At 71.5% G+C, this 57,671-nt stretch carries 49 protein-coding genes and 1 tRNA gene (2 of these 50 cut by a window edge); 33 read left to right on the forward strand and 17 right to left on the reverse strand.

The window, feature by feature from the left end; genetic code table 11:
- Together OG310_RS27970 and OG310_RS27975 are read left to right on the forward strand one after the other, a co-directional pair.
- Positions 1-1,163, forward strand: partial view of an N-acetylmuramoyl-L-alanine amidase gene (locus OG310_RS27970; RefSeq protein ID WP_329458622.1) — the 3' portion only. 784 nt of this gene lie to the left of the window's left edge; only the last 1,163 of its 1,947 coding nucleotides appear in the window; its start codon lies off the left edge, out of view; it ends in the stop codon at positions 1,161-1,163.
- A 344-nt stretch (positions 1,164-1,507) separates the two neighbouring features.
- Positions 1,508-2,008, forward strand: coding sequence for a MarR family winged helix-turn-helix transcriptional regulator (locus OG310_RS27975; protein ID WP_329458623.1), 501 nt, complete (start codon positions 1,508-1,510; stop codon positions 2,006-2,008).
- A 164-nt stretch (positions 2,009-2,172) separates the two neighbouring features.
- On the opposite strand, the gene OG310_RS27980 is transcribed toward OG310_RS27975, so the two are convergent.
- Positions 2,173-3,357, reverse strand: coding sequence for a DUF1266 domain-containing protein (locus OG310_RS27980; RefSeq protein WP_329458624.1), 1,185 nt, complete (start codon positions 3,355-3,357; stop codon positions 2,173-2,175).
- Positions 3,358-3,463: 106 nt separating this feature from the next.
- Here OG310_RS27980 and OG310_RS27985 point away from each other — a divergent pair, with 106 nt between their 5' ends.
- Positions 3,464-4,894: a CAP domain-containing protein gene (locus OG310_RS27985; RefSeq protein ID WP_329458625.1), complete on the forward strand. Its 1,431-nt coding sequence runs from the start codon at positions 3,464-3,466 to the stop codon at positions 4,892-4,894.
- Between the two features lie 180 nt (positions 4,895-5,074).
- On the opposite strand, the gene OG310_RS27990 is transcribed toward OG310_RS27985, so the two are convergent.
- Both OG310_RS27990 and OG310_RS27995 read right to left on the reverse strand, forming a co-directional pair.
- The gene (locus OG310_RS27990) at positions 5,075-5,647 is read right to left on the reverse strand and encodes a winged helix-turn-helix domain-containing protein (protein ID WP_329458626.1); all 573 of its coding nucleotides are present in this window, start codon (positions 5,645-5,647) and stop codon (positions 5,075-5,077) included.
- Positions 5,648-6,307: 660 nt separating this feature from the next.
- Positions 6,308-6,395, reverse strand: a tRNA-Leu gene (locus OG310_RS27995).
- Between the two features lie 130 nt (positions 6,396-6,525).
- On the opposite strand from OG310_RS27995, the gene OG310_RS28000 reads away from it, so the two are divergent.
- The 3 genes from OG310_RS28000 (at position 6,526) to OG310_RS28010 (ending at position 9,270) form a co-directional block, all read left to right on the forward strand.
- The gene (locus OG310_RS28000) at positions 6,526-7,851 is read left to right on the forward strand and encodes a M20/M25/M40 family metallo-hydrolase (protein WP_329460426.1); all 1,326 of its coding nucleotides are present in this window, start codon (positions 6,526-6,528) and stop codon (positions 7,849-7,851) included.
- A 199-nt stretch (positions 7,852-8,050) separates the two neighbouring features.
- Complete coding sequence (gene chpH / locus OG310_RS28005) at positions 8,051-8,284, forward strand: chaplin ChpH (protein WP_329458627.1); 234 nt, start codon at positions 8,051-8,053, stop codon at positions 8,282-8,284.
- A 134-nt stretch (positions 8,285-8,418) separates the two neighbouring features.
- Positions 8,419-9,270 carry a chaplin gene (locus OG310_RS28010; protein WP_329458628.1) on the forward strand — a complete coding sequence of 284 codons (852 nt, stop codon included), beginning with the start codon at positions 8,419-8,421 and terminating at the stop codon, positions 9,268-9,270.
- 95 nt (positions 9,271-9,365) lie between these two features.
- Here OG310_RS28010 and OG310_RS28015 read toward each other — a convergent pair whose 3' ends face one another.
- Positions 9,366-9,554 (reverse strand): DUF5703 family protein, encoded by a 189-nt coding sequence (locus OG310_RS28015; protein ID WP_329458629.1) that lies wholly within the window; start codon positions 9,552-9,554, stop codon positions 9,366-9,368.
- A gap of 47 nt (positions 9,555-9,601) precedes the next feature.
- On the opposite strand from OG310_RS28015, the gene OG310_RS28020 reads away from it, so the two are divergent.
- Positions 9,602-10,264, forward strand: a complete 663-nt coding sequence (locus tag OG310_RS28020) for a hypothetical protein (RefSeq protein ID WP_329458630.1) — start codon at positions 9,602-9,604, stop codon at positions 10,262-10,264.
- Positions 10,265-10,338: 74 nt separating this feature from the next.
- On the opposite strand, the gene OG310_RS28025 is transcribed toward OG310_RS28020, so the two are convergent.
- Both OG310_RS28025 and OG310_RS28030 read right to left on the reverse strand, forming a co-directional pair.
- Positions 10,339-12,729 (reverse strand): helix-hairpin-helix domain-containing protein, encoded by a 2,391-nt coding sequence (locus OG310_RS28025; protein WP_329460427.1) that lies wholly within the window; start codon positions 12,727-12,729, stop codon positions 10,339-10,341.
- 176 nt (positions 12,730-12,905) lie between these two features.
- Positions 12,906-13,886, reverse strand: coding sequence for an aldo/keto reductase (locus OG310_RS28030; protein WP_329458631.1), 981 nt, complete (start codon positions 13,884-13,886; stop codon positions 12,906-12,908).
- Positions 13,887-14,028: 142 nt separating this feature from the next.
- On the opposite strand from OG310_RS28030, the gene OG310_RS28035 reads away from it, so the two are divergent.
- A complete protein-coding gene (locus tag OG310_RS28035; RefSeq protein WP_329458632.1) occupies positions 14,029-15,081 on the forward strand; it encodes an LLM class F420-dependent oxidoreductase in 1,053 nt (350 codons plus the stop codon).
- A 311-nt stretch (positions 15,082-15,392) separates the two neighbouring features.
- Positions 15,393-16,187 carry a ferritin-like domain-containing protein gene (locus OG310_RS28040; protein ID WP_329458633.1) on the forward strand — a complete coding sequence of 265 codons (795 nt, stop codon included), beginning with the start codon at positions 15,393-15,395 and terminating at the stop codon, positions 16,185-16,187.
- Between the two features lie 228 nt (positions 16,188-16,415).
- Here the strand turns inward: OG310_RS28040 and corA are convergent, their stop codons facing one another.
- Positions 16,416-17,432 carry a magnesium/cobalt transporter CorA gene (gene corA, locus OG310_RS28045; protein ID WP_329458634.1) on the reverse strand — a complete coding sequence of 339 codons (1,017 nt, stop codon included), beginning with the start codon at positions 17,430-17,432 and terminating at the stop codon, positions 16,416-16,418.
- 72 nt (positions 17,433-17,504) lie between these two features.
- On the opposite strand from corA, the gene OG310_RS28050 reads away from it, so the two are divergent.
- The 4 genes from OG310_RS28050 (at position 17,505) to mshC (ending at position 21,233) form a co-directional block, all read left to right on the forward strand.
- Complete coding sequence (locus OG310_RS28050; RefSeq protein WP_329458635.1) at positions 17,505-18,191, forward strand: histidine phosphatase family protein; 687 nt, start codon at positions 17,505-17,507, stop codon at positions 18,189-18,191.
- A gap of 112 nt (positions 18,192-18,303) precedes the next feature.
- Positions 18,304-18,894 carry a DUF3090 domain-containing protein gene (locus tag OG310_RS28055; protein WP_329458636.1) on the forward strand — a complete coding sequence of 197 codons (591 nt, stop codon included), beginning with the start codon at positions 18,304-18,306 and terminating at the stop codon, positions 18,892-18,894.
- 14 nt (positions 18,895-18,908) lie between these two features.
- Positions 18,909-19,946 (forward strand): SCO1664 family protein, encoded by a 1,038-nt coding sequence (locus OG310_RS28060; protein ID WP_329458637.1) that lies wholly within the window; start codon positions 18,909-18,911, stop codon positions 19,944-19,946.
- A 57-nt stretch (positions 19,947-20,003) separates the two neighbouring features.
- The gene (gene mshC, locus OG310_RS28065) at positions 20,004-21,233 is read left to right on the forward strand and encodes a cysteine--1-D-myo-inosityl 2-amino-2-deoxy-alpha-D-glucopyranoside ligase (RefSeq protein ID WP_329458638.1); all 1,230 of its coding nucleotides are present in this window, start codon (positions 20,004-20,006) and stop codon (positions 21,231-21,233) included.
- A gap of 169 nt (positions 21,234-21,402) precedes the next feature.
- Here mshC and OG310_RS28070 read toward each other — a convergent pair whose 3' ends face one another.
- Entirely contained in the window at positions 21,403-22,566 is a 1,164-nt protein-coding gene (locus OG310_RS28070; RefSeq protein WP_329458639.1) for a PAC2 family protein, read from the reverse strand.
- A 326-nt stretch (positions 22,567-22,892) separates the two neighbouring features.
- Here OG310_RS28070 and OG310_RS28075 point away from each other — a divergent pair, with 326 nt between their 5' ends.
- From OG310_RS28075 to OG310_RS28095, 5 genes are read left to right on the forward strand one after another with little or no spacing between them, the layout of a single operon-like run.
- Entirely contained in the window at positions 22,893-24,212 is a 1,320-nt protein-coding gene (locus tag OG310_RS28075) for an enolase C-terminal domain-like protein (RefSeq protein WP_329458640.1), read from the forward strand.
- Positions 24,209-25,027, forward strand: a complete 819-nt coding sequence (locus tag OG310_RS28080) for an SDR family NAD(P)-dependent oxidoreductase (protein WP_329458641.1) — start codon at positions 24,209-24,211, stop codon at positions 25,025-25,027. The genes OG310_RS28075 and OG310_RS28080 overlap by 4 nt, the downstream gene beginning before the upstream one ends.
- Positions 25,028-25,058: 31 nt before the next feature.
- Positions 25,059-26,126, forward strand: coding sequence for a sugar ABC transporter substrate-binding protein (locus OG310_RS28085; RefSeq protein ID WP_329458642.1), 1,068 nt, complete (start codon positions 25,059-25,061; stop codon positions 26,124-26,126).
- 5 nt (positions 26,127-26,131) lie between these two features.
- Positions 26,132-27,670: a sugar ABC transporter ATP-binding protein gene (locus tag OG310_RS28090; RefSeq protein ID WP_329458643.1), complete on the forward strand. Its 1,539-nt coding sequence runs from the start codon at positions 26,132-26,134 to the stop codon at positions 27,668-27,670.
- Positions 27,667-28,692, forward strand: coding sequence for an ABC transporter permease (locus OG310_RS28095; protein ID WP_329458644.1), 1,026 nt, complete (start codon positions 27,667-27,669; stop codon positions 28,690-28,692). Before OG310_RS28090 ends, OG310_RS28095 begins: the two co-directional genes overlap by 4 nt.
- Before the next feature lie 108 nt (positions 28,693-28,800).
- On the opposite strand, the gene OG310_RS28100 is transcribed toward OG310_RS28095, so the two are convergent.
- From OG310_RS28100 to OG310_RS28120, 5 genes are all read right to left on the reverse strand, one after another.
- Complete coding sequence (locus tag OG310_RS28100; protein ID WP_329458645.1) at positions 28,801-29,472, reverse strand: FadR/GntR family transcriptional regulator; 672 nt, start codon at positions 29,470-29,472, stop codon at positions 28,801-28,803.
- A gap of 111 nt (positions 29,473-29,583) precedes the next feature.
- Positions 29,584-31,197 carry a glycerol-3-phosphate dehydrogenase/oxidase gene (locus OG310_RS28105; RefSeq protein WP_329458646.1) on the reverse strand — a complete coding sequence of 538 codons (1,614 nt, stop codon included), beginning with the start codon at positions 31,195-31,197 and terminating at the stop codon, positions 29,584-29,586.
- Between the two features lie 96 nt (positions 31,198-31,293).
- Positions 31,294-32,841: a glycerol kinase GlpK gene (gene glpK / locus OG310_RS28110; RefSeq protein ID WP_329458647.1), complete on the reverse strand. Its 1,548-nt coding sequence runs from the start codon at positions 32,839-32,841 to the stop codon at positions 31,294-31,296.
- A gap of 50 nt (positions 32,842-32,891) precedes the next feature.
- On the reverse strand, positions 32,892-33,683 hold the full coding sequence (locus OG310_RS28115) for an MIP/aquaporin family protein (protein ID WP_329458648.1): 792 nt from the start codon (positions 33,681-33,683) through the stop codon (positions 32,892-32,894).
- Between the two features lie 221 nt (positions 33,684-33,904).
- Positions 33,905-34,711: an IclR family transcriptional regulator gene (locus OG310_RS28120; RefSeq protein ID WP_329458649.1), complete on the reverse strand. Its 807-nt coding sequence runs from the start codon at positions 34,709-34,711 to the stop codon at positions 33,905-33,907.
- 195 nt (positions 34,712-34,906) lie between these two features.
- Here OG310_RS28120 and metH point away from each other — a divergent pair, with 195 nt between their 5' ends.
- From metH to OG310_RS28135, 3 genes are all read left to right on the forward strand, one after another.
- Complete coding sequence (gene metH, locus OG310_RS28125) at positions 34,907-38,419, forward strand: methionine synthase (RefSeq protein ID WP_329458650.1); 3,513 nt, start codon at positions 34,907-34,909, stop codon at positions 38,417-38,419.
- Positions 38,420-38,573: 154 nt separating this feature from the next.
- Positions 38,574-39,275, forward strand: coding sequence for an HAD family hydrolase (locus tag OG310_RS28130; protein WP_329458651.1), 702 nt, complete (start codon positions 38,574-38,576; stop codon positions 39,273-39,275).
- 405 nt (positions 39,276-39,680) lie between these two features.
- Complete coding sequence (locus OG310_RS28135) at positions 39,681-41,285, forward strand: ABC transporter substrate-binding protein (RefSeq protein ID WP_329458652.1); 1,605 nt, start codon at positions 39,681-39,683, stop codon at positions 41,283-41,285.
- A 305-nt stretch (positions 41,286-41,590) separates the two neighbouring features.
- Here the strand turns inward: OG310_RS28135 and OG310_RS28140 are convergent, their stop codons facing one another.
- Both OG310_RS28140 and OG310_RS28145 read right to left on the reverse strand, forming a co-directional pair.
- The gene (locus OG310_RS28140; protein WP_329460428.1) at positions 41,591-42,205 is read right to left on the reverse strand and encodes a response regulator transcription factor; all 615 of its coding nucleotides are present in this window, start codon (positions 42,203-42,205) and stop codon (positions 41,591-41,593) included.
- A 110-nt stretch (positions 42,206-42,315) separates the two neighbouring features.
- The gene (locus tag OG310_RS28145) at positions 42,316-43,134 is read right to left on the reverse strand and encodes a RecB family exonuclease (RefSeq protein ID WP_329458653.1); all 819 of its coding nucleotides are present in this window, start codon (positions 43,132-43,134) and stop codon (positions 42,316-42,318) included.
- Positions 43,135-43,242: 108 nt separating this feature from the next.
- Between OG310_RS28145 and OG310_RS28150 the strand changes: the two genes are divergently transcribed.
- The 3 genes from OG310_RS28150 (at position 43,243) to OG310_RS28160 (ending at position 46,457) form a co-directional block, all read left to right on the forward strand.
- Positions 43,243-44,490 carry a site-2 protease family protein gene (locus tag OG310_RS28150; RefSeq protein WP_443078746.1) on the forward strand — a complete coding sequence of 416 codons (1,248 nt, stop codon included), beginning with the start codon at positions 43,243-43,245 and terminating at the stop codon, positions 44,488-44,490.
- A 198-nt stretch (positions 44,491-44,688) separates the two neighbouring features.
- Positions 44,689-45,582 carry a tRNA (adenine-N1)-methyltransferase gene (locus tag OG310_RS28155; protein WP_329458655.1) on the forward strand — a complete coding sequence of 298 codons (894 nt, stop codon included), beginning with the start codon at positions 44,689-44,691 and terminating at the stop codon, positions 45,580-45,582.
- A gap of 275 nt (positions 45,583-45,857) precedes the next feature.
- Positions 45,858-46,457, forward strand: coding sequence for a hypothetical protein (locus OG310_RS28160; RefSeq protein WP_329458656.1), 600 nt, complete (start codon positions 45,858-45,860; stop codon positions 46,455-46,457).
- A gap of 101 nt (positions 46,458-46,558) precedes the next feature.
- Here OG310_RS28160 and OG310_RS28165 read toward each other — a convergent pair whose 3' ends face one another.
- Positions 46,559-46,876, reverse strand: coding sequence for a ferredoxin (locus tag OG310_RS28165; protein WP_329458657.1), 318 nt, complete (start codon positions 46,874-46,876; stop codon positions 46,559-46,561).
- 264 nt (positions 46,877-47,140) lie between these two features.
- On the opposite strand from OG310_RS28165, the gene arc reads away from it, so the two are divergent.
- From arc to prcA, 6 genes are all read left to right on the forward strand, one after another.
- Positions 47,141-48,907: a proteasome ATPase gene (gene arc, locus OG310_RS28170; protein ID WP_329458658.1), complete on the forward strand. Its 1,767-nt coding sequence runs from the start codon at positions 47,141-47,143 to the stop codon at positions 48,905-48,907.
- A gap of 179 nt (positions 48,908-49,086) precedes the next feature.
- Positions 49,087-50,598 (forward strand): depupylase/deamidase Dop, encoded by a 1,512-nt coding sequence (gene dop / locus OG310_RS28175; RefSeq protein ID WP_443078747.1) that lies wholly within the window; start codon positions 49,087-49,089, stop codon positions 50,596-50,598.
- 151 nt (positions 50,599-50,749) lie between these two features.
- Positions 50,750-50,968 carry a ubiquitin-like protein Pup gene (locus OG310_RS28180; protein WP_329458659.1) on the forward strand — a complete coding sequence of 73 codons (219 nt, stop codon included), beginning with the start codon at positions 50,750-50,752 and terminating at the stop codon, positions 50,966-50,968.
- Entirely contained in the window at positions 50,922-51,254 is a 333-nt protein-coding gene (locus tag OG310_RS28185; RefSeq protein WP_329458660.1) for an endonuclease domain-containing protein, read from the forward strand. Before OG310_RS28180 ends, OG310_RS28185 begins: the two co-directional genes overlap by 47 nt.
- Positions 51,206-52,051, forward strand: a complete 846-nt coding sequence (prcB, locus tag OG310_RS28190) for a proteasome subunit beta (RefSeq protein WP_329458661.1) — start codon at positions 51,206-51,208, stop codon at positions 52,049-52,051. The genes OG310_RS28185 and prcB overlap by 49 nt, the downstream gene beginning before the upstream one ends.
- Before the next feature lie 52 nt (positions 52,052-52,103).
- Positions 52,104-52,922 carry a proteasome subunit alpha gene (prcA, locus tag OG310_RS28195; RefSeq protein ID WP_329458662.1) on the forward strand — a complete coding sequence of 273 codons (819 nt, stop codon included), beginning with the start codon at positions 52,104-52,106 and terminating at the stop codon, positions 52,920-52,922.
- 122 nt (positions 52,923-53,044) lie between these two features.
- On the opposite strand, the gene OG310_RS28200 is transcribed toward prcA, so the two are convergent.
- Complete coding sequence (locus OG310_RS28200) at positions 53,045-54,058, reverse strand: LacI family DNA-binding transcriptional regulator (RefSeq protein ID WP_329458663.1); 1,014 nt, start codon at positions 54,056-54,058, stop codon at positions 53,045-53,047.
- A gap of 132 nt (positions 54,059-54,190) precedes the next feature.
- On the opposite strand from OG310_RS28200, the gene OG310_RS28205 reads away from it, so the two are divergent.
- The 3 genes from OG310_RS28205 to OG310_RS28215 form a co-directional block, all read left to right on the forward strand.
- The gene (locus OG310_RS28205; protein ID WP_329458664.1) at positions 54,191-55,453 is read left to right on the forward strand and encodes an MFS transporter; all 1,263 of its coding nucleotides are present in this window, start codon (positions 54,191-54,193) and stop codon (positions 55,451-55,453) included.
- A gap of 9 nt (positions 55,454-55,462) precedes the next feature.
- On the forward strand, positions 55,463-56,824 hold the full coding sequence (pafA, locus tag OG310_RS28210; protein ID WP_329458665.1) for a Pup--protein ligase: 1,362 nt from the start codon (positions 55,463-55,465) through the stop codon (positions 56,822-56,824).
- A gap of 144 nt (positions 56,825-56,968) precedes the next feature.
- Positions 56,969-57,671 carry the 5' portion of an FKBP-type peptidyl-prolyl cis-trans isomerase gene (locus tag OG310_RS28215; protein ID WP_329458666.1) on the forward strand. The gene runs 311 nt beyond the window's last position, so 703 of the gene's 1,014 nt are visible here — the first part of the coding sequence; the start codon lies at positions 56,969-56,971; its stop codon lies beyond the right edge, outside the window.

Below are 57,671 nucleotides of genomic sequence, written 5' to 3' on the forward strand. Positions count from 1 at the left end.
TGGCCGCGTCGCCGTCCAACGGCCAGGTCGCCGACCGGCCCGATGACGGCATGTCCGTCAAGTACCTCGTCATCCACGACACGGAGACGTCGTACGACGCCGCGGTCAGGCTGTTCCAGACGGCGGGCGGCGCCTCGGCGCACTACGTCATGAAGTCCTCGGACGGCTCCGTCACCCAGATGGTGCCCACCAAGGACCTCGCCTTCCACGCGGGCAACTACTGGTTCAACATGCACTCGATCGGTATCGAGCACGAGGGCTACGCCGCCCAGGGCGCCACCTGGTACACCGAGGCGCAGTACCAGGAGACCGCGGACCTCGTGACGTACCTCGCGGCGAAGTACGGCATCCCGCTCGACCGCGAACACATCATCGGCCACGACAACGTACCGGCGCCGACCGACGGCACGGTCGCGGGCATGCACTGGGATCCGGGACCGTACTGGGACTGGAACCGGTTCATGGCCCTGCTCGGCGTCCCGGCGCCCTCCTCCCACGGTGTGGGCGCGGTCGGCACCGCCGTGACGATCACGCCGTCCTTCGCGGCCAACGTCCAGACCGCGAAGATCTGTCCGGCCGACGACCCGTCGGGCGCCACCCCGGCGTGCACCAGCCGGCGCGCACCGTCGAACTTCCTCCCCGTGCGCACCGCGCCCGACCCGGGCGCGCCGGTCGTCGCGGACCCGTACGTCCACGCCGGCGGTGAGGGCACCACGGGCATCGCCGACTGGGGCGGCACGGTCTCCGCGGGCCAGCAGTACGTGGTCGCGGGGACCAGCGGGAACTGGACGGCGATCTGGTACGCGGGCAAGAAGGGCTGGATCCTCAACTCCGGTGGCGCGAACACCACTCCGGCCCCGGGCGCGCGCATCGTCGGGGCGAAGGGCACGGGGCCCGCGAGCGTACCGGTGTACGGCGCGGCCTACCCGGACCCGTCCGCGTACCCCGCGGGCCTCACCCCCTCCACGATGGCCCCGCTCAGCAGGTACACGATCCCCGAGGGACAGGGCTATGTGGCCACGGGGCCCGCGGCGGGGGCGGACGACTACTTCGCCTCCAGCGCCACGGTGGTCACCGGCGCGCGGAAGTTCTGGACCATCCAGTTCAACCACCGTGTCGCCCTCGTCGACATGGCGGCGGTGAACTCCTCGCTCAGCAACTGACGTGACGGGTCCCGGCGGGGGGCGGACCCCGGCGGGGACGCTGTGCGCACGGCCCGCCACGGCCGCCCGCCCTCACGGTCCCCGCCGTCATGGGCGGGCGAGGCGCTCGCGTCCCCACCACCCCGGGACCGGGCGGGCGTTGAGGGGTGTCCGCGTCGCGAGGCGGCAGCACCGGGAGCGGCCGAGGACGGACGCGGGCGGCCGGCACGCACCGTCCCCGGCCGGCGCGGGGCACCCGTGCTCGCTCCGCCCGGGCCCGACGGAGTCCCGCGCCGCAGGTCGGCCCGGCACAGCGGGATCCAAGCTTGCCGTTTCAAGCGATGCCCTGATGGAAGAATGCAGCCATGACCGACGACGTGCCGTGGCTCGACGCGGAGGAGTCCGCCGCCTGGCACGCCCTGGTGCGCGCCGTCAACGCGCTGCCCGAGGCCCTGGACCGGCAGCTCAAGCACGACTCGGGGCTGCCCCACACCGAATACCTGCTGATGGCGATGCTCTCCGAGGCCGAGGGCCGCACACTGACCATGACCCGGCTCGCGCGGCGGCTGCGCTTCTCGGCGAGCCGTCTCTCCCGCATCGTCAGCAAGCTGGAGGAACGCGGCCGGGTCAGGCGCCACCGCGACCCCACCAACGGCCGGGTCACCCTGGCCACGCTCACGGACGACGGCTTCGGGGTCCTTCAGGCCGCGGCGCCCGGCCATGTGCGCCAGGTGCGCGCGGTCCTCTTCGACCAGCTCGACCGGGACCAGGTGGGGCAGCTGCGGGCCATCTTCGAAGCGGTGCTCGCGGGGCCGCAGATGGGCCTGCACTGCCCCGGGCGTCCCGGCGGCCCGCAGGCCGGCTGACATCACCGTCCCGGCGGCCGGCCGGCTGACATCTCCGCCCCGGCGGCCCGCCGGCCGGCTACCTCACCGTCCGGGTGCCCGCCCGCCGACCGCCACCGTCCGGCCGGGCGGCGGGCCGTCCGCCCGGGTCGCCCGGGCACGGTGCGTGGCCCCGCCCGGATACCTCAGTCCCACGGCAGGGTCCGCCAGGGGCTCTCCGGGTCCCCCGTCAGCACCCGGTGCGGCTCCAGCACGTTCTCGTACCACTCGCCGAACTCCTCGGTGTCGAAGCGCAGTACCCGCCCCAGCGCGTACCCCGCCGAGAAGTCCTCCCACGACGTGTGGCGGGTGCCCGCGAGCGCGCCCGCACGCAGGATCGCGTCCCGCGCCTCCTGGCCGCCGCACAGCCGCGCGCTCAGGCCCCAGCGGGCGAAGTTGACCGCGCGCCCGTAGTCGTACGCCGCCGCGCTGCGCACATACCCCTCGGGCGGCAGCAGTCCGTCGGCCCGGAAGCGGGCCTCGTAGCGCAGGATCCGCCCGATCAGCTCCTGGATGAGCGGGCCGAGGCCGTCGGGCGCGCCGAGGTCCGCCAGGGCCGTCGCGCAGGTCGCGCGCCATACGTCGAGGGGTACACGCACCTCGTCCGCGCCGGCCAGCTGCCGTCGCACGTCCAGGACGAACTCCGGTTCGCCGGGGCTGTTGCGCGCCTGGAGCAGCGCGTCCATCTGGACCTGCCAGTGCGCGTGCGTCGTCGTGCCCCACGACTCGCGCAGCAACTGCCCGTCGAGGGCGTAGTCGTCGTACACGTCGCCGATCTCGTTCCACAGCACGCCGTTGCGCACGGCCAGCGGCGCGCCGCAGGCCAGGGCCTGCGCGAGCAGCCCGCTCCGCGGCCCGTCGTACTTCGTCAGCAGCGCCACCGGGCGGGGGCCGGCCGGGTCCTGGCCACCGACGCGCACCGCTTTGAGCCAGCGCCGCCGGTGCCGGGGCCGGGCCGGGAAGGTCATCTCCGTCGGCGTCCCCGGGTTCACGCACAGACCGAAACGCGCGTCGGGCCACAGCTCCGCCATCGAGCGCAGCGACGTCCGCTGCACCACCGTCCCCGCGCGCCGGGGCAGCCGCTCGCCCGCCGTGCGCACGGCCACACACCAGGCGCCCGCCCGGTCCCTGCAGGTGCCCCAGCGGACCGATCCGCCGGTGTCCGCCTGCTCCCTCGGCACGTACAGGAACAGGTCGCACCCGGCGAGCACCCGCAGGAAGGCGTCCGGGTCGCCGGTGCCGGCGGCGGCCCTCAGCTCCCGTTCGATCCGTGTCGCGGGCTCCCACGGCCGTGCGAACGAACGCGCCGCGGCCCTTCGTGTACTGTCCACCGGCCGACCCTACCGAGCGATCCTCCGCCGCCGTCGGCGCACCCGCCAGGAACCGTGCGCCGCCCGCCCGCGTTTGTCCTGGTGTGCCGTACAGCGAGGGGCGGAAATGGCCGAGTTGGTCCCCGGGGGAAACCAGGAACTGCCGGACGGCGCGCTGATACTGCGCGTCCCCGGCCCCTTCGACGTGTCCGCGCTGGTCACCGGCGACGACGGCCGGGTCACCGGGGACGCCGACTTCGTCTTCTTCAACCAGCCCCGCGCGCCGGGCGTCGAGGTCGGCTCCGACGGCGCCGCGAGCACGGTCCGCGTCGACCCGGGGCGGCTGCGGCCCGGCGCGAGTCGCGTCACGCTCGTGCTCAGCGCCGCCGACCCCGGCACCCCGCTCGCCACGCTGCCCGCGCCGGTGCTCAGCGTGCGCGCCCCGGGCACCGGCGCGCCCCCGGAATCCGGATCGGGCAGGGGGCCCGGCGCCGTGTCCGGCATCCTCGTCGCGACCTTCCGCCCGCCGCCCGTCACCCGGCAGAGCGTGCTGCTGCTCGCCGAGGTCTACCGTCGGGGCGCCGTCTGGAAGCTCCGGGCCCTCGGCCAGGGGTACGCGGACGGCCTCGCCGGTATCGCCCGCGACTTCGGGGTGGACGTCGAGGACGACGGGGCTTCGGGCGCGCTCCCGCCCGCACCGCCGCGCCCGTCCGCGGACGAACCGCCGCGGGCGGCGCCGCCGGCACCCCCGCCCGCGCGGGGGCCGGCCGCCGGCGTGGAGGGGTACGCCGCGCTCGTGGACGCCGAGCGCGTACGCTCGGGTGCCGCGCCCGTGGCCCTCGACGACCGGCTCTGCGCCGCCGCGACGCGGCACGCCGCCGCCATGGCGGCGCACGGGTCGCTCACCGTCGAGGCACCCGACGGCGTCACCCTCTACCAGCGCGTCGGCGAGGCCGGCTTCTCGTGCCTGGCCCTGGGCGAACACCTCGTGTCCGGCCCGCGCGACGCCGCCGGATTCGTCGCGTACTGCCTGTCCGGGCCGGGCACCCGGGCGCCGTTCCACGACGCCGCGTACACCCACGCCGGCATCGGCCGCGCCGAGGCCGGCGGGGGAGCGGGCGGGGTGTTCTGGACGGCGGTGTGGGCTTCCCCCTTCAGCGCCGAGGGCCTGGCCCGGCTCACCGCCGAGGTCGTCCGCCTGACCGGTGCCGAGCGGGCCGCCGCGGGACTCGGGCCGCTCGCCGTGGACCCGCTGCTGACGCACGCCGCCCAGGACCACAGCACGGGCATGGCCACCCGAGACTTCTACGCCCACACCGACCCGGACGGGCGCGAGCCCTGGGACCGGGCCCGCGCCGCCGGGGCCCGGCACCGGGGCATCGGGGAGAACATCGCCTGCGGCCAGCGTTCGGCCGCCGAGGTGGTGGAGGGCTGGATGAACAGCCCCGGGCACCGCGCCAACATCCTGCGCCCCGACTTCACGCACATCGGCGTCGGCTACGCCACCGGGGGCCGGTCGGGCACGTACTGGACGCAGTTGTTCGGCATGGCGCACTGACGGGGCGCAGGACGGCGCGCAGAACGGCGCCGGGGGGACCCGGGCGGCCCCTCCGGGCCGACCGACGGCTCCGGGCGCCCGGTTCGCAGCGCCGACGGCCGCCGGCGTGCGGGCGAGTGCGATGCCCCGCCGTCCGGACACCACGCGGGGCGACCGGCCCGGACGGCGGGGGGCCGTGCCTCACGCGAGAGCGGGCCGCGCGGGCACGTACTTGTACCCGGCGCGGCGCACGGTGTGGATCGCCGTCCGGTGTGCCGGGCCGAGCTTCCTGCGCAGCCGGGCGATGTGCACGTCGACGGTCCTTCCGTCGCCCGCGTAGTGGTAACCCCAGATGAGTTCGAGCAACTGTGTACGCGAATGCACCAGATGGGGATGGGCGACGAAGTGGGCGAGCACCTCGAACTCCAGGTACGTCAGGTCCAGCGGCCGCCCGTCGACCTGGGCGGTGCGCTGTTCGAGGTCGACCCGGATGGCGGACCCCGGGCGGTCCGGGGAGCGCTCCGCCGGCCGGCCCCCGGCCGGGGCGAGGCGCGCCCGCCCGGAGTCGGCGACCGGTGGGTTCCCGAGAGCCTGCGGGTGGACGACGACCTGCGGTGAGAACAGGTCCTCGGGCGCGAGATGCGTCGGCGCGAGGACCACGTACGTGACGAGATGCTGGGCGGGTTCGCCCGTGGTCACCACCCGCAGGCGCCGCGGGGTGGCGGGCTGCGCGTCGCTGGTGTCCTCGGTGAGGATCTCGATGGGCTGCTGCACGGTGGGGCTCCTTCGTGAGGAGATGCGTGACAGGCGCGGCGGAGAACGTGCTCGACGGTCACGGAAGGCGAGATCCGGGGACGCGGCCGGTGGGCCGGGGCCCGCGGGAGAGACCCCGGCCGAGTCGCGCGCGACGGCGCGGGCGAGGACGGACCGGGCGATCGGGGCGGGGGAGTTCAGCCGGCCTTCGGGGCGGTGGCGCGCACGAGCCGACGGCTCAGCGGGCGGGGCACCGCGGGAAGGGACTCAGCGGCCGTCGGCACAGATCGCGCTGGCATTACGTCGCAGATCGACGTCCAAACGCGATACGAGAAACTCAGCCTGGCTCACAGGCAGCAGGCTCCCACCCCCGGCGCTGGGCCGTCAACGCCGGTCGGCTGACGTCTCACCATGCGGCGCTCCGGACCCTTACCCGCAACGAGCCTGCTCCCGGCTCCGGGCTTTCGTACCGGCCGGCCGGCCGGGGCGGGTGCGGCACCGCGATCCGCCGCGCCCGCAGGTCCCCGCGGCGCCGCGCCTGGGCGCGCGATGCCGGATCCGCGAGCGCCCGGACAGGGACGCTCGCGGATCGGTTCCTGACCGGAAAACCTCACCGGGGAAGGCGCGGCGGGAAAACCCGACGGGAAAAAGCAGAAGACCCCAGATACCTGGGGTCTTCACTGGTGTCCGAGGGGGGACTTGAACCCCCACGCCCGATAAAGGGCACTAGCACCTCAAGCTAGCGCGTCTGCCATTCCGCCACCCGGACAAGGTGTCTGCCGGAGGCCTCCGGCCGTTCCGACGTGGAAAACCATAGCAAACTTCGGGGGGCCTTCGATCACGCCGGTGCTCGGGGCACCATGGGGGGATCACCAGCAACGATCGTGGGAGTGAGCAGCGTGAGCGAGCCGAGCGCGGAGCGGGCCCTGGCGGGCGAGGACGAGGTCGTCGACCTGTGCCGCGACCTGATCAGGATCGACACCAGCAACTACGGCGACCACTCCGGGCCGGGGGAGCGCGCGGCGGCGGAGTACGTGGCGGAGAAACTCGCCGAGGTCGGTCTCGAACCGCAGATCTTCGAGTCCCACAAGGGCCGGGCCTCCACGGTGGCCCGGATCGAGGGTGAGGACCCGTCCCGGCCCGCCCTGCTGATCCACGGCCACACGGACGTGGTCCCGGCGAACGCCGACGACTGGACGCACGATCCGTTCGCCGGGGAGATCGCCGACGGCTGCCTGTGGGGCCGCGGGGCGATCGACATGAAGGACATGGACGCGATGACGCTCGCCGTCGTGCGCGACCGGATGCGCAGCGGCCGCAAGCCCCCGCGCGACATCGTGCTGGCCTTCCTCGCCGACGAGGAGGCGGGCGGCACGTACGGCGCCCGCCACCTGGTGGACAACCACCCGGGCCTGTTCGAGGGCGTCACGGAGGCCATCAGCGAGGTCGGCGGCTTCTCCTTCGACGCGCGCGAGGATCTGCGCCTGTACCTCGTCCAGACGGCCGAGAAGGGCATGCACTGGATGAAGCTGACCGTGGACGGCACGGCCGGCCACGGGTCCATGACCAACACGGACAACGCGATCACCGAGCTCTGCGAGGCCGTGGCCCGCCTCGGCAGGCACCAGTGGCCGGTGCGCGTGACCAAGACCGTGCGGTCCTTCCTGGACGAGTTGTCCGACGCGCTCGGCACCCCCCTCGACCCGGAGAACATGGAGGCCACGCTCGCCAAGCTCGGCGGCATCGCCAAGATGGTCGGGACGACGCTGCGCAACTCGGCGGCGCCGACCATGCTCGGCGCGGGCTACAAGGTCAACGTGATCCCCGGGCAGGCCACCGCGCACGTGGATGGACGCTTCCTGCCGGGCTTCGAGGACGAGTTCCTCACCGACCTCGACCGCGTCCTCGGCCCGCGCGTGCGGCGCGAGGACGTGCACGCGGACAAGGCGGTGGAGACGACGTTCGACGGCAACCTGGTCGACGCCATGCAGATCGCGCTCAGCGCGGAGGACCCGATCGCGCGCGCCGTTCCGTACATGCTCTCCGGCGGTACGGACGCGAAGTCCTTCGACGACCTCGGCATCCGCGGCTTCGGTTTCGCGCCGCTCCGGCTGCCGCCCGAGCTGGACTTCGCCGGGATGTTCCACAGCGTGGACGAGCGGGTCCCGGTCGACGGCCTCAAGTTCGGCACCCGCGTGCTCGACCGCTTCATCGACCACTGCTGAGCGGCCCCGCCCCGGGTCGCGCCGACGGCCGCCGCCACCGGCCGTCGGCGCCGCGTCCCTGACGCGTGATTCGTTCGTGTGTCCGGCACCCTCACGGGGACGAGTGAATCCGACCATAAGCTCGTAGCCCCATTAGTCCCTCCTCGTTACAGGTGTGCGGTCCGCAGCTGGGGCCGCGCTTTGCCAACGAGGAGGAACAATGATCAAGAAGGTCGTCGCTGCTGCGGCTGTCACCGGTGGTCTGGTGCTCGCGGGCGCCGGTATGGCCTCCGCCGACGCGGGTGCCCAGGGCGCCGCTGTGCAGTCCCCGGGTGTTCTCTCCGGCAACGTCATCCAGGTGCCGGTGCACATCCCGGTGAACGTGTGCGGCAACACGGTCTCTGTGATCGGGCTGCTGAACCCCGCCTTCGGCAACACCTGCGTCAACGCGTGACGTTGTAGGTCGGCCCGCACAGGGCCCGAATCCGGGTGGCCCCGGAGTGCGCGCCATGCACTCCGGGGCCACTGGGTATCCCGTCCCCGGCGTGGACCGGGGGAATTCCGCATGGCAGAAGGCAGGAACTTCAGATGAGACAGGGCACGCGCAAGGGCCTGATCACTTTCGCGGCCGCGGGCGGCGTCATCGCCCTCGGTGGCGGAGTGGCACACGCCGACTCGGGAGCCGAGGGCAGCGCCGTCGGTTCGCCGGGCGTGCTGTCCGGCAACAACGTGCAGGTGCCGGTGCACATCCCGGTCAACGTGTGCGGCAACACCGTGAACGTCGTCGGACTGCTCAACCCGGCGATGGGCAACAACTGCGTCAACGCCTCCGGCAACGGTGGCGCGCACGGCGGCTCCCAGTACGGCGGCGGCCACCAGGGCGGAGGGTCCCACCAGGGCGGCGGGTCCCAGCACGGTGGTGGCTCGCAGGGCGGTACGCACAGCGGCGGTCACCAGGGCGGAGGGTCCCACCAGGGTGGCGGCTCGCACGCGGGTGGCGGTCACCAGGGCGGCGGCTCGCACGCGGGCGGCGGCTCGACGGCCGGCGGCGACACGTCCCACTCCCCGGGCGTCGGTTCGGGCAACAGTGTGGGCATCCCGATCGACATCCCCGTGAACGTCTGCGGCCTCGGTGTCGACGTCGTCGGCCTGCTCAACCCGCTGACCGGCCAGTCGTGCGAAAACGTGGACACACCGCCGGCACCCCCGGCGCCGCACCACCCCGGGACGCCGGTGACCCCGCCCGCCCCGCACACGGCGACCCACCGCAACATCCCGCCGGTGCCGAACGCCCCGGAGCCCCGGACGGTGCCCAGGACCGTGCCGGTCGCGCAGCTCGCGCACACGGGTTCGCAAGGCCTCGGGATCGCGGTCCCGGCGGCGGCGGGCATGCTGCTCGCAGGCACCATCCTCTACCGCCGTTCCCGCGCCGCCGCGTAACGTCACTCGGCGCGTGGGCACACACGGAGACCGGGACGGGCCCCGCACCTCTCACACGGGCGGGGCTCGTTCCGCTGTCGCGGGCGGGATGGCGCTCACCAGGTGGCGCGTACCTGTCGGATGATGCGCCGGCGCAGCCGCACCCTGCGGCTGCCGTCCCGGTGCAGACTCAGGCGGTCCAGTTCCCAGTGCCCGTACTCGGCATGGTCCGTCAGCAGACGGGCGGCGTCCGTGCGGGATACCCCGCGGGGCACGTACACGTCGACAAATTCGTATTCCGGCATCGCATCTATTGTGCGACCAGACCCCGGATACGGATAGCGTCTGCTCTATGTCTGATGCTGCGCAGCCCACCGCTGCCGACGTACGCGCCGCCGCCGAGGCGGTCAAGGCCGCCCTCGACCGGCACTTGGCGGCAGTCGAGAACCGCACGGGTGAGGACGACCAGGCCGTTTCCGAGGCGTTCAACGCGCTGGCGGCGGCGGCCGAGGTCTACGACGAACGGCTCTACAACCGGTACGACGAGGTGACCCCCTTCGAGATCCCGGAACCGGATGACTCCCTTCCGCCCTACGCGGGGCCCGAGGAGCCACACGCCCTCAGCGTGCTGATCCGCCGCGACTACGCGGTGGTCGAACCGGAGCGGCTCGTCGCACAGGCACAGCGCATCGCCGACGCGGACGACGACGTCGTCACGGCGGCGGGTGCGGCAGCGGTCGTCGCCGGCAGTGTGCACGCGGCACTCGGCGTGCTGTTCGGCGAGTACGAACCGGACGAGATCGCCTCACGGCACAAGGAATTCGGCCTTGAGGAGGGCGACTCGACGCTCTGGGTCTCCGCGGTGGAGGACCTCCCGGAACCCGGTGAGTGGCTGTCGTCCCCGTTCGAGCAGGCGGACCCGCAGCAGGTCGTCTGCCGTTTCGATGTGAGCGCGGTCTTCGACGAGGACGACCTGGACGCCGACGTGGACGACCTGGAGGAACAGGAGGCGTAGCCCTCCCGCAGGATCACAAGCGCCCGGAGCCGCCCACCGTGAGGTGGGCGGCTCCGCGGCGCTCGCGGCACTGTCTAGGGCGCCGGCTCCGGGTCCGGGGCCAGCAGGCCCTCCAGCAGCGCCCGCAGCCGGGTACAGCGCCCGGCCGAGGGGCGCTCGCCCTCCGCGACCGCCTTCGGCAACGCCTGGTCCACCCCGTGCACCACCGACAGGTGCCGCTCACCCCGCCCGAACGCGGTGTACACCCAGGTCCGCGTCAGTGCCCCGGCCGCGTCCCCCGGCAGCACCACCACTGCGGCGGGCCAGCGCATCCCGGCGGCCTGGTGCGCGGTGAGCGCCCAGCCGTGCCGCAGCTCGATGTCGACCCGCTCCCTCGCCACCGTCACCGTGACGCCTCCCGCGCCGCCGCCGGTGCTCTCGCCGCTGCCGGAGGTGCCGGAGCGGTCGGAGGTGCCGGAGCCGTCCAGGCGTACCCGCAGGCCGTCCTCCTCCGCCGAGACCACCACGCCCTGCACCGTCCGCCCGGGCGAGGGCACGTACGCGACCCGGTCGCCGGGATCGAACCCGCCGAACCTGCCGGGCCCCGGCGCCAGCCGCTGCTTGAGCGCGGTGTTCAGCGCGCGGGTCCCCGCGGCACCGCCGTGGCCGACCGTGACGACCTGCGTCTGCCCGGCCGCGAGCCCGAACGCCCGCGGCACGGATTCCGCCACCAGCTGGACCGTGCGGTGCACCGCCTCGCCGGCGTCCCGCACCGGGACGATCACGATCTCCTTGTCGGGCGCGGGCACCTGGTTCAGCTCGCCGACGCCGATCCCGGAGACGAGCTCGCCGATCGGCCCCGCGTCCGGCGTCCTCGACGCGATCTGCGGGCAGATCCGCGCGGCCAGCAGATCGCCGAAGACCCGGCCCGCGCCCGCCGACCCCAGTACGCCGGGGTCGCCGCCGAGCACCAGCCTGCCGCCGTCCGCGAGCGACTCGACCAGCATGGCCGCCGTCTCCACGTCCAGCTGCGGGGCGTCGAGGACCACCAGGAGATCGAGCGCGAACATGCCGTCGGCGTCCCGCCCCGGGCCCTCGGCACCCGCGAGCAGCCCGGCCACGGTGACGACGTCCGCCCCCCGCGACCCGTCCGCCGCGCCGGGCGCACCCAGCCGGTCCCGGCCGTTCTCGCTGTGCACGGCGAGAGCCGTACGCAGCCCCAGCGCCCGCGCCGCCGCCGCGAGCGCGACGGGCTCGGCGCGCGCGGCTTCGCCGCCGGTGTGCAGCACGAGACCGTGCTCCGCGACGGCCCGCAGCAGTTCGGCGGCGGACGGCGAGGGGGCCGCCCGCTCCGCCTCGGTCCAGGGCCCCCGAGGCAGCTCCGCGACGGTCTTCACCACACGCGCGAGCCCGTCCGCGAGGCTCTCCTCGGCGAGTGCGAAACGATCCAGCCCCAGCAGTACGGGCGCGTCCGCGGCGGTGTCCCGCTCGTCGGGTGCCGTCCCGTCCTCCGCGTCCGGCTCGGCCCCGGCCCCCGGCTCTTCGTCCTCGCCGTCCTCGCCGTACTCGCCCGCGCCTTCCTCCTCTTCGCGGAAGACGAGCACGGCGCCCTCGGCCACGGCGTGGCGCACGGCCCCGTCCGGGTCGGGTACGCCCTGCCCCGCCAGCCCGGCGCGTACGGCGGAGGCTTCGAGTGCCGTGTGGCCCTGGACGGCGGCCCGCTCCAGCAGCCACACGACCAGGGCGACGGCCCGCCGCTCGTCGCCCGGGCCGCACTCGGCGCCGAGCAGCGCCCTGGCGAACCCGTCCGCCTGCTCCGGCCGTACGCCCGGCACGGCCAGGAGCTGCCACGGGTCCTGGCGCAGGACCTCGCCCGCGTGCTCCCCGAGAGCGCCGGCGACCGGCCCCGCCAGGGACTCGGGGGCGCCGCCCTCACCGAGGACCCCGCGAACCGCCGCGAGCGCTTCCGGGGGCGGTGCTCCGCCGGACAGGGGCGCGGGCCGGGGGGCGGCGCCGGCGGGGGACTGCGCGGGAACGGGAGCCGGCGCGGCCCGCAGGACGACAGGATCGGGCGTACCGCCGCTCTCGACCGCGCGGACGGCCGCCAGCAGGTCGGCCGCGTGGCCGCTGAGTTTGGCGCCTGCCGCGACCGGCCCCGCCTTGTCCGCCTTGCGCTGGTCGATGCGCCGGCGCAGCTCGCGCTGGGCAGCGAGTTCGGCCTGCGCCTCGCTCAGCTCGGCGGCCTTCTCGGCCGCGTCCCCCGTGCCGGAGGCCTCGCCCGCCGCAGCCGCCTCGTCGCCCTCGGCCTTGCCGGACGCGTCCCCCGCCTCGGCCGTCCCGCCGGCGGCAGGCGTCTTCGGGGACGCACTGTCAGGCGTCTGCCCGGACGTCTCCCCGGGGGTCTGCCCGGACGTCTCCCCGGGGGTCTGCCCGGAGGCCTCCCCGGGCTCGCCCGTCCCGGCCGTTTCGACCGCTTCGTCCGCCATCTCGGGGCTCCCGCCGTCCCCTTCGGCTCGATCGGCTCCTGCGGGCTCCTCCGCCGTCCGCGCTTGTCCGCCCGGCTCCCGTGTCCCGGCGCCATGCCCGGTGCCCGCCCGCGCCTCATCCGGCGCGTCCGCGCCCGCCTCCTCGACGGTCGCCTCGTCCGCGTCGCGGTCCGTCGTCACAGCGTGCTCCAGTCCTGGTCGGGATAGTGGTGCACCGGGGCCGACACGTCGTCCAGCGCCCGGCAGATCTCGTCAGGAAGACTAAGGCCCTCCACCGACAACGCCTCGATGAGCTGCCTCGCGTTGCGCGCGCCCACGATCGGCGCGACCACGCCCGGCCGGTCGCGCACCCACGCGAGCGCGACCGCGAGCGGGCTCGTCGCCAGGCCGTCGGCCGCCGTGGCGACCGCGTCCACGATCCTGCTCGCCGCGCCGTCGAGGTAGGGCTCCACGAACATGGCCATGTCCGTCGCGCCCCGCGAGTCCGGGGGAGTCGTGTGACGGTACTTGCCCGTCAGTACGCCCCGTCCGAGCGGCGAGGACGGCAGCAGTCCGACCCCCAGGTCGAGCGCGGCGGGCAGCACCTCGCGCTCCACGCCCCGCTGGAGCAGCGAGTACTCCATCTGCGTGCTGGCGAGGCGCGTCCGTATGCCCGGTGCCGCGAGCTGCCAGGTCGCGGCCTTCGCCAGCTGCCAGCCGCAGAAGTTCGATACGCCCGCGTACCGGGCCCGTCCGCTGGTGACCGCGATGTCCAGCGCGTGCAGGGTCTCCTCAAGCGGGGTCTCGGGGTCGAAGGCGTGGATCTGCCAGAGGTCCACGTAATCCGTGCCGAGACGGTCGAGCGAGGCGTCGAGTGCCTCCAGCAGGTGGCCGCGCGAGCCGTCGAAGCGACGGTCGGGGTCCGGCACGCTGCCCGCCTTCGTGGCGATCACCAGGTCACGGCGCGGCACCAGCCGCTCGACGAGTTGCCCGAGCAGGTATTCCGCGTCTCCGCCGCCGTACACGTCCGCCGTGTCGACCAGCGTGCCCCCGGCGTCCCAGAAGGCCTTCAACTGGTCCGCCGCATCGTGCTCGCCGGTGTCCCTGCCCCAGGTCAGGGTGCCGAGCCCGATGCGGGACACGCGCAGTCCCGTACTGCCGAGATGCCTCTGCTCCATGGGGGCTGAGATTACTGGCCGGGACGCCACGCCGAGTAAGGGCTGGGGACAACGCACCCATGACGGCCCCGCACCGCGCGCGCTACAGTCCCAGGCACAGGACATTACTGGTGAGTAGGGCGACTAGGGAGCGGGTGCGGGAATGCGGCTCGGCATCAACCTCGGGTACTGGGGTGCGGGGATGGACGGCGACAACCTCGCCGTCGCACAGGAGGCCGACCGCCTCGGCTACGACGTGTGCTGGGCGGCCGAGGCGTACGGCTCCGACGCCCCGACCGTGCTGTCGTGGGTCGCGGCCAGGACGGAGAGCATCGACGTCGGTTCGGCGATCATGCAGATCCCGGCGCGGCAGCCCACCATGACGGCCATGACGGCCGCGACGCTCGACTCGCTCTCCGGCGGCCGGTTCCGCCTCGGCCTCGGCGTCTCGGGGCCCCAGGTGTCCGAGGGCTGGTACGGCGTGCGGTTCGACAAGCCGCTGGCCAGGACCCGGGAGTACGTGGAGATCGTGCGCGGCGCGATGTCGCGCGAGCGGCTGTCGTACGAGGGTGAGCACTGGACGCTGCCGCTGCCAGACGGTCCCGGCAAGCCGCTCAAGCTGACCGTGCACCCGCAGCGCGAGCACATCCCGCTCTACATCGCCGCGATCGGGCCGAAGAACCTGGAGCAGACGGGCGAGATCGCGGACGGCGCCCTGCTGATCTTCCCGGCGGCCGAGCACCTGGAGGAGACGGCGCTGACGCACCTGCGGGCCGGCCGGGAGAAGGCGGGCCTGACGATGGACGGCTTCGACGTCTGCCCGACCGTGCCGCTCGCGACCGGCGACGACGTGTCCGCGCTCGCGGACCAGTTCCGCCCGTACACCGCGCTGTACGTGGGCGGCATGGGCAGCAGGAAGCAGAACTTCTACAACCGTCTCGCGGGCCGCATGGGGTACGAGAAGGAGGCGGCGGAGATCCAGGACAAGTACCTCGCAGGCGACAAGAGCGGCGCGGCGGCCGCCGTCCCGCACGACCTGATCGACTCGACGGCGCTGCTCGGCTCGACGGCGCGGATCGCGGATCGCATGCAGGCGTACGCGTCGGTCGGTGTCACGACCCTGACCCTGGCCCCAGCGGGCCTGACGCTGGAGCAGCGGGTCGCGGCGCTGCGCGTGGGCGTGGACGCCCTGGAGCGCGCAGGCCTCGCCGAGTAACCCCCCCGCACCCAACCCCCGCCCGTACCCCAGCCCCCGCAACCCCGTACCCCAACCCCGCCCGTACCCCAGCCCCTGTGCCTTCCCCCACCCCGCCCCCGGCGGGCACGCTGAGCCGTGCGGCTGTGGTGGGGGCTCGGGGGTCTCCCCGCCACAGCCGCGTCACTCAGGACAACGCACCGGGCCGCGCGCGGTTACGCGGGCGGCTGTCCTTCTTTTGGCGCAGTCGAGGGCCCCACCTGTTGCCTCCGTCGTCCCGTCCGCTTTGACTCGTTTTTTGCGGACATCTGTCCAGATGGAGGTAGTCAGAGATGCTCTCGGCCCAGAGTCTGTTCCAGGAAATGGTCGGTGACGACCGTGCGTTCCAGCTGTTCTGCTCCATCGCCGCGTCGGGCGAGGCCCAGGGCGGCTGGGAGAACGGCAGGATCGCGGCCCTCGTGCCCCGCAGCATGGGCGAACTCGCGCCCAAGATCACCCGGCACGGCGCCGACGAGGAGAAGCACGGCCGGATCTTCAACGCGCTCCTCAAGAAGCGTGGTCTCGACCCGGTCGAGGTGCCGCTGGAGACCGACTACACCCTCCTGCTCGAACACCGCGGCATCGGGCTCGCCCACGAGAAGCTGCGCCGTGAGGAGCCCCTCACCGAGCAGGACATCGTCGTGTACCTGGCCCACAGCAGGGTCACGGAGCAGCGCGCCAGCGACCAGATGGAGATGCTCAAGAAGTACTTCGCGGACGACCCGGAGGTGGGCAGGGCCGTCAAGATGATCAGCAACGACGAGGACAATCACCTCGCCTACTGCCACGAGGAGTTGCTGCGCCTCGCCCGGCAGGGCTACGGGCGGTTCATCCTCGACTCGCTCGTCTCGTGCGCCCGCGTCGAGATGGCGGTCTACCGCCAGGTCAGCCTGGCGGTCATGGACCACATGGGCAGCATCCTCGGCTGGTCCGCGCCCAAGGCCGCGGCTCTCGCCGCCGGGATCAACGGCATGTACGCGTACGAGCGACTCGGCGGCTGGCGGCGGATGACCCGTCTCGCGCCGCCGGAGCGCCGCGACGCACTCGGCGGCCCGGCTCCCGAGGCCGCCCCGGTCCCGGCGGTCTGACCCGGCAGGACATTGTGCGGGGCGATCCCCGGCTCCGGTACGACGGTGTGCGGCCCCCCCGCCGACGCGTGTCGCGCACCGTCCCGTCCGTCCGGCCGCGCATCGTCGTACCGGCCGCGCGCCGCACGTCCGGTCGCTTCCGTGGTCCGGCCGGCCGGCCCGGTACGGCTTCCGGGGGCGCGGGACTCCCCGGCCCCGCCGCAGTGTCCACGTGTGGCCGCGGGCGGCTCAGAGCCAGCCGCGCCGTTTGAACGTCCGGTGCAGACCGGTCACGACCACCAGCATGAACGCGATCACGGCCGGATAGCCCCAGGTCCAGCGCAGTTCTGGCATGTGCTGGAAGTTCATGCCGTAGATGCCGGCCACCAGGGTCGGGACCGCCGCCATGGCCGCCCAGGCGGAGATCTTCCGCATGTCGTCGTTCTGCCGCACCCCCATCTGCGCGAGATGCGCGGACAGCACGTCGGTCAGGAGCCGGTCGAGGCCCTCCACCATTTCGTTCGCGTGCGCGAGGTGGTCGTTGACATCGCGGAAGAACGGCTGCGACCCCGCGTCGACGAACGGCACGGCCGCCCCCGAAAGCTTCTGCATGGGTGTCGAGAGCGGCCCGGTCGCCCGCCGGAACTCAAGGACCTGACGCTTGAAGTTGTAGATGCGGGCGGCCGTGGTCTGCGCCGTCGCCGACCGCTCGCTCGCGCGGGTGTCCGACGTCGGGGCGAAGACCTCGGCCTCCACCTCCTCCAGGTCGCTCTGCAGCTCGGCGGCCACGTCGATGTAGTGGTCCACCACCGCGTCGCTCACCGCGTACAGCACCGCCGTCGGCCCGTGCTTCATCACCTCGGGCTCGCTCTCGAGCCGGCTGCGGACGACGGACAGCGAGGCCGCCTCACCGTGGCGGACCGTCACCACGAACGAATCCCCTATGAAGACCATCAGCTCACCGGTGGTGACCGTGTCGCTCTCGGGCTCGTACGTCGCCGGTTTGAGCACCATGAACAGCGAGTCGTCGTAGACCTCCAGCTTCGGCCGCTGGTGTGCGGTCAGGGCGTCCTCGACGGCGAGTGGGTGGAGCCCGAACTCGCTCGTGACAAGGGAGAACTCCTTCTCCGACGGCTCATGCAGCCCGATCCACAAGAACGCGTCGCCGGTGGCGCGCGCCTCGTCCAGGGCGTCCGAGAAATCCTCGGGCCCGTCCGTACGGCTGCCGTTGCGGTAGATGGCACAGTCCACGATCACGCCGGGCATTCTTCCCGGTCGCGCTCCCCCCACGCCACAGCGGCACCAGGCGTCTTCCCCGAGGTGGTTAGGCTTGCCGTCATGGCCACGCTGATCCTCGTACGTCACGGACGCTCCACCGCGAACACCTCCGGCCTGCTGGCGGGCTGGACTCCCGGTGTGGCACTCGACGAGCGGGGCGCCGCGCAGGCGGCGGCACTGCCCGCCCGCCTCGACGGCATCCCGTTCGCCGCCGTCGTCTCCAGCCCCCTCCAGCGGTGCGGCGAGACCCTCCAGCCCCTGCTGGACGCGCGTCCCGGCACGGAGGTGGTCACGGACGACCGGATCGGCGAGTGCGACTACGGCGAGTGGACCGGCCGCAAGCTCGCCGAGCTGAACGAGGAGCCGCTGATGCAGGTCGTGCAGCAGCACCCGGCCGCCGCCTCGTTCCCCGGTGGCGAGTCGATGTCCGCCATGCAGGCGCGGGCGGTCGCCTGCGTACGGGAGTGGAACGAGCGCGTCGAGGCGGAGCACGGCGAGAACGCCGTCTTCCTGATGTGTTCGCACGGCGACATCATCAAGGCGATCGTCGCGGACGCGCTCGGTATGCACCTCGACCTGTTCCAGCGGCTGAACGTCGACCCGTGCTCCGTCACCGCCATCGCCTACACCCGGCTGCGGCCGTACCTCCTCAGGCTCGGTGACACCGAGGATCTCGGGGCCCTGGTGCCCCGCGAGGCGGAGAGCGAGGGTCCTGGGGCCGTGGGCGGCGGCGCGGGCGCGCCGTGATCGCCGGGCGCAGTAGGGTGGACGCGCCGTGCACGCGTCACCGGCCGCCGGCGGCGGCCGGTGTGAGCGTCGCAGCGGCGCCCATTCCTTCACTTCCCAAGGGAGACAGGACGTGTCCCGTCAGGTGTTCCTCTACGACCCGCCGGACCGCTTCGTGGCCGGCACGGTCGGGCTGCCTGGACGTCGTACGTTCTTCCTCCAGGCGTCCGCCGCGGGGCGCGTGACCAGCGTCGCCCTGGAGAAGACCCAGGTCGCCGCGCTCGCCGAGCGGATCGACGAACTGCTCGACGAGGTCGTGCGGCGCAGCGGGGGGAACGCCCCCGTGCCCGCGGTCGCCCCCTCCGACGTCTCGGACTCCGCGCCGCTCGACGTGCCGATCGAGGAGGAGTTCCGCGTCGGCACCATGGCTCTGGCCTGGGACGGCGACGAGCAGCGCATGATCGTCGAGGCCCAGGCCCTCGTGGAGCTGGACGCCGATACCGACGAGGACCTGGCCGAGGCCGAGGAGCGGCTGCTCCAGGACGAGGAGAACGGTCCGCCGATGCTCCGCATCCGCATGAGCGGCTCCCAGGCCAGGGCCTTCGCCAAGCGCGCCCTGCACGTCGTGAACGCGGGCCGTCCGCCGTGCCCGCTGTGCAGCCTGCCACTGGACCCGGAGGGGCACGTGTGCCCCCGCCAGAACGGATACCGGCGGGGCGCGTGAGCGGGGAGAGCGAAATGAGCACGGTGGCGGGCGGGACCGGGGCACAGGTGTCTGTGGCGGACCTGCTTCGCGAGGGCGAACTGACGGTGCGCGGCCGGATACGCGAGGCGTCGAACGGTGTGCTGTACTGCACCGTCTCCCACCGGGGCGTCGAGGCTGCGTGCGTCTACAAGCCGGTGGCGGGGGAGCGCCCGCTGTGGGACTTCCCCGACGGTACCCTCGCGCAGCGGGAGGTCGCCGCGTACGAGGTGTCCGAGGCGACCGGCTGGGGTCTCGTACCGCCGACGGTGCTGCGGGAGGGCCCCTACGGCGAGGGCATGATCCAGCTCTGGATCGAAGGGCAGCCGCTCGACGAGGTCGAGGCCGAGGACGAGGACGACTACACGGACGGGCTCCCGGACGTGGACGAGGCCGGGGACCTGCGGGACCCGGTCGCGGACGGGGCCACGGGCCCACGCGATGCGGACGGGGCCACGGGCCCACGCGATGCCGACGGGGACGCCGAGGCGGCGGCCCCGGACGGGGACGCCCCGCCGGGCGCCGAGGCGGACGCGGTCCTCACCCTGCTCACGCCGCAGCTCGCGCTGGTGGCCGGTGAGGAGACCGTCGACGGCTGGAAGGCGATCGGGCTTGCCGAGGTCGGCGAGGGGCTCACCGCGCTCCTCGTGCACGCCGACGACGAGCGGCTGCGCCGCCTCGCCGTGCTGGACGCGGTGATCAACAACGGCGACCGCAAGGGCGGGCACCTGCTGACGTCGCCCGAGGGGCGTCTGTACGCCATCGACCACGGCGTCACGTTCAACGCCGACGACAAGCTCCGCACCCTGCTGTGGGGATGGGCGGGCGAACCGCTGCCCGAGGAGGCGCTCACGGTCCTCGCCCGGCTCGCGGAGGAGCTCGCGGAGGGCGCGCCGCTCGCCACCCGGCTGGCGGCGCTCATCACGCCCGCCGAGACGGAGGCGCTGCGGGCCCGCGTACGTGAACTGCGCCACACCGGGCGGCATCCCGAGCCGTCCGGACAGTGGCCCGCGATCCCCTGGCCGCCGGTCTGACGATCAGGCCCGCCGTCCGGGTCGTATCCGGATACGACGTCCGGTTACGCTCATGACATGCATGCCTGGCCAGCTTCCGATGTCCCCGCCCTGCCCGGTAAGGGCCGCGACCTCCGGATCCACGACACCTCGACGGACGACAGGGTCACCCTCACCCCGGGACCCGTCGCACGGATATATGTCTGCGGCATCACGCCGTACGACGCGACCCACATGGGGCACGCGGCGACGTACAACGCGTTCGACCTCGTGCAGCGGGTGTGGTTGGACAGCGGTCGGCAGGTCCACTACGTGCAGAACGTGACGGACGTGGACGACCCCCTGCTGGAGCGCGCGCAGCGCGACGGCGAGGACTGGACGGCGCTCGCCGAGCGCGAGACCACCCTGTTCCGCGAGGACATGACGGCGCTGCGGATGCTGCCGCCGAAGCACTACATCGGCGCGGTCGAGGCCATACCCGGCATCGTTCCCCTGGTGGAGCGGCTGCGTGAGGCCGGCGCCGCGTACGAGTTGGAGGGCGACACGTACTTCTCCGTCGCCGCCGACCCGCACTTCGGCGAGGTGTCCCGTCTCGACGCCGCCGCCATGCGGGTGCTGTCCGCGGAGCGCGGCGGCGACCCGGAGCGGCCGGGCAAGAAGAACCCCCTCGACCCGATGCTGTGGATGGCGGCCCGTCCCGGCGAGCCCAGTTGGGACGGCGGCAGCCTCGGCGCCGGCCGGCCCGGCTGGCACATCGAATGCGTGGCCATCGCGCTCGACCACCTGGGCATGGCCTTCGACGTCCAGGGCGGCGGCAGCGACCTGGCCTTCCCGCACCACGAGATGGGCGCCTCGCACGCCCAGGCGCTGACCGGCGAGCACCCCTTCGCCACGTCGTACGTGCACGCGGGCATGGTCGGCCTGGACGGCGAGAAGATGTCGAAGTCCAAGGGCAACCTGGTCTTCGTCTCCACGCTCCGCGAGCAGGGTGTCGACCCCGCCGCCATCAGGCTGGCGCTGCACGCCCACCACTACCGCTCGGACTGGATGTGGACCGACCAGGTCCTCGCCGACGCGAGCGATCGGCTGGCGCGCTGGCGCGCCGCCGTCTCCCGGCCGGAAGGCGCGTCCGCGGACGCACTGGTGGAGGAGGTCCGCGCGGCGCTCGTCGACGACCTGGACGCGCCCGCCGCGCTGGCGGCCGTGGACCGCTGGGTCGCGGTGCAGGAGAGCGAGGGCGGCACGGACGAGGGTGCGCCCGGCCTGGTCACGCGCACGGTCGACGCGCTGCTGGGTGTGGCGCTGTAGGGACGGCCGGTGCGCCTGTCGGCGCGCGGAAGCATGCAGGAGGGGCGCTGTTCCCCGCCACCCGATCCGGTGGCGGGGAACAGCGCCCCTCCTTTTGACTGCGGCCGGCGGCAGCGCGGTCCGCACCCGGGCCGGTGCGCCGTACGCGATCCGTCCCGCGCCGCGGAGGTCAGTCCTGCGACGCGTCGCCCTCATGGCCGGAGTCCGGGCCCGTGTCCGGCTCCGGCCCCGCGCCGTGGTCCTTCCGGCCGTCGCCGCTGCCGTCCGGGCTCTCCGCGCCGCCGGTACCCTCCGGGCCGTGGCCTTCCCCGTCGTCCTCCGCGGGCGGTTCAGGGCCCCGGTCCTGCCCGGGGGAGCGGTCGGAATCCCTGGCGGGCGCCGGCTCCTGGTCGTGGCTGCCGCGCGACGGCTTGGGCCACGTACGGCCCGCGCCTCCCGTGCCCGTGTCCGTCGCCCGGCCGGCGGTCCCGGCCCCGGTGCCGCGGCCCGGTTCGCCGTCGCGCCGTCGGAGATACCGCTCGAACTCGCGGGCGATCGCCTCGCCCGACGCCTCCGGCAGCTCCGCGGTGTCCCGCGCCTCCTCCAGCGACTGCACGTACTCCGCGACCTCGCTGTCCTCCGACGCGAGTTGGTCCACTCCGAGCTGCCAGGCGCGGGCGTCCTCGCTCAGCTCGCCCAGCGGGATACGGACCCCGATCAGGTCCTCCAGCCGGTTGAGCAGCGCGAGCGTCGCCTTCGGGTTCGGCGGCTGCGACACGTAGTGCGGCACCGCCGCCCACAGGCTGACCGCGGGCACACCCGCGTGCGTGCACGCCTCCTGGAGGATGCCGACGATGCCGGTCGGTCCCTCGTAGCGCGTCTCCTCCAGGTCCATCGTCCGGGCCAGCGTCGCGTCGGATGTGACCCCGCTGACCGGCACGGGCCTGGTGTGCGGGGTGTCGCCGAGCAGCGCCCCCAGGATGACCACGAGCTCCACGCCCAGTTCGTGGGCGAAGCCCAGGATCTCGTTGCAGAAGGAACGCCACCGCATCGACGGTTCGATGCCGCGTACCAGCACCAGGTCCCGCGGGGTGTCACCGGCCACCCGCACCACGGACAGCCGTGTCGTGGGCCACGTCACCTTGCGCGCGCCGTCCTCCATGAAGACGGTGGGCCGGTTGACCTGGAAGTCGTAGTAGTCCTCGGCGTCGAGCGCCGCGAACACCTCGCCCTTCCACTCCCGGTCCAAGTGGGCGACCGCCGTGGACGCCGCGTCTCCGGCGTCGTTCCAGCCCTCGAACGCGGCCACCATGACCGGGTCGATCAGCTCGGGAACTCCCTCGAGCTCGATCACCCAGGCCTCCTTCCGAAGTTCTCTGTCGTACGGACCAACCTTACGGCTTCACAGCTGCCCGTCCGCAGTCCCGCGTACGCCCGGAGCAGGCCGGAACGGCTGTCCGGGCCCGCTGCGGGCGCGGGCCCGTCCGGCGTGGCGGGTGGAGCGCGTCCGCACGGCTCATGTCCCCCCTTGTGGGGCCGATCGGCTCCCTCAGTGCGTCAGTCATCCGATCTGTGACCTCAATTTGCGTCCGACCTCTGGACGCTTCGGCGTGGGCGGCGCTATACATCGGATGACCAAAGAGATCCGATGTTCTTCTCTTCCCCTGAGGGAGCGCGTGCATGAGTCAGACCGTCACAGGGTTCGAGGTTCACGACATCCGCTTTCCCACCTCGGAACAGCTCGACGGCTCGGACGCCATGAACCCGGACCCCGACTACTCCGCCGCCTACGTTGTCCTGCGTACCACGGACGGCGTGGAAGGGCACGGCTTCTGCTTCACCATCGGCCGCGGCAACGATGTGACGGCGGCGGCGATCGAGGCGCTGCGCGGCTACGTCGTCGGCCGGCCCGCACCGCGCACGGCGGCCCACCTCACCTCGCTCTACACGGATCTGACGCACGACTCCCAACTGCGGTGGCTCGGGCCGGAGAAGGGCGTGATGCACATGGCGGCGGGCGCCGTCGTGAACGCGGCCTGGGATCTGGCGGCACGTCAGGCGGGCAAGCCGGTCTGGGAGTTCCTCTCCGCTATGACGCCGGAGGAGATCGTCTCGCTGGTGGACTTCCGCTACCTGACTGACGTGCTCACCCCGGAAGAGGCGTTGGAGATCCTGCGTTCCGCGCAGGCCGGCCGCGCCGATCGCGTCGCCGCGCTGCATGCCGAGGGCTACCCGGCGTACACCACGTCGCCTGGCTGGATCGGTTACTCGGACAGCAAACTGGTGATGCTCGCCAAGCAGGCCGTGGCCGACGGCTTCGGGCAGATCAAACTGAAGGTCGGCGGCGACCTGGCGGACGACGTGCGCCGGATGCGCCTGGCCCGTGCGGCGGTCGGTCCCGACATCCGGATCGCGGTCGACGCCAACCAGCGCTGGGACGTGGCCGACGCGGTGCGCTGGATGTCCGCGCTCGCGCCGTACGAGCCGCACTGGATCGAGGAGCCGACCAGCCCCGACGACGTACTGGGCCACGCCGCCATCAGGTCCGGCCAGCCCGTGAAGGTGGCCACCGGTGAGCACGTGGCGAACCGCGTCGTGTTCAAACAGCTGCTCCAGGCCGAAGCCGTGGACTTCGTGCAGATCGACGCGGCGCGGGTGGCCGGTGTGAACGAGAACGTGGCGATCCTGCTGCTCGCCGCGAAGTACGGCCTGCCGGTGTGCCCGCACGCCGGCGGTGTGGGCCTGTGCGAACTGGTGCAGCACCTCGCGATGTTCGACTACGTCGCGGTCTCGGGCAGCAAGGAGGGGCGCGTCATCGAGTACGTCGACCACCTCCACGAGCACTTCGCCGACCCGGTGGTGATCGTCTCGGGGAACTACACGGCCCCTACCGCGCCGGGCTTCTCCGCGCGCATGCTGCCGGAGTCGATCGCCGCGTACAGCTTTCCCGAGGGGCCCGTGTGGCGGGCCCGCCGTGCCGAGAAGGAGGCAGCCTCGTGACCCGACCGACCGAGGGGAACGTACCGGCCGTGCCCGCGCACCCGGTGGCGCGGGACTTCGAGGGGCTGGGCGCGCTCGTGACCGGGGGCGCGTCGGGGATCGGCGCGGCCGTCGCGGCGCTGCTGCTCGCGCGCGGCGCCCGGGTCGCCGTACTGGACCGCTCGACGGCGGGCGCGCCCGCCGGGACGCTCGCCCTCGCGGCGGACGTCACGGACGACGAGGCCGTGCGCAGGGCGGTGGACGCGGCGGCCGCCGAGTTCGGCGCGCTGCACACGGTGGTGTCGAACGCCGGTACCGGCGCCGTCGGCACCGTCCTGGACAACGCGGACGACGAGTGGCGCAGGGTGCTGGACGTCAATGTCATGGGCATGGTGCGGACGGCCCGTCATGCCGTCCCGCACCTGCGCCGGGCGGCGGCAGGGGCGCCCGGCTGCGTCTCGATCACCCAGACCTGCTCGATCGCCGCCACCGCCGGACTGCCCGAGCGGGCCCTGTACAGCGCGAGCAAGGGCGCGGTGCTCTCCCTCACGCTCGCCATGGCGGCCGACCACGTCCGGGAGGGGATACGCGTCAACTGCGTGAACCCCGGAACCGCCGACACCCCCTGGGTGGGGCGCCTGCTCGACCAGGCGCCCGACCCGGAGGCCGAGCGCGCGGCGCTGAACGCGCGCCAGCCCACCGGACGCCTGGTGACCGCCGATGAGGTCGCGGCCGCCGTCGTCCATCTCGCCAGCCCCGCCGCGTCCGCCGTCACGGGGACGGCGCTCGCGGTCGACGGCGGAATGCAGGGTCTTCGCCTGCGCCCCGCCACCTGAGCCGACATACATATCTAAGGACGGGACAACCATGCTCCGAGACACCATGGGGCGAGCCCCACTCGGCCGGCTGCGGATGACGGGTGCCGCGGCCTGCGCCGTGCTGCTGTCGGTGACGGCCCTCGCCGGCTGCAACCGGGGGGGCGACAGCGCCTCGGGCGGCGGCAAGATCGGCGTCGACCTGCCGCGCAGCGACACCGACTTCTGGAACTCGTACCAGCAGTACATCCAGAAGGACATCAAGGGCGGCGCCGTGAGCGCGCTGCCGCTGACCAACTCGCAGAACGACATCGGCAAGCTGGCGTCCAACGTGCAGGCGCTGACCGACCAGGGCGCGAAGGCCGTCGTGATGGCCCCGCAGGACACCGGCGCGGTCGCCCAGACCCTGCAGACGCTGAGCGACAAGAAGATACCCGTGGTCAGCGTCGACACCCGGCCCGACAAGGGCAAGGTGTACATGGTGGTACGCGCCGACAACGTCGCCTACGGCACCAAGGCGTGCATGTTCCTCGGCCAGCAGCTGAAGGGGAAGGGCAAGGTCGCGGAGTTCGAGGGCGACCTGTCCTCCATCAACGGCCGCGACCGCTCGCAGGCGTTCAAGTCCTGCATGGACAAGAACTTCCCCGCCATCAAGGTCATCGAGCTGGCCACCAACTGGGAGGGCAACGTCGCGTCGTCGAAGCTGCAGTCCACGCTGGCCGCCAACCCGGACCTGAACGGCCTCTACATGCAGGCCGGCGGTGTCTTCCTGGCCCCCACCCTGGCGCTGCTCCAGCAGAAGCACCTGCTCAAGCCCGCCGGCACCAAGGGCCACATCACCATCATCTCCAACGACGGCATCCCGCAGGAGTTCGACGCGATCCGCAAGGGCCAGATCGACGCCACGATCTCCCAGCCCGCGGACCTGTACGCCAAGTACGCGCTGCAGTACGCGAAGGAAGCCGTCGCGGGCAAGAAGCAGAAGGTCGGCCCCACGGACCACGACTCCACGATCGTCAAGATCCCCAACGGGTACGAGGACCAGCTCCCCGCGCCGCTGGTGACCAAGAAGAACGTGGATGACCCGAGCCTGTGGGCCAACCAGCTGGACAAGAAGTAGCAGCCATGGAACTGGCAACACCGAAAGCACCCGCAGCGGTGCACGCGGAAGGCATCGTCAAGCGCTTCGGCTCGACCCTCGCGCTGGACGGCGTCCGGCTGACCGTGCGGCCCGGCGAGTCGCACGCGCTCGTCGGCCGCAACGGCGCGGGGAAGTCCACGCTCGTGAGCGTCCTCACCGGCCTGCACCGGCCGGACGAGGGGCGGGTGAGCTTCGGCGGCGAGGCCGCCCCCGCCTACGGGGACACAGCGGCCTGGCAGTCCAAGGTCGCCTGCGTCTACCAGAAGTCCATGGTGGTTCCCGACCTGACGGTCGCCGAGAACCTCTTCCTCAACAACTTCGCGGCACAGAACGCGGGTTCGGGCCGGGTCATCGGCTGGGGTGCCCTGCGCAGGCGCGCCGCGGAGCTCCTCGGCGGATACGGCGTGGACGTCGACCCCACCGTGCGCGCCAAGGACCTGACCGTGGAACAGCGGCAGTTCGTGGAGATCGCGCGGGCGCTGTCCTTCGGCGCCCGCCTGATCATCCTGGACGAGCCGACCGCGCAGCTCGACGCGCGCGGCATCCAGCGCCTGTTCACCAAACTGCGCGAACTCCAGGCGCAGGGCGTCGCGTTCCTCTTCATCTCGCACCACCTCCAGGAGGTGTACGAACTGTGCACCGCGGTCACCGTCTACCGCGACGCGCGGCACGTCCTGAGCGCGCAGGTCGCCGACCTGCCGAAGAACGACCTGGTGGCGGCGATGACCGGGGACGCGGCGCGCTCCGCCGGCGCCTGGCACGCCGGGGAGAACTCCTCGGCCCTCGCCCGTGCCGAACCCGTCCTGCGCACCGAACAGCTCACCCTGGACGGTGTGTTCGAGCCGCTCGACCTGGAGGTTCGCCCCGGTGAGGTGCTGGGGGTCGCGGGCGCTGCCGCCAGCGGCACCGTGGCGCTCGGCGAGATCCTCGTCGGCATGCGCTCGCCGACCTCCGGCAGCGTCGCGATGAACGGCCGGCCGGTGCGGCCGGGCAGTGTGCCCGACGCGCTGAAGGCGGGCATCGGGTACATCCCCGAGGACCGCCACCTCCAGGGCCTGGTCGCGACCCGCAGCGTCGCGGAGAACGCGACGCTCACCGTCGCCGACCAGCTGGGGCCCTGGGGGACCGTACTGCCCTCCCGTACCCGGGCGTTCGCCCGGTCGATGATCGACGCGCTCGACATCAAGACCACGGGACCCGAGCAGCCGGTGGCCGGTCTGTCCGGGGGCAACCAGCAGAAGGTCGTGGTGGCACGCGCCCTCGCGCGCGATCCCAAGGCGCTCGTGGCCGTGCGGCCCACGGCCGGTGTCGACATCAAATCGAAGGACTCGCTGCTCGGCGTGGTGCGCCGGGTGGCCGACGAGGGCAGCGCGGCCGTGATCATCTCGGACGAGCTGGACGATCTGCGGGTGTGCGACCGCGTACTGGCCCTGTTCCACGGGCGCGTGGTGGCCACGTTCGGGAGCGGGTGGAGCGACCGGGAACTGGTCGCCGCCATGGAAGGTGTGGGGGAGCGGGAATGACCGAGACGATGCGTCCGCCGGTGGCGGACCGTACCGAGAGCCTGAGCCCGCGCGGCAGGCTCCGGCTGATCAGGTGGAGCGACTTCTCGCTCGTGCCCGTGATCGTCGTGCTGATGGTGATCGGGTTCATCGTCTCGCCGGCGTTCCTGACCGCCAACAACCTGACCGGCGTGCTCCAGTCCGCGTCCGAACTGAGCCTGCTGGTGCTCGGCGAGGCGCTGGTGCTGATCGCGGGCCGCATGGACCTGTCGCTGGAGTCGACGATCGGCGTCGCGCCGGCGATCGCGATGTGGCTGGTGCTGCCCACCCACGGCGGCCGGTTCAACGGCCTGGGGCTGCCGACCTGGACGGCGATCCCGTTCGACCTGCTGGTCGGCCTCGCCATCGGCGCGTTCAACGCTTTCTTGATCCTGAAGCTCCGCGTCAACGGTTTCATCGCCACCCTCGGCATGCTGACCATGCTGCGCGGGCTCCAGATCGGCATCACCGGCGGCAAGTCCATCTCCGACGTGCCGGATTCCTTCCGCTACCTCGGCAGGACCCAGTGGATCGGGCTGCCGGCCGCGGTGTGGCTGTGTCTGATCCTCTTCGCGCTCGGCGGGGCGGCGCTGGCCTGGTTCCGGCACGGCAGGTCGCTGTACGCGATCGGCGGCAATCCGGAGGCGGCGCGCGCCGCCGGTATCCGGGTCGACCGGGTCACCTGGATCGTGCTCGGCATCGCGAGCCTGCTCGCGGCGTTCGCCGGCATCCTCTACACGGGCCACTACGGTTCGGTCGCCGCCGACCAGGGCAACGGCTGGATCTTCAACGTGTTCGCCGCCGCCGTCATCGGCGGGGTCAGCCTCAAGGGCGGACGCGGCACCATCTTCGGCGCGCTGACCGGTGTCCTCACCCTCCAGCTGGTGGTCAACGTGATGACACTGGCGGGCGTACCGCCGGAGTGGGACCAGTTCCTCAACGGCGCGATCATCATCGTCGCACTGATCGTCTCCCGCTTCGCGAGCGGCGAGAAACAGGACTGAGAGCGAAAGGGCCCGTTCCGCGACCCCCTCGGGCATCGCGGAACGGGCCCTTCACGCTGCCCCGGACCGGACGGCGCCGGTACGCCGCCCGCTCCTTCGCTCACGTCCTCACAGCGTCGAGCGCAACCACATCTCCACGCTCGCGATGTGCACCGTCGCCCATGACCTGGCCGCCTCCGCGTCCCGGTCCCGCAGCGCCGCGAGGATCGCCCGGTGCTCGTGCAGGGTGCGGCTGACCGCGTCCTGCTGCGTCAGACCGCGCCATATTCGCGCCCGCGTCGTCGGCCCGGACAGCCCGTCGAGGAGCGAGACCAGTACCGAGTTGCCGGAGCACCGCACGATGCCCCGGTGGAACTCCAGGTCGGAGGCGACGAGTTCCTCCACGGACGGCTCGGCGCCCAGGGCGTCCAGCTGCCCGTCCAGGGCCGTCAGCTCGTCCGCGGTGATCCGCGCGCTCGCCATCGCCGTCGCGGCGGGCTCCAGGATGCGGCGCACCGCGAGGAACTCCAGCACGGTGTCGTCGCGGTGGAAGTCCACCACGAAACTGAGTGCTTCCAGGAGCAGTTGCGGATCGAGACTCGTGACGTACGTTCCATCGCCCTGCCGCACGTCGAGAATGCGCATCAGGGCCAGCGCGCGGACCGCCTCCCGCAGGGAGTTCCTGGACAGGCCGAGATCGGCCGCCAGTTCACTCTCCTTGGGGAGGCGGTCACCCGGGCGGAGCGTGCCGGAGACGATCATTCCTTTGATCTTCTCTATCGCCTCGTCGGTGACAGCCACGGGTGACCTCCATACATCCGATGTATCTGCCCCCCATTATGCGTCGGGCTCAGTGCCCTGGGGGACAGATACACGGGTGTCTTCGCAGCGCTCCCGTCGCTCTCGCCGCCGTCAGCCGCGCCGGGCGAGCAGTTCCTCCACCTTCGTCTTGATCTCGTCCGTGTCCAGGCCCCGGATGGTGAGCGTGGTGCGGCGGCGCAGTACGTCCTCGGCGGTCCGTGCCCACTCGTGGTCGCGGGCGTAGACGACCTGCGCCCAGATCTCCGGCGCGTCCGGATGGATGCGCTCGCGCAGCTCCGGCTTCTCGTACGTCAGCCGCGCGATGTCGTACGCGAGCGTGCCGTAGTGCGTCGCCAGGTGCTTGGCGGTGTCCGGCGCGATCCCGCCGTCCGAGACGCCCTCGTCGATCATGAGCCGGTGCGCGACGGCGCCCGGGTTGGCGATACCGGGCAGCGGCATCTTCTTCGGCAGTTCCGACACGGGCTCCGCGCCCTGGCCCAGCGGATGTCCGGGCAGCGTCTCCAGCTTGTTCAGCACCGTGCGGCCGATGTGCCGGAACGTGGTCCACTTGCCGCCCGCGACGGACAGCATGCCGCCCCTGCCCTCGGTCACCACGGTCTCCCGCTTCGCCGTGGACGTGTCGCCCGGACCGCCGGGCAGCACCCGCAGGCCCGCGTACGAGTAGGCGATCTGGTCCCGCGAGAGCTGCTGGTCGGTGACGGACAGCGAGGCCTCGTCGAGGATCTGCCGGATGTCCTTCTCGTTGACGGCGACGTCCGCGGGATCGCCCTCGTACCCCTCGTCCGTCGTGCCGAGGACGAGCATGTCCTCCCACGGCAGCGCGAAGGTGATGCGGTACTTGTCGATGGGCGTGGCGAGGGCCGCGCGCCACGGCGCGGTCCTGCGCATCACGAGGTGCGCGCCCTTGGAGAGCCGGATGGAGGGGGCCGCGCCCGCGTCCTCCATGGCCCGCAGGTGGTCGACCCAGGGACCTGTCGCGTTGAGCACGAGCCGCGCGTTCACGCCGAACTCGCTGCCGTCCGTCTGGTCCTTGAGGTCGGCGCCCGTCACCCGGCCGCCGGTGAAGCGCAGCCCGGTCACCTGGGCGTAGTTGAGCACGGCGGCGCCGGAGTCGACGGCGGCGCGGACCGTCATCAGCGCCATCCGCGAGTCGTTCATCTGGTCGTCCCCGTACACGGCGACGGCCCGCAGGTTCTCCGTGCGCAGCTCCGGTACGGCGCGCTTCGCCTTCTCCGGGCTGATCAGGTGCCCGACGCCGTCGCCGAAGGCGGACAGCGCGGAGTAGGCGAAGACGCCGGCGCCGAGCTTGGCCGCGCCGTGCGGGCCGCCCCGGTAGACCGGCAGGTAGAAGGTGAGCGGATTGGCCAGGTGCGGAGCGACCTGGTGGGCCACGGCCCGGCGCTCGAAGTGGTTCTCCGCCACCAGCCTTACCGCGCCGGTCTGGAGGTAGCGCAGCCCGCCGTGCAGCAGCTTCGACGAGGCCGATGAGGTGGCCCCGGCGAAGTCGCCGCTGTCCACCAGGGCCACCCTGAGCCCCGACTGCGAGGCATGCCAGGCGGTGGAGATGCCCAGGATGCCGCCGCCGATCACCAGGAGGTCGAAGGCCGCGTGGTCCATCTGGTCACGGATCTCGGCGCGGCTCGGCAGTGAGCCGCCGGCCAGGTGCGTCCCGAGTGCCGGGGCGCCGCGCAGGGGGGTGTTCATACGTACTCCTCGTCAGCCGTTGTCCAGCTGTCGCTCTGTGGCTGTGTCGCCGGGTCGGCCGCCGGGGTGCCGGCGGCCGCTGTGCGGCGCTCCGGTTCAGACGTCGCTGTCCTCGAGCCAGCCCTTGGTCCGTTCCACGGCCTTGAGCCAGTTCTTGTACTCGCGATCGCGGATCCCCGACTCCATGTGGGGGGTCCACTCGGCGGCGCGGCGCCAGTTCGCGCGCAGCGCGTCGGTGTCGGGCCAGAAGCCCACCGCGAGGCCCGCCGCGTACGCCGCGCCGAGTGCCGTGGTCTCCGCGACCAGCGGGCGTACGACCGGGGCGTCGAGGACGTCGGCGAGCGTCTGCATCAGCAGGTTGTTGGCGGTCATGCCGCCGTCGACCTTGAGCGTGGTCAGTTCGACACCCGAGTCCTTCGTCATGGCGTCGCTGATCTCGCGGGTCTGCCAGGCCGTCGCCTCCAGGACGGCGCGGGCGATGTGCGCCTTGGTGACGTAGCCGGTGAGTCCGGCGATCACCCCGCGCGCGTCGGGGGCCCAGTGGGGCGCGAACAGCCCGGAGAACGCCGGTACGAAGTACGCGCCGCCGTTGTCCTCCACGGAGGAGGCCAGCGTCTCGATCTCGGGCGCCGTCTTGATCAGGCCCATCTGGTCGCGCATCCACTGCACGAGCGCGCCGGTGACCGCGATGGAGCCCTCCAGCGCGTACACCGCCGGCTCGTCCCCGATGCGGTAGCCGACCGTGGTGAGCAGGCCGTTGTACGAGTTGACCGGCTTGGTGGACGTGTTCATCAGCATGAACGTGCCCGTGCCGTAGGTGGACTTGGCGTCGCCCTCGGTGAAGCAGCACTGGCCGAACAGCGCGGCCTGCTGGTCGCCGAGCGCGGAGGCGACCGGCACGCCGTCGAGCGCGCCGCCCTTGGCCGTCCCGTACACCTCCGAGGAGGACTTGATCTTCGGCAGGATCCCGTACGGCACGCCCATGGACTCGCAGATCCGCTGGTCCCACTCCATGTTGTGGAGGTTCATCAGCATCGTGCGGGAGGCGTTGGTGACGTCGGTGACGTGGGCGCCGCCGTTCGTCCCGCCGGTGAGGTTCCAGATGACCCAGGTGTCCATCGTGCCGAACAGGATGTCGCCGCGCTCCGCGCGCTCGCGCAGGCCCTCGACGTTGTCCAGCAGCCAGCGCGCCTTGGGGCCCGCGAAGTACGTCGACAGCGGCAGGCCGGTCTCCCGGCGCCAGCGGTCCGCGCCCACGTTGCGCCCCAGTTCACGGGTGAGGCCGTCGGTACGGGTGTCCTGCCAGACGATCGCGTTGTGCACCGGCTCACCGGTGTTCTTGTCCCACAGCAGCGTCGTCTCGCGCTGGTTGGTGATGCCGATCGCCTTGACGTCGTCCTTGGTGATGCCGGCCTTGCTGATGGCTCCGGCGACGACTTCCTGGACGTTGGTCCAGATCTCGGCCGCGTTGTGCTCCACCCAGCCGGGCTTGGGGAATATCTGCTCGTGCTCCTTCTGGTCCACGGCCACGATGCGGCCGTCCCGGTCGAAGACGATGCAGCGGCTCGATGTCGTGCCCTGGTCGATGGCGGCGATGAACGGGCCCGTCCCGTGGGACGAGGTCCCTGTGGTGTTGTCACTCACGGTGTCAGCTCCTGCTCCGTCGGAGGGGTGGGAAGAGGGAGACGCGGGCGTCACGCGAACGCGAGTTCGTAGAATCCGGCCGCGAGAGCCGCGCCCGCGAAGGGTCCGATCACCGGGACCCAGGAGTACGCCCAGTCCGAGCCGCCCTTGTTCCGCAGCGGCAGGAGGGCGTGGACGATACGGGGCCCGAGGTCGCGGGCCGGGTTGATGGCATATCCGGTCGGCCCACCGAGGGAGAGGCCGATGGACACCACGACGAACGCCGTGATCAGGATGCCGATGGCCCCCAGACCGTTGCCCTTCTGGTTGAGGCCCTGCGTAAGGATCGCGATGACCAGCACGAACGTGCCGATGATCTCCGTCAGGAGGTTCTGCACGAAGTGCCGGATCTCCGGGCCGGTGGAGAAGATGCCGAGTACGGGACCGGCCTTCGGCGCGGTCTTCTGGTCGACCAGCCCTTCCTCCGCGGGCTGCGCCGCGAGTACGTCCGGATCGCTCAGGAACGCCTTGAACTGGCCCAGGTAGGCGACCCACACCAGGAAGGCGCCGATCATGGCACCCAGCAGTTCCGATCCCATGTAGAGGGGCACATCGCCCCATTTGATGCCGCCCTGAATGGCCAGGGCGAGTGTCAGCGCGGGGTTCAGTGAGGCCGCCGACTTCGGCGCGGACAGATAGGCGCCGGCCATGACGGCGAAGCCCCAGCCGAAGCTGATGGCCACCCATCCGGCACCGAACGCCTTCGACCGCTTGAGTACCACGCCGGCCACCACGCCACCACCGAGCAGGATCAGCATGGCCGTGCCGGACGTTTCACCCACGAATATGTCGAGATTGGACACCCGAGACTCCTTCGTCCAGGGAAAGCGGATCGCCGGGGCTGCCCGGCGGTCCGCGCCCTTCTTTAGGCACTTGCTCCCAGTCGTCGTCGCCCGTCACCGCTGTTCTTGCGGCAACCGTTCGACAATGTCGACCGCTGTACGGCAGTCTCGTCCTGAGATCAAGGGCCGTCAAGAGTTCCGCAAACGGAACCTCGCGCACTTCCGATCATGCGCTATTCGGGTCAAAACCGCCCGTTGCCGATATCCCGGGACACGGAGCGGGCGCAGTCGCGGACCGCGGCCGCCAGATCGGCCCGTACCGCGGGGGCCGCCGCGCCCGGACGCGGAGCGGATTCGCCGGCTCCGCCGCCCGCGAGGAGCCGCTCGCTCGCGCCGGTGAGCGCGATCGCCCCGACCGCCATCCCGTGCCGGTCGCGGATCGGCGCCGCCACCGCGCTCACGCCCTCCCACGTCTCCTCGACGTCCGAGGCCCAGCCCCGCTCCCGCACGGCCGACAGTTCCTCCTCGAAGGGGCCGGGCAGGGTGACGGTCCGGGGCGTGAAGGCCCGGCGCTCGCCCTCCAGCGCGTCGTTGTGCGCCACCGGGTCGAACGCGCACAGCACCTTGCCGAGCGCCGTGGAGTGCAGCGGCTGCATGGCCCCCACCTCCAGCACCTGGCGGCTGTCGTCGGGTCTGAAGACGTGGTGCACGATCAGCACGCCCCCCAGGTGCAGGACGCCCAGGTGGACGCTCTCGCCGCTCGACCGGGCCAGATCGTCCGTCCAGACGAGGGCGCGCGAGCGCAGTTCGTGCACGTCCAGGTAGCTGTTGCCGAGCCGCAGCAGCTCCGCGCCCAGCTGGTAGCGCCCCGACGCGGCCTCCTGCTCGACGAACCCCTCCGCCTGGAGGGTCCGCAGGATTCCGTGCGCCGTGCCCTTGGCCAGGCCCAGCGAGGAGGCGATGTCGGACAGGCCCAGCCGGCGCTCGCCGCCTGCCAGCAGGCGCAGCACGGCCGCAGCCCGCTCAAGCGACTGAATGTTCTTCGCCATCGGCGGACTCCGTTCACTATTCGACAATGCTGAACACTATCGGCCCATGCCGAATCCGTCTGCCGAAGACAGACCCGGGGGACCACGCCGTGGACGCCCGAGCCGTACTGGCGTACTCCCCGGCTACCCTGGCCGGGTGCCCCTCGCACCGCTCGGGGCAAAGCCGACAGCCGTCGCATCTACGGGAGTGAATTCATGGCCTCGTCGCCGACCCCCTCCACCGACAGCCGTACCCGCGTCAACGCCCTGCGTGAGGCCCTCGCCACCCGCGTGGTGGTCGCCGACGGCGCCATGGGCACCATGCTCCAGGCCCAGGACCCGACCCTCGCCGACTTCCAGGACCTCGAAGGCTGCAACGAGATCCTGAACGTGACCCGCCCGGACATCGTCCGTTCCGTGCACCAGGAGTACTTCGCCGTCGGCGTCGACTGCGTCGAGACGAACACCTTCGGCGCCAACTTCGCCGCGCTGGGCGAGTACGACATCCCCGAGCGCGTCTTCGAGCTCTCCGAGGCCGGCGCGGCCATCGCCCGCGAGGTCGCCGACGAGTTCACCGCCTCGACCGGGCAGCAGCGCTGGGTGCTCGGCTCCATGGGCCCCGGCACCAAGCTGCCGACCCTCGGCCACGCCCCGTACGTCAAGCTCCGCGACGCCTACCAGCGCAACGCGGAAGGCATGATCGCGGGCGGGGCCGACGCGCTCCTCGTCGAGACCACCCAGGACCTGCTGCAGACCAAGGCCGCCGTCCTCGGCGCGCGCCGCGCCCTGGACGCCACCGGCACGAACCTGCCGGTCATCTGCTCGGTCACCGTCGAGACCACCGGCACCATGCTGCTCGGCTCCGAGATCGGCGCCGCGCTCACCGCGCTGGAACCCCTCGGCATCGACATGATCGGCCTCAACTGCGCGACCGGCCCGTCCGAGATGAGCGAGCACCTGCGCTATCTCGCCAAGCACTCCCGGATCCCGCTGTCCTGCATGCCCAACGCCGGCCTGCCCGTCCTCGGCAAGAACGGCGCGCACTACCCGCTGCAGCCCGGCGAGCTCGCCGACGCGCAGGAGAACTTCGTCGCGGAGTACGGCATCTCCCTGGTCGGGGGCTGCTGCGGCACGACCCCCGAGCACCTGCGCCAGGTCGTCGAGCGCGTGCGCGGCGCCGAGCGCCGCGAGCGCGCGCCCCGCCCCGAGCCCGGCGCCGCCTCGCTCTACCAGACCGTCCCGTTCCGGCAGGACACCTCGTACCTCGCCATCGGCGAGCGGACGAACGCCAACGGGTCCAAGAAGTTCCGCGACGCCATGCTGGACGGCCGCTGGGACGACTGCGTCGAGATGGCCCGCGGGCAGATCCGCGAGGGCGCCCACATGCTCGACCTGTGCGTCGACTACGTCGGCCGCGACGGCGTGGCCGACATGGAGGAACTCGCGGGGCGCTTCGCCACCGCGTCCACCCTGCCGATCGTGCTCGACTCCACCGAACTGGACGTGCTCCGCGCCGGCCTGGAGAAGCTGGGCGGCCGGGCCGTCATCAACTCGGTCAACTACGAGGACGGCGACGGACCCGAGTCCCGCTTCCACAAGGTCACCGAGCTGGCCGCCGAGCACGGCGCCGCGCTGATCGCGCTGACCATCGACGAGCAGGGCCAGGCCCGTACCGTCGAGCACAAGGTGGCCATCGCGGAGCGCCTGATCGAGGACCTGACCGGCAACTGGGGCATCCACGAGTCGGACATCCTGGTCGACTGCCTGACCTTCACCATCTGTACCGGGCAGGAGGAGTCGCGGGGCGACGGCGTCGCGACCATCGAGGCGATCCGCGAACTCAAGCGCCGCCACCCCGACGTGCAGACCACGCTCGGCCTGTCCAACATCTCCTTCGGTCTCAACCCGGCCGCCCGGGTCGTCCTGAACTCCGTCTTCCTGGACGAGTGCGTCAAGGCCGGCCTGGACTCGGCGATCGTGCACGCCTCCAAGATCCTGCCCATCGCGCGGCTCGACGAGGAACAGGTCACGACCGCCCTCGACCTGATCCACGACCGCCGCTCCGAGGGCTACGACCCGCTCCAGAAGCTGATGGAGCTGTTCGAGGGCGTCAACACCAAGTCGATGAAGGACAGCAGGGCCGAGGAACTGCTCGCCCTGCCGCTGAACGAGCGCCTGGAGCGCCGCATCATCGACGGCGAGAAGAACGGCCTGGAGGCCGACCTCGACGCGGCGCTCGCCGAGCGCCCCGCCCTGGAGATCGTCAACGAGACGCTGCTGAACGGCATGAAGGTCGTCGGCGAGCTGTTCGGCTCCGGCAAGATGCAGCTGCCGTTCGTGCTCCAGTCCGCCGAGGTCATGAAGACCGCGGTGGCGCACCTGGAGCCGCACATGGAGAAGTCCGACGACGAGGGCAAGGGCACCATCGTGCTCGCCACCGTCCGCGGCGACGTCCACGACATCGGCAAGAACCTCGTCGACATCATCCTGTCCAACAACGGCTACAACGTCGTGAACCTGGGCATCAAGCAGCCCGTCTCCGCGATCCTGGACGCCGCCGAGGAGCACAGGGCGGACGTCATCGGGATGTCCGGACTCCTCGTCAAGTCCACCGTGATCATGAAGGAGAACCTCCAGGAGCTGAACCAGCGCCGGATGGCCGCCGACTACCCGGTCATCCTCGGCGGCGCAGCGCTCACCCGCGCGTACGTGGAACAGGACCTCCACGAGATCTACGAGGGCGAGGTGCGCTACGCGCGTGACGCCTTCGAAGGCCTGCGGCTGATGGACGCCCTCATCGCCGTCAAGCGCGGCGTGCCCGGCGCCGTCCTGCCGGAGCTCAAGCAGCGCCGCGTCAAGACCGCGGCGACCACGGCGGTGCTGGAGCGGCCGGGAGAGGTCGTCACCCGCTCCGACGTAGCCACCGACAACCCGGTCCCCACCCCGCCGTTCTGGGGCAGCCGCGTCGTCAAGGGCATCCAGATCGCGGAGTACGCGTCCTGGCTCGACGAGGGCGCCCTCTTCAAGGGCCAGTGGGGCCTCAAGGAGGCCAGGGCCGGCGAGGGACCCTCGTACGAGGAGCTCGTGGAGAGCGAGGGCCGCCCGCACCTGCGCGGCTGGCTGGAGCAGATGCACACGCAGAACCTCCTGGAGGCGGCCGTCGTCTACGGCTACTTCCCCTGCGTGTCCAAGGGCGACGACCTGATCCTGCTGGGCGAGGACGGCTCGGAGCGCACCCGCTTCACCTTCCCCCGCCAGCGCCGCGGCCGTCACCTGTGCCTCGCGGACTTCTTCCGCCCCGAGGAGTCCGGCGAGACGGACGTCGTCGGCCTCCAGGTCGTCACCGTGGGCTCCAGGATCGGCGGGCGCACCGCCGAGCTGTTCGAGGCCAACTCCTACCGCGACTACCTGGAGTTGCACGGGCTCTCCGTGCAACTCGCCGAGGCCCTCGCGGAGTACTGGCACGCGCGGGTCCGCTCCGAGCTCGGCTTCGCCGGCGAGGACCCCGCGGACGTCGAGGACATGTTCTCGCTGAAGTACCGGGGGGCCCGCTTCTCCCTCGGCTACGGCGCCTGCCCCGACCTGGAGGACCGGGCGAAGATCGCCGCCCTGCTGGAGCCCGAGCGCATCGGCGTGCAGCTCTCTGAGGAGTTCCAGCTCCACCCGGAGCAGTCCACCGACGCGATCGTCATCCACCACCCCGAGGCGAAGTACTTCAACGCACGATGACCGGATCGTCACCCGCGGCGCGCCGCCACGCCGGGCGTCGCGCGCCGCGGGGACGTACACTGGTCGGTCCAGCGCAGGCCGGCCGCCCGCCCTGGCGGGGGAAACCCGTACGGGCAGGCGGCCGGCCTTCTCGTCCCTCATGGAGGTGTGCCGGATGACCAGTACGGTCCCCGCGTCCTTGCCCCGAACGGCCGAGGGTTCCGCCCTCCAGGCCGTGCTGCTCGACATGGACGGCACACTCGTGGACAGCGAGGGCATCTGGTGGGACGCGGAGGTCGAGGTCTTCAAGGAGCTCGGCCACGTCCTGGACGAGGGCTGGCGGGAGATCGTCGTCGGCGGGCCGATGACGCGCAGCGCCGGCTTCCTCATCGAGGCGACGGGCGCCGAGGTCACGCTCGACGCCCTCGTGCTGCTGCTCAACGCGGCCTTCGAGAACCGCATCGGACAGGGCGTGCCCCTGATGCCGGGGGCCGCCCGGCTGCTCGCCGAACTGACGGCCCACCAGGTCCCCACCGCCCTGGTGTCCGCCTCGCACCGCAGCATCATCGACAAGGTCCTGCTCTCCCTCGGCCCCGAGCACTTCGCACTCACCGTCGCGGGCGACGAGGTGGCCCGTACGAAGCCGCACCCCGACCCCTACCTGATCGCCGCCCGCGGCCTCGGCGCGCAGCCCGACCGCTGCGCGGTGGTCGAGGACACGGCCACCGGGGTGGCCGCGGCGGAGGCGGCCGGCTGCCGTGTCGTGGCCGTACCGTCCATCGCCCCGATCGAGCCGGCCCCCGGCCGCCACGTCGTGGCCTCGCTCGAAGAGGTCGATCTCGCGCTGCTGCGCGCCCTGCCCGCGAACGAGCGCTGACCGCCGGGGGCAGTGCGACGCCCGGCACGGTTCCACGCGCTGCCCCGGCGGGCGCGGCCCTCGGGTCAGGTCCGCCACTGCGGGAATACCGGGTGACATTCATCACTCTGCGTGGTGCGCGCATCGCCAATTCGTCCCGCTCGCGCCCCTTCGGGCGCCGGTTCGCCATGCCCATGTGTCCCGGTTGGTGAAGCCGTGTACGAAACATACGACACCCCTGCATCCACAGGCCGTTAATGGCCATCACTAAGCGATAACCCTCTCTGGGAGGCCCGTTCAGGGCTTTGGCCGCGCGGCGGCTAATGTCGTGCCGGGTCGCCGGCGCCGCAACTCGCGTCGCGCGTAGGGCGCCCCGGCGCCTTTCGGACCGCCGCGTCCAGGTTTCCCACAAGGAGTTAGCCCACGATGAAGCGCAAAACCCTGGTGCTGTCGGCAGCCATAGGCCTGCTCGCCCCCGTCATGGCCGGCTGCGGCGGCAGCGGTGACAGTTCCGACTCCGGCAGTGCCATCGTCGTGGGCACCACGGACCAATTCAGTGCGACGAAGGCGGCCCCCGCCCCCTTCGACCCGGCCTACACCTACGACACGGCCGCCTGGAACGTCCTGAGGCAGACCATCCAGACCCTCACACACGTGCCGCGCGGCGGCGGCGAGCCGGTGCCGGAAGCGGCGAGCCGCTGCCTGTTCACCGACCACGAGAGCAAGACGTACCGCTGCACCCTGCGCTCGGGCCTGAAGTTCGCCAACGGCGACCCGGTCACCGCGGCCGACGTCAAGTACTCGATCGAACGGGTCGTCAACATCCACGACCCCAACAGCGCCTACGGTCTGCTCACCAACATCGGCACGATCGTCACCGACGGCCTCAACGTGGACTTCCACCTGAAGTCGTCCGACGCGACCTTCCCGTACAAGCTCGCGACACCCGCGGCGGGCATCGTGGACCCCAAGCAGTACGCGGCGAAGAAGCTGCGCGACGGCTTCGAGGTCGACGGCTCGGGTCCGTACACCTTCAAGGCGGAGGTGAAGGACAACACAGTCGTGAAGGCGACCTTCACCAAGAACCCCACTTATAAAGGGGACTTGAAGATTCAGAACAGCAAGGTCGAGATGCGGATGTACTCGGACGCCAAGGCCATGGAGACGGCGTTCGACAAGGACGATATCGGCGTGATGCTGCGCATGTCGCCGGACCAGATCAAGTCCCTGACCGACCACCCGAAGAAAGACGTCAACCTCACCGAGATGCCGGGTCTCGAAATCCGCTATATCGGTTTCGACACGTCGGCACCGGTCGTCAAGAGCAAGGCCGTCCGTCAGGCGATGGCCTACCTGGTCGACCGCGACTCGCTCGTCTCCAAGGTCTACGGCACCACGGCGTCGCCGCTCTACTCGCTCATCCCCGCCGGCATCACGGGCCACACCAACTCGTTCTTCAACCAGTACGGTGCGCAGCCCTCGGCGCAGAAGGCCGCGCAGACCCTGCAGAAGGCCGGCATCCACACGCCGGTGAAGCTGACCCTGAACTACACGACGGACCACTACGGCGCCGCCACCGCCAAGGAGTTCCAGGTCCTCCAGGGCCAGCTCAACGACAGCAAGCTCTTCGACGTCACCATCAAGGGCACGCCCTGGGACACCTTCCGGCCCGACCAGACCAAGGGCGACTACTCCGTCTACGGCATGGGCTGGTTCCCGGACTTCCCCGACCCGGACAACTTCACGGCGCCCTTCCTCGACAAGGACAACTTCCTCGGCAGCCCGTACGACAACCCGCAGATCCGCAACGAGCTGATCCCGGAGTCGCGCCGCCAGGCCGACCGGGGATCCGCGGCGGGCGTCTTCGGGCAGATCCAGGACGCGGTGGCGGGCGACGTGCCGATCCTGCCGCTGTGGCAGGGCAAGCAGTACGTGGCAGCGCACACCGATGTCACGGGTGTGGAGTGGGCGGTCGACTCGTCGACCAACTACTACCTGTGGGAGCTAGGCGAGGGCACCACGTCCGACTGACGCACCTCCCGCCGCCAGGCACGGGGCCGCCCCGCCCCGCCGCTGTCAGGCCCCGGACCCGCACCGCCGGTCCGGGGCCCCGGCATGTCCGCCCGGCCCGGCGCGCGGGGCGTGCCCGGCCGCGCTGGGCGCGGTGCCGGTCCTGCGGTCGTCCTCGGGCCCTTCGCGGGCGCCATCGCCGGCCGGCCCAGGGCCCAGGAGCGTCCGCCCGGCCCGGAATCCGCGCGGTCCGGCGCGCACGGCCCGGGGAGCGGACGGCCCCGGGCAGCCGGGCGCGCGGGCGCCGCGCTCCCCGAAGGGCGCTCCTACTGGGCGCCCGGGCGCACCAGCCCGCTCTCGTACGCGTACACCGCCGCCTGCACCCGGTCCCGCAGGCTCAGCTTCGTCAGCACATGGCCCACATGGGTCTTGACCGTCGTCTCGCTGACGAACAGATCCGCCGCGATCTCCGCGTTCGACAGGCCGCGTGCCACCAGCTTCAGCACCTCGACCTCGCGCTCCGTCAGCGTGTTCAGCGCGTTCGGCACGGCCTCCTCGCCCGAGGGCAGGTGGTCCGCGTACTTGTCCAGCAGCCGCCGCGTGATGCTCGGGGCCAGCATCGCCTCGCCCGCCGCGACCACCCGGATCGCCTGCACCAGTTCGACGGCCGGAGCGTCCTTCAGGAGAAAGCCGCTCGCGCCCGCGCGCAGCGCCTCGACCACGTACTCGTCGAGGTCGAACGTGGTCAGTACGAGTACCTTGGCCGGGCCGTCCCTGCCGGGGCCGGTGATCTGCCGCGTCGCCTCGACGCCGTCCATCCGCGGCATGCGGATGTCCATCAGGACCACGTCGGGCTGGAGCGCCCGCACCTGCTCGATGGCCTGGAGGCCGTCGCCGGCCTCACCGACCACCGCGATGTCCTGCTCGGCCTCCAGGATCATCCGGAAACCGGTGCGCAGCAGCGGCTGGTCGTCGACAAGCAGGACGCGGACAGTGCCCACACTCACGGGAGCCCCTTTCACTGGACCACGCCCATTCTGCCCTGCCCGCCCTAGGGGGCCGTCGGCAGCGGATAGACCGGGGGAGTGCCCCCGAATTCGGGACAGAACGCCTGGTGGTCGCACCATCCGCACAGCTTCGTCGGCCGCGGCGGGAAATCGCCCGTCTCCGTCGCCCGGCGGATCGCGTCCCACAGCGCGAGCAGTTTGCGCTCGACCCGCTCCAGGTCCTCAAGGACCGGGTCGTAGGTCAGCACGTCCCCGCTGCCGAGATACACGAGCTGGAGACGGCGCGGCACGACGCCCTTCAGTCGCCACACCACCAGCGCGTAGAAGGCCATCTGGAAGTGCGCGCTCTCGGCGTACTGGGGCCGGGGCGCCTTGCCGGTCTTGTAGTCGACGATCCGCACCTCGCCCGTCGGCGCCACGTCCACGCGGTCGATCACCCCGCGCAGCCGCAGCCCCGAGTCGAGCTCGGTCTCCACGAACATCTCGCGCTCCGCGGGTTCGAGCCGCGTCGGGTCCTCCAGCGCGAACCACCGCTCGACCAGTGCCTCGGCCTGGGCGAGCCAGAGCGCCAGCCGCTCGCCCGCCTCGTCGTCGGCGAACAGCTCCGCGAGCTCAGGACGTGCCGCGCGCAGCCTGTCCCACTGGTGCGGCACCATCTCCTTGGCCCGGGGCGCCGTGCGCTCATCGGCCGGATGGTCGAAAAGGCGCTCCAGCACGGCGTGCACCAGCGTCCCGCGGGTAGCCGCCTCGCTCGGCTTCTGGGGCAGTTTGTCGATGACCCGGAAGCGGTAGAGCAGAGGGCACTGCATGAAGTCGTTCGCCCGCGACGGCGACAGGGAGGTGGGGGGCGCGCTCGTACTCATGCCGCAGACCCTACGACCCGCCACTGACAGCGATCCGCATACCATCGACTACGAGGCCTTTCGCACTGCATGATCAAGCAGACGGCAGGCGGACGACGGAAGGAACCCGTGAAAGAGGACGATTCGGGCGAACGCGACACGGGCGAAGCGCGGGACAAGAGCGGCGCGCCTGAGCCCGGCGCGAAGCCCGTGCGCCCGGCCGACCCCGGAGGCGGCATCCTGGTGGGCCGTCCCTTCGGTGTGCCCGTCTACGTGGGGCCCAGCTGGTTCCTGGTCGCCGCGCTCATCACCTGGATCTTCGGCGGCCAGCTCGGCGGCATCCTGCCGGACATCGGCAACGCGCGCTACCTCGTGGCGCTCTTCTTCGCGGTGGCCTTCTACGCCTCCGTGTTCGTGCACGAACTCGCGCACACCGTGGCCGCGCTCCGCTTCAATCTGCCGGTGCGCCGCATCCAGCTGCAGTTCTTCGGCGGTGTCTCCGAGATCGAGAAGGAATCCGATACGCCGGGGCGCGAGTTCGTGCTCGCGTTCGTCGGCCCGCTCCTGTCGCTGATCCTCTCCGGGATCTTCTACGGCGCGATGTACCTGGTCGACGCGGGTTCCGTGCCCGGTGTGCTGCTCGCGGGTCTCATGGTCTCGAACCTGATCGTCGCGATCTTCAACTTCCTGCCGGGCCTCCCGCTCGACGGCGGCCGTATGCTGCGCGCCGTCGTGTGGAAGATCACCGGCAAGCCCATGAGCGGCACGGTCGCCGCGGTCTGGGTCGGCCGGGCGCTCGCCGTCGCCGTCCTCGTCGTCCTCATCGGCCTCCCGCTGTTCGGGGGCGGCGGACTGCGCGGCGACGGCGGTATCGACGGCGTCGAGACGGTCACGGACGCCCTGATCGCCGCGATTCTCGCCGCGATCATCTGGACCGGCGCGGGCAACAGCCTGCGCATGGCCAGGCTGCGCGAGCACCTTCCGCAGCTCCAGGCGCGCACGCTGACCCGGCGGGCCGTGCCCGTGGAGCCGCACACGCCCCTGTCCGAGGCGCTGCGCAGGGCCAACGAGGCCGGTGCGCGGGCCCTCGTCGTCGTGGACGGCCAGGGTGAGCCCACCGGCATCGTGCGCGAGGCGTCCCTCGTGGGCGTACCCCAGCACCGGCGCCCCTGGGTCGCGGTCAGCACCCTGACCCAGGACCTCACGGACGGCATGACGGTCCCGGCCGATCTGGGCGGGGAGATCCTGCTCGACCGGCTGCGGGCCAACCCCGCCACCGAGTACCTGGTGGTCGAAAAGAGCGGGTCGATCTACGGCGTGCTGTCCACGACGGACGTCGAGCGGGCCTTCGTCGCGGCGATGGCCCGGCCCCAGTGAGGGCCGCGGCCCGCTGACGCGTCGCCCCGGGCAGGACGGCCCGGCCCCCGGTGGCCGTCCGGGCGCCCCGGTCGTCCCCCCGTCGGTGCCTGTCGGTGCCCCCGGATCGCGACGCCCCGCCCGGCCCGCGCGGCCCACCGGTCGCGCCCGGGGCACCGGGCGGACAGAGGCACCACGGGAAGCGGATAGGCTGGGCACATGTCCGAACCGACCGGTGCCGCCCGCCGTCGTGGGCCCTTCAAGGTCGGGGACCAGGTCCAGCTCACCGACCCCAAGGGACGCCACTACACCTTCACGCTCGAAGCCGGGAAGAACTTCCACACCCACAAGGGGTCCTTCCCGCACGACGAGCTGATCGGTGCTCCCGAGGGCAGTGTTGTCCGAACCACGGGAAACGTCGCCTACCTCGCGTTGCGCCCCCTGCTCCCCGACTACGTCCTGTCCATGCCCCGCGGCGCAGCCGTGGTCTACCCGAAGGACGCGGGCCAGATCCTGGCGTTCGGCGACATCTTCCCCGGCGCGCGGGTCGTCGAGGCGGGGGTGGGCTCCGGCTCCCTCAGCAGCTTCCTGCTGCGGGTCATCGGCGATGACGGGATGCTGCACTCCTACGAGCGCCGGCAGGACTTCGCGGACATCGCCCGGGGCAACGTCGAGCGCTACTTCGGCGGCCCCCACCCCGCGTGGGAGCTGACCGTCGGCGACCTCCAGGACAACCTCTCCGACACCGAGGTCGACCGCGTCATCCTGGACATGCTCGCGCCCTGGGAGTGCCTGGACGCGGTCTCCAAGGCCCTCGTGCCCGGCGGGATCCTCATCGCGTACGTCGCGACCACCACGCAGCTCTCCCGCACCGTGGAGACCATCCGCGAGTTCGGCACGTTCAACGAGCCGGCCGCGTGGGAGTCCATGATCCGCAACTGGCACGTCGAGGGCCTCGCCGTACGCCCCGACCACCGCATGATCGGCCACACCGGCTTCCTCGTCACCGCACGGCGCCTCGCCGACGGTGTCGAGCCCCCACTGCGCCGCAGGCGCCCCGCGAAGGGCGCGTACGGCGAGGACTACGACGGTCCCGGCAGCGGATCGCGCTGACCTGGTTCCGTCACGCGACGGCCCCGGCGGCGCATCCCGCCGATCCCGGCCCCGCGCGGTCAACGCCCTGCCGCCGCCGCCCCGTTCCCGCCCACCGCGCGGAACGGGGCGGCGGCGGTTCCGGGTTGGCGCGCCGTGGCACTCGCAGGCGTCGCACCCCGGGCCCGGGGAACCGGCCGCCCCCCACCGTTTCGCGTGTGTGTGACGTGTGGCACGATGCTGTCTCCCGCCCACAGTTGGTTTCTCCAGCACCACCGCAACAGGAGACAGTCGGCGTGCAGCTCTCCGAGCTTCCGGACCTCGCGCACACCAGGCCCACCCCGATGCACTGGCTCGCCACGGCCACCGCGATGGCGGGCGTCGTCGCGGTGGCGGGGCTCTTCCACCAGCAGGGCGCCACCGCTTCCGCGGCGGCCCCGCGGCAGGGCCCGCCGATCAGCGGCTCCGCCGCGCCGAGAGCCGCACACCTGCCGGCACCCGACGCGGGCACGTTCCACTTCCCGCTGGAGTGCGGATCCGTCGGCTTCGTCGTGACCGCCAGGGCGAGCGGCGACCTGGACGGGGACGGCAACCCGGAGACGGTCGCGGCCGTCCGCTGCGACTCGGGCTCCGGCACACCGCCGAACGCGGTCTACGTCCTCAACAGGGACCGCGAGGGCACACCGCGGGTGGTCGCCACCCTTTTGGGTGTCGCGTCGAAGGAGACCGTCGGCAAGGGGTTCAGCGTCGCCGGCCGCGCCGTCTACGCGACGCTCCTCGGCTATTCGAGCGAGAACGTGCCGAGCTGCTGCCCGGACGTCACGGAGAAGGTCTCCTGGGTGTGGCGCAACGGCGTGTTCGTCCGCAGCGAACAGGCCAACGACAAGAGCGTCTGAAAAGCACACCCGGCCCGCGCGAGCACGCTCCGGGCGGGGCCGGCGGCCTCGGGGCCGGGCCGGTCGAGGTCACATTTCGGCGACTGACCCGTCGCCCGCCGTCACTGTGCGTCGGGGCCGACGACCTCGGCGCCGTCCGAGACCCGGCGCACGTGGATGCACTCGCCGGGGCACTCCTTCGCCGAATCGACCACCTCGCGCAGCAGCGGCAAGGGGACGCGGGTGCTCGCGCCCGGGTTCTGGAGCAGCTCGTCGTCGGCGCTCTTGACGTAGGCGAGGCCGTCGATGTCCAGCTCGAACACCTCGCGCGCGTACTGCGCACAGATGCCGTCACCCGTGCACAGATCCTGATCGATCCATACCTCCAGCGGTCCCTGGGCCGCGAGGTCATCGGTCGGGGCGTCCTGCTGCACGGTCATATCTCCTGCCGTTTTCTGCGTCGGGCCCATCCGTCGTGCAACCCTGGGTGACAAGTCGCGCCAGCCATGACGGGTGTTGAACAAGTCGACGATACAACCGGCCGCTTTCCGATGTTGTCGGGTGGGTATTTGCCTGGCGTGAGGGAGAGCGCAAGGGTGAAGATCGGACAGACCCCTTACGTGTTTGTGATCTAGGGGTTTCAATCATCACCCACCCAGGTAGGGTCAGGAAGCGTCCAGCTCCCCTTGGAGGAGGTGAGGACCGTGGCAGCCCACGACGACGACATCAACCGCGGCATCCGGCCCGGGCGGGGGTCCGAGGACCCCGCAGGCCAGGTTGCCTATCTTGAGCAGGAAATCGCCGTCCTGCGCCGCAAGCTCGCCGACTCTCCGCGGCACACGAGAATTCTCGAAGAGCGGATCGTCGAGCTCCAGACGAACCTGGCGGGCGTGTCCGCTCAGAATGAGCGGCTCGCCAATACGCTGCGTGAGGCCCGCGACCAGATCGTGGCCCTCAAGGAAGAGGTCGACCGGTTGGCCCAGCCGCCTGCCGGCTTCGGCGTCTTCCTGCAGGCGAACGAGGACGAAACGGCGGACATCTTCACCGGTGGCCGCAAGCTCCGGGTGAACGTCAGCCCCAGCGTCGAGCTCGACGAGCTCCGGCGCGGCCAGGAAGTGATGCTCAACGAGGCGCTCAACGTGGTCGAGGCCATGCAGTTCGAGCGCGCCGGCGACATCGTCACCCTCAAGGAGATCCTGGAGGACGGCGAGCGCGCGCTGGTCGTCGGGCACACCGACGAAGAGCGCGTGGTACGGCTCGCCGAGCCCCTCATGGACCTCACCATCAGGCCCGGCGACGCCCTGCTGCTCGAACCCCGCTCCGGGTACGTCTACGAAGTCGTGCCCAAGAGCGAGGTCGAGGAGCTCGTCCTCGAAGAGGTCCCCGACGTCGACTACACGAAGATCGGCGGCCTCGGCGGGCAGATCGAACTGATCCGCGACGCCGTCGAGCTTCCCTACCTCTACCCGGACCTGTTCAAGGAGCACGAGCTCCGGCCTCCGAAGGGCATCCTGCTCTACGGTCCTCCCGGATGCGGCAAGACGCTCATCGCCAAGGCAGTCGCCAATTCGCTCGCCAAGAAGGTCGGCGAAGTGACGGGGCGGCCCGCGGGCAAGAGCTACTTCCTGAACATCAAGGGTCCGGAGCTGCTGAACAAGTACGTCGGTGAGACCGAGCGGCACATCCGCCTGGTCTTCCAGCGCGCCAGGGAGAAGGCGAGCGAGGGCACGCCCGTCATCGTCTTCTTCGACGAGATGGAATCCCTCTTCCGCACCCGCGGTTCCGGTGTCAGCTCGGACGTGGAGAACACCATCGTCCCCCAGCTGCTCGCCGAGATCGACGGTGTGGAGGGCCTGGAGAACGTCATCGTCATCGGCGCCTCCAACCGTGAGGACATGATCGACCCGGCGATCCTGCGCCCGGGCCGGCTCGACGTGAAGATCAAGATCGAGCGTCCCGACGCGGACTCCGCCAAGGACATCTTCGCCAAGTACCTCACGGCCTCCCTGCCGCTGCACGCGGACGACCTCTCGGAACACCGCGAGTCGCCCGACCAGGCGGTCCACGCCATGATCCAGACCGTCGTGGAGCAGATGTACGCCGAATCCGAGGAGAACCGCTTCCTTGAGGTGACGTACGCCAACGGCGACAAGGAAGTCCTGTACTTCAAGGACTTCAACTCGGGCGCGATGATCGAGAACATCGTCGGCCGGGCCAAGAAAATGGCCATCAAGGACTTCCTCGACCACAATCAGAAGGGCATCCGCGTCTCCCACCTCCTCCAGGCGTGTGTGGACGAGTTCAAGGAGAACGAGGACCTGCCGAACACCACGAACCCGGACGACTGGGCCCGTATCTCCGGCAAGAAGGGCGAGCGGATCGTCTACATCCGTACGCTCGTCACCGGAAAGCAGGGCGCCGACACCGGGCGTTCCATCGACACGGTGGCGAACACCGGTCAGTACCTGTAAGTAACGGACCGGCTGCGGATGCCCCCGGCGGGGTATCCGCAGCCGGTTGCTTTACCCGGACGTACCATCACACCAGGCCGACGTGTCGAATGATCTCCCCGCGGACGCCACGGCGTTCTAGGCTCGATAACTGAGCGCCGCGTCCCCAGGGGGCGCCGCCGCCGGGCAAGGAGGGCCGCATGACCGTACGGCGAGTAATGGGCATCGAGACGGAGTACGGGATCTCCGTGCCCGGTCACCCGAACGCCAATGCCATGCTCACCTCGTCCCAGATCGTCAACGCGTACGCCGCGGCGATGCACAGGGCGCGGCGCGCGCGCTGGGACTTCGAGGAGGAGAACCCGCTGCGGGACGCCCGCGGCTTCGATCTCGCCCGGGAGACCGCCGACTCGACGCAGCTCACGGACGAGGACATCGGCCTGGCCAATGTCATCCTGACCAACGGCGCGCGTCTCTACGTCGACCACGCCCACCCCGAGTACAGCTCGCCGGAGATCACCAATCCGCGCGACGCGGTCCTGTGGGACAAGGCCGGCGAGCGGATCATGGCGGAGGCCGCGGAGCGGGCGGCCCAGCTGCCCGGTGCGCAGCCCATCCACCTGTACAAGAACAACACCGACAACAAGGGCGCCTCCTACGGCACCCATGAGAACTACCTGATGCGGCGCGCGACCGCCTTCTCGGACATCGTGCGCCACCTGACGCCGTTCTTCGTCTCCCGCCAGGTCGTCACCGGCGCCGGGCGCGTCGGCATCGGGCAGGACGGGCGCGACCACGGCTTCCAGCTGAGTCAGCGTGCCGACTACTTCGAGGTCGAGGTCGGTCTGGAGACGACGCTCAAGCGGCCGATCATCAACACGCGCGACGAGCCGCACTCCGACGCGGAGAAGTACCGCCGCCTGCACGTGATCATCGGCGACGCGAACCTCTCCGAGATCTCGACGTACCTCAAGCTCGGAACGACGTCCCTGGTCCTCGCCATGATCGAGGACGGTTTCATCAACGTCGACCTGGCGGTGGACCAGCCTGTACGTACTCTGCACGAGGTTTCCCACGACCCCTCGCTCAAGCATCTGGTCACGCTCCGCAGCGGCCGCAAGCTGACCGCGGTGCAGCTCCAGATGGAGTACTTCGAACTCTCGAGGAAGTACGTCGAGGAGAAGTACGGCGCGGACGTGGACGAACAGACCAGGGACGTGCTCGGCCGCTGGGAGGACACACTCAACCGGCTGGAGCGGGACCCGATGTCTCTCGCGGGTGAGCTGGACTGGGTGGCCAAGCGGGAGCTCCTGGAGGGCTACCGGCGCAGGGACGGGCTGGACTGGGACGCGGCGCGGCTGCATCTCGTCGATCTCCAGTACGCCGACGTGCGGCCGGACAAGGGCCTCTACAACCGTCTGGCGGCGCGCGGCAGGATGAAGCGGCTGCTGGACGAGAAGGACGTCGAGGCGGCCAGGACGCACCCCCCGGAGGACACCAGGGCGTACTTCCGCGGCCGGTGTCTCGACCAGTACGCGGAGGATGTCGCGGCGGCCTCCTGGGACTCGGTCATCTTCGACCTGCCGGGCCGGGACTCGCTCCAGCGGGTGCCCACCCTGGAACCGTTGCGCGGTACACGTGAACACGTGAAGGAACTCCTGGACCGCTGCCGTACGGCGGAGGACCTGGTGCGGGTGTTGTCAGGCCACTGAAAAGGCTGAAAAGGCCCACCGGAGGGAATCATCGAGGTGGGTCCCCGGCGTTGCACATCAACGGGGCCTTTGTCGGACCCTGCGGCTAGGGTCTGATCTTGAGGGCAACGAAAGTCACATCGAGCGGGGCGAACCGAGCGGGGTGAGGGTTATGGCGACCAAGGACAGCGGCGGCGGCCAGCAGAAGGCGGCACGGTCCACGGAGGAGGCCGAGGAGCAGGCGCAGGAAGCGGAGGGCTCCGAAGACCTCAAGGAGCGTCAGGAGAAGCTCTCGGACGACGTGGACTCCGTCCTGGACGAGATCGACGACGTACTCGAAGAGAATGCCGAAGACTTTGTGCGGAGCTTCGTCCAAAAGGGCGGGCAGTAGTCACACATGTGAACGGGGTGGAGAAGGGGTGCTTCCGCGTGCGGAAGCACCCCTTGCTTCCCCGGCTTCCCCGGTTCGGGGGAGCGGCCCGTGCTTCCCCGAACCGCAGGTGGATCATCCCCGCCGGGCGGGTAGGGTCCCTGGCGTACTGTGCTTCAACTGCAATTCGGCCATCGGCACGTTGGGAATGAATCCCGACACCTGGCGTCGTGCCGTCGCATATCTGGAGGGAAACGCGTGGAAGCCAACACTCGTGAGACCGGGCGTCTGCCGGCTGCCTTCCTGACGCCCGGATCTTCTTCCTTCATGGACTTCCTCTCGGCGCAGTCGCCGGACATGCTGCCGGGCAAGCGTTCGCTGCCGCCGCTGCAGGGGGCCGTCGAGGCTCCGCACGGCACGACGATCGTGGGCGTCACGTTCCCCGGCGGCGTCGTGCTGGCCGGTGACCGGCGGGCGACGATGGGCAACATGATCGCCCAGCGGGACATCGAGAAGGTCTTTCCCGCCGACGAGTACTCGGCGGTGGGCATCGCCGGAACGGCGGGCCTGGCCGTGGAGATGGTGAAGCTCTTCCAGCTGGAGCTGGAGCACTTCGAGAAGGTCGAGGGCGCGCAGCTCTCGCTGGAGGGCAAGGCCAACCGGCTCTCCACGATGATCAGGTCGAACCTCGCCATGGCGATGCAGGGGCTGGCCGTCGTGCCGATCTTCGCCGGGTACGACGTGGACCGCGGCAAGGGCCGCATCTTCTCCTACGACGTCACGGGCGGCCGCTCGGAGGAGACCGGGTTCTCCTCGACCGGCTCCGGTTCCGTCTTCGCGCGGGGCGCCATGAAGAAGCTCTACCGCGACGACCTGACGGAGGACCAGGCCACCACGCTGGTCGTGCAGGCGCTGTACGACGCCGCCGACGACGACTCGGCGACCGGCGGCCCGGACGTGGCCCGCAGGATCTACCCGATCGTCACGGTGATCACGGAGAACGGCTTCCGCCGCCTCACCGACGACGAGTCGGCCGACATCGCCCGTTCCATCATCGAGCGCCGGCTCGTACAGCCCGACGGTCCGCGCGCCGCCCTTCTGTGACGGCACCGCGGTGAGAGTGAATCAGCCACTGACAGAAAGGGACGGATAGCCGGTGTCGACGCCGTTCTATGTCTCACCCCAGCAGGCCATGGCCGACCGGGCCGAGTACGCCCGCAAGGGCATCGCCCGCGGCCGCAGCCTGGTCGTGCTCCAGTACGCCGACGGCATCGTCTTCGTCGGCGAGAACCCGTCCCGCGCCCTGCACAAGTTCAGCGAGATCTACGACCGGATCGGCTTCGCCGCCGCCGGCAAGTACAACGAGTACGAGAACCTGCGGATCGGCGGTGTGCGCTACGCCGACCTGCGCGGATACACCTACGACCGTGACGATGTGACGGCCCGTGGGCTCGCCAACGTCTACGCCCAGACGCTCGGCACGATCTTCTCCAGCGCCGGCGAGAAGCCGTACGAGGTCGAGCTGGTGGTCGCCGAGGTCGGGGCCACGCCGGACGGCGACCAGATCTACCGGCTGCCGCACGACGGTTCCATCGTGGACGAGCACGGCTCGGTCGCGGTCGGCGGCAGCTCCGAGCAGATCAGCACCTACCTCGACCAGCGACACCGCGAGGGCATGACGCTCGCGGAGGCGCTCAGGCTCGCGGTCCAGGCGCTCTCCCGGGACACCAACGGCGGTGAGCGGGAGATCCCCGCCGAACGTCTGGAGGTGGCGGTCCTCGACCGGACGCGCCCGCAGCAGCGCAAGTTCCGCCGGATCGTGGGCGCGCAGCTCTCGCGTCTGCTGGAGGCGGGCGGCGCCGCGGCGGAGCCGGCCGACGACTCAGGGGACTCAGGCGACTCGGGCGACTCCGAGGACACCGGTTCCGGGGGCAAGGCCACGGGGAGCGACGACAGCGCGGGAGGCGACGCCTGACGGCCCGCCCGTAGCGTTCGTACGTCTGTGCCCCGGCCGCCCTGTGCGGCCGGGGCACAGACGTGTCCGGGCCCTCGCGAGGCCGCGGGCGCGTCGGAGGCCGGGTGGCCCGCGCGGCGGCCTCAGCGGGGCGGCGGCGCCGTCGAGCCGCGCACCACCAGTCGTACCGGCAGGTCCCGCGGCGCGGGCTCGCGTCCCTCCAGCACGGCGAGGAGCGCGCCCATGCCCCGCTCGCCGACGTGTTCGGCGGGCAGGTGAACGGTGGTGAGTTCGGGCTCGACGGCCGTGGCGAGGGCCAGATCGTCGAAGCCGGTCACGGAGACGTCCTCCGGCACCCGCAATCCGAGGCGGCGCAGGGCCTTGCAGGCTCCCGCGGCGAGGATGTCGTCGTCGCACACGATGGCGGTGGGGCGGGGGCCGCTGCCGGCCAGCGCGGCGACGACGGCCTCCCGCCCCGCGCTCACGGCGAGTTCCGAGCGCACCGTGACGAGGCCCGCGCCGGGGACCTCCGAGACGGCTCGGGCCAGCGCGCCGGCCCGTACGTCGAACGTCCACGAGGCCACGGCCGAGGCGAGGTGCAGGACCGCGCGGTGTCCGAGGCCCAGCACATGGGCGGCGACCTGGCGCATGCCGTCGGCGATGTCGAGATTGACGCACGCCGCCGAGCCGGGCGCGGCCGGGTCGCTGTCGAGCATGACGAGTGGCAGGTGGCTCCCGTGGATGGCGGCCGGCGCCTCCACGGCCATGGAGGAGGCGATGACGCCGTCGAGCGCCGTGCGGGCCGCGTCGAAGGGGCTGGGCGCGGGTCCCACACCGGCGGGGGAGGGGTAGAGCACGACGCCGAAGCCGTGCTCCGCGGCCACGGTGGCGGCTCCGGCGTAGACGCGGGCGAAGAACTCGTTGGTGAGCGCGGGGACGACCAGCAGGGCCGTCCTGGTCGAGCCGAGGCGGAGGTTCCTGGCGGCGAGGTTGGGGCGGTAGCCGAGGCTCCTGGCGGCTTCCCGCACCTGCCCGGCGGTGCGCTCGGACACCCGGCCGCGCCACTTCTCACCTAGCACGAGGGAGACCGTGGCCTGCGAGACACCGGCGGTGCGCGCGACGTCCCTGCTGGTGGGACGCGTGACCGGCGTGGTCATGGGACCTCCCTCGTGCGGTGCTCCGGTGGACCCGGCGCTCGCGCTCATGGTACGTATGGGTCGCGTAGTTATACGTAACACGTCACAGGGGACGCCGATCGAGGGACACCGATCAGGGGAGGGGCCGAGGCTGTGGGAGCCACCGGATATCTGGAGCTGCTGAGGGCACCGCACGCCACGCGGTTGCTCGCGGGCACGCTCGTGGGCAGGCTGCCGAACGCGACCGCGCCGATCGCCGTCGTGCTGTTCGCCCGGGCCGACGGCGCGAGCTACAGCCTCGCCGGGGCGCTCGCGGCCGTGTACGGGTTCGCGAACGCGGTCGGCCAGCCGCTGCTCGGGCGGGCCGTGGACCTGCGGGGCCAGCCGCGCGTGCAGTTCCCCGCGGCCGTGGTCTCGGCGCTCGGGATGGCCCTGTTCGTCCTGTCCGGCACCGCGGCGCCCGTGGCCGCGTTCGCCGCCGTGGCCCTCGCCGGGCTGTGCACCCCGCCGCTGGAAGGCGGACTGCGGGCGCTGTGGCCGAGCGTGCTGGGCCGCCAGGACCGGGTGCACCGGGCCTACGCGCTCGACGCCGTCGCCCAGGAGGTCATGTTCACCGTCGGCCCGCTGCTCGTCACCGCGCTCGTCGCGCTCCGCTCACCGGCCACCGCGCTGCTCGTGATCAACGCCCTCGGTGTGCTGGGGGCGCTCTCGGTCGTGGTCTCCAAGCCGTCCAGGGCCTGGCGCTCGGGAGAGCGGGAGGCCCACTGGCTGGGCGCGCTGCGTTCGCCCGGCCTGCTCGCGCTGCTCGGCGCGTTCCTGTTCGTCGGGGCCGCGCTCGGCTCGATCACCGTCGCGGGCGTCGCGTACGCCGACGGGAGCGGCCGCGGTGCCGTGTACGGCTGGCTGATGGCCGCCCTCGGTCTCGGCGCCCTGCTGGGCGGCGCCGTGTACGGGGCGCGGAGCTGGACGGGCGCACCGGAGCGCAGGCTGCTGGTGATCGTGGCACTGCTCGCGGTGTGCTACCTGCCACTCGCCCTCACGCCGGGAGTGGTGGCGATGACACTGCTGTCCGTGCTCTCCGGTGTGTTCCTGGCGCCGGCGCTCGCGTGCGCCTTCATCGTGGTGGACCGGCAGGCGCCGGCCGGCACCGTCACGGAGGCGTTCTCCTGGCTCGTGACGACGTTCGGGGTCGGCTCGGCGCTCGGCACCGCCGTGGCGGGACCGGTGGCCCAGCACGCGGGAACGTCCGCCGGGTTCGTCGTCGCCGGGGTCTGCGGCCTCGTCGCCCTGCTCGTCCTCGCGGTGACGGGACGGGCCCTCGCCCTCCCCGGCGGGGGCGTGAATACGGCGGCCGAAGACGAAAATGATCCAAGTGACGCGCCCGCACACGGTTTCAGCTCAGGCCATCAGGCGTAATGTTCAGACATGGACCGCCGCATTTTCGGGCTGGAGAACGAGTACGGCGTCACGTGCACGTTCAGGGGACAGCGCCGACTGTCACCTGACGAAGTGGCGCGCTACCTCTTCCGCCGTGTCGTGTCATGGGGCCGTAGCAGCAATGTCTTCCTGCGCAACGGCGCCCGCCTCTACCTCGACGTGGGTTCGCATCCGGAATACGCCACCCCGGAATGCGACAACGTGACCGAACTGGTCACGCACGACAAGGCCGGTGAGCGGATTCTGGAGGGCCTGCTCGTCGACGCGGAACGCCGCCTGCACGAGGAGGGAATCGCGGGCGACGTCTATCTGTTCAAGAACAACACGGATTCGGCGGGAAACTCCTACGGCTGCCACGAGAACTATCTGGTGGCACGCCACGGTGAGTTCTCCCGCCTCGCGGACATCCTCATTCCGTTCCTCGTCACGCGCCAGTTGCTGTGCGGGGCGGGCAAGGTGCTCCAGACGCCGCGCGGCGCCGTCTTCTGCGTGAGTCAGCGTGCCGAGCACATCTGGGAAGGGGTCAGCTCCGCGACGACCCGTTCCCGGCCCATCATCAACACCCGGGACGAGCCGCACGCGGACGCGGAGCGCTACCGCAGGCTGCACGTCATCGTCGGTGACTCCAACATGTCGGAGACGACCACGCTGCTCAAGGTCGGCGCCACCGACCTGGTGCTGCGCATGATCGAGGCCGGCACCGTGATGCGCGATCTGACCCTGGAGAACCCGATCAGGGCGATCCGCGAGGTGAGCCACGACATCACGGGCCAGCGCAAGGTGCGCCTCGCCAGCGGACGCGAGGCGTCCGCCCTGGAGGTCCAGCGCGAGTACTACGAGAAGGCCGTCGACTTCGTCGAGCGCCGTGACATCCGTACGGGCACGGTGGCGCAGGTCCTGGAACTCTGGGGCCGCACGCTCGACGCGATCGAGACCGAGGACCTGGACAAGATCGCCACCGAGATCGACTGGGTCATGAAGTACAAGCTCATCGAGCGGTACCGGGCCAAGCACGACATGACCATGTCCCACCCCCGGGTCGCGCAGATAGACCTCGCCTACCACGACATCCACCGGCGTCGTGGGCTCTACTACCTGCTGGAGAAGAAGGGCCAGGCCGCGCGCGTCGCGAACGACCTGAAGATCTTCGAAGGCAAGTCCGTGCCGCCGCAGACCACCCGGGCGCGGCTGCGCGGCGACTTCATCCGCCGGGCCCAGGAGCAGCGACGGGACTTCACCGTCGACTGGGTGCATCTGAAGCTGAACGACCAGGCGCAGCGCACGGTGCTGTGCAAGGACCCGTTCCGCTCGGTGGACGACCGGGTGGAGAAGCTCATCGCCGGGATGTGACGGCGGGCGCGACCGCGCCACCTCGCCTGTGGGCCCCGTACGAGTGCGTACGGGGCCCACTCGTCTGCGACCGAGGGTGACGCGTGGGGCGAGGGCCGTAGAGTGGCGGCCACTGACTTAACGCCTACCCCACGAGGACCCACTGTGCGACGCAGTCTTGCAGCCTTGCTCATCGTGCCGGCCTTGGTGCTGACCGCTGCCTGCGGCGGTGACAACAACAAGAAGTCCGACGCGGCGTCATCCGCTGCACCGAGTCCGAGCCCGAGCGCGTCAGCCCCCAAGGCTCCGACGCCGGTCGCGTCCGCGGATCCCATGCCGACCGTTACGGGCGCGGTGGGCAAGAAGGCCACCATCACCGTTCCCAAGGGGAAGCCGAGCGACAAGTTCGTCGTGCACCCCCTGTCGCAGGGCAGTGGCCCCGCGATCAAGAAGGACCAGCTGGTCGTCGCCGGCTTCACGGCGAAGGTCTGGGGCGGCAAGGATCTCGGCAGCTCGTACGACAAGGGCGCGTCGCCCCAGGTCATCCCGGCCGGTTCGCCGCAGATCATCCCCGCGTTCTCGCAGGCGGTCGTGGGCCAGAAGGTCGGCAGCCGCGTCCTCGTCGTCGCCCCGCCGTCCGCGGGCTTCGGCAGTCAGGGCAACAGCCAGCTCGGGGTGAAGGCCGGGGACACACTGATCTTCGTCCTGGACATCCAGAAGACGCTGCCGAAGCAGGTCACGGGCACCCAGTCGGCCATCCCGAAGGACCTCCCGCAGGTCAAGGCGGACGCGGCGGCCCCGGCCACCATCGACGTGCCGAAGACCGACCCGCCGAAGGACCTCGTCAAGAAGGTCCTGATCCCGGGCA

This window comes from Streptomyces sp. NBC_01497 (assembly GCF_036250695.1).
Classification (GTDB): domain Bacteria; phylum Actinomycetota; class Actinomycetes; order Streptomycetales; family Streptomycetaceae; genus Streptomyces.

Excerpts from the sequence above, each read along its gene's own strand:
- pafA (WP_329458665.1), top strand. The coding sequence starts at position 55,463 with ATGGACCGCCGCATTTTCGGGCTGGAGAACGAGTACGGCGTCACGTGC.
- OG310_RS28030 (WP_329458631.1), bottom strand. The coding sequence starts at position 13,886 with ATGGAGCAGAGGCATCTCGGCAGTACGGGACTGCGCGTGTCCCGCATC.
- OG310_RS28015 (WP_329458629.1), bottom strand. The coding sequence starts at position 9,554 with ATGCCGGAATACGAATTTGTCGACGTGTACGTGCCCCGCGGGGTATCC.
- OG310_RS27985 (WP_329458625.1), top strand. The coding sequence starts at position 3,464 with ATGGCCGAGTTGGTCCCCGGGGGAAACCAGGAACTGCCGGACGGCGCG.
- OG310_RS28135 (WP_329458652.1), top strand. The coding sequence starts at position 39,681 with ATGAAGCGCAAAACCCTGGTGCTGTCGGCAGCCATAGGCCTGCTCGCC.
- OG310_RS28120 (WP_329458649.1), bottom strand. The coding sequence starts at position 34,711 with ATGGCGAAGAACATTCAGTCGCTTGAGCGGGCTGCGGCCGTGCTGCGC.
- OG310_RS28200 (WP_329458663.1), bottom strand. The coding sequence starts at position 54,058 with ATGACCACGCCGGTCACGCGTCCCACCAGCAGGGACGTCGCGCGCACC.
- metH (WP_329458650.1), top strand. The coding sequence starts at position 34,907 with ATGGCCTCGTCGCCGACCCCCTCCACCGACAGCCGTACCCGCGTCAAC.
- OG310_RS28095 (WP_329458644.1), top strand. The coding sequence starts at position 27,667 with ATGACCGAGACGATGCGTCCGCCGGTGGCGGACCGTACCGAGAGCCTG.
- OG310_RS28025 (WP_329460427.1), bottom strand. The coding sequence starts at position 12,729 with ATGGCGGACGAAGCGGTCGAAACGGCCGGGACGGGCGAGCCCGGGGAG.
- OG310_RS28155 (WP_329458655.1), top strand. The coding sequence starts at position 44,689 with ATGTCCGAACCGACCGGTGCCGCCCGCCGTCGTGGGCCCTTCAAGGTC.
- OG310_RS28165 (WP_329458657.1), bottom strand. The coding sequence starts at position 46,876 with ATGACCGTGCAGCAGGACGCCCCGACCGATGACCTCGCGGCCCAGGGA.
- OG310_RS28085 (WP_329458642.1), top strand. The coding sequence starts at position 25,059 with ATGCTCCGAGACACCATGGGGCGAGCCCCACTCGGCCGGCTGCGGATG.
- OG310_RS28130 (WP_329458651.1), top strand. The coding sequence starts at position 38,574 with ATGACCAGTACGGTCCCCGCGTCCTTGCCCCGAACGGCCGAGGGTTCC.
- OG310_RS28010 (WP_329458628.1), top strand. The coding sequence starts at position 8,419 with ATGAGACAGGGCACGCGCAAGGGCCTGATCACTTTCGCGGCCGCGGGC.
- OG310_RS28185 (WP_329458660.1), top strand. The coding sequence starts at position 50,922 with ATGCCGAAGACTTTGTGCGGAGCTTCGTCCAAAAGGGCGGGCAGTAGT.
- dop (WP_443078747.1), top strand. The coding sequence starts at position 49,087 with ATGACCGTACGGCGAGTAATGGGCATCGAGACGGAGTACGGGATCTCC.
- corA (WP_329458634.1), bottom strand. The coding sequence starts at position 17,432 with ATGCCCGGCGTGATCGTGGACTGTGCCATCTACCGCAACGGCAGCCGT.
- OG310_RS28075 (WP_329458640.1), top strand. The coding sequence starts at position 22,893 with ATGAGTCAGACCGTCACAGGGTTCGAGGTTCACGACATCCGCTTTCCC.
- OG310_RS28035 (WP_329458632.1), top strand. The coding sequence starts at position 14,029 with ATGCGGCTCGGCATCAACCTCGGGTACTGGGGTGCGGGGATGGACGGC.
- OG310_RS28180 (WP_329458659.1), top strand. The coding sequence starts at position 50,750 with ATGGCGACCAAGGACAGCGGCGGCGGCCAGCAGAAGGCGGCACGGTCC.
- OG310_RS28140 (WP_329460428.1), bottom strand. The coding sequence starts at position 42,205 with ATGATCCTGGAGGCCGAGCAGGACATCGCGGTGGTCGGTGAGGCCGGC.
- OG310_RS28060 (WP_329458637.1), top strand. The coding sequence starts at position 18,909 with ATGAGCACGGTGGCGGGCGGGACCGGGGCACAGGTGTCTGTGGCGGAC.
- OG310_RS28145 (WP_329458653.1), bottom strand. The coding sequence starts at position 43,134 with ATGAGTACGAGCGCGCCCCCCACCTCCCTGTCGCCGTCGCGGGCGAAC.
- OG310_RS28090 (WP_329458643.1), top strand. The coding sequence starts at position 26,132 with ATGGAACTGGCAACACCGAAAGCACCCGCAGCGGTGCACGCGGAAGGC.
- OG310_RS27975 (WP_329458623.1), top strand. The coding sequence starts at position 1,508 with ATGACCGACGACGTGCCGTGGCTCGACGCGGAGGAGTCCGCCGCCTGG.
- chpH (WP_329458627.1), top strand. The coding sequence starts at position 8,051 with ATGATCAAGAAGGTCGTCGCTGCTGCGGCTGTCACCGGTGGTCTGGTG.
- mshC (WP_329458638.1), top strand. The coding sequence starts at position 20,004 with ATGCATGCCTGGCCAGCTTCCGATGTCCCCGCCCTGCCCGGTAAGGGC.
- OG310_RS28050 (WP_329458635.1), top strand. The coding sequence starts at position 17,505 with ATGGCCACGCTGATCCTCGTACGTCACGGACGCTCCACCGCGAACACC.
- OG310_RS28040 (WP_329458633.1), top strand. The coding sequence starts at position 15,393 with ATGCTCTCGGCCCAGAGTCTGTTCCAGGAAATGGTCGGTGACGACCGT.
- OG310_RS28020 (WP_329458630.1), top strand. The coding sequence starts at position 9,602 with ATGTCTGATGCTGCGCAGCCCACCGCTGCCGACGTACGCGCCGCCGCC.
- OG310_RS28105 (WP_329458646.1), bottom strand. The coding sequence starts at position 31,197 with ATGAACACCCCCCTGCGCGGCGCCCCGGCACTCGGGACGCACCTGGCC.